Origin of the sequence: Methylobacterium sp. B4 (assembly GCF_003201865.1) — a bacterium.
GTDB lineage: Bacteria > Pseudomonadota > Alphaproteobacteria > Rhizobiales > Beijerinckiaceae > Methylobacterium.
In genome coordinates, this window is record NZ_QJJJ01000005.1 from 55,573 (window position 1) to 111,822 (window position 56,250).

A 56,250-nucleotide genomic window follows, 5' to 3' on the forward strand; every position below is an offset into this window, starting at 1 on the left:
GAAGCCGAGGCTGCGGCGGTCATCCGAGACCAGGGCCGCCTTGATCAGCTCCGCCAGGGCTTCGCCGACTCTCTCCACGCTCGCGTTCATTCGCCGTCCCTCCGCATCCGCTCAGCCCTTGCGAAGGGCAAACGGAATGCCAGGGGCAGGGTTCAGTACGGCGTGCCGCCCGCGCGCTGCGTCTTGAGCGCCTCGGCGTACCACGTGAGTTCGTCGAGGAACTTCTTGGCGGCACGGCCGAGCCAGTCCTCGGCGGGCTCGCCCGCCTCGCTCAGCGCCTTCTGGACGCGCGGGATCGGCAGCAGCGAGGGGATGCTCGGCGTGCCGAGTTCGGCCAGCATCGCCCGCAGCTGCATCGCCGCGCGCACGCCGCCGTACTGCCCGGCCGAGTAGCAGACGATGCCGGACGGCCGCCAGAAATACTCCTCCAGGAAGTGGTCGAGGGTGTTGGACAGCGCGGGCGGGATCGAGTGATTGTACTCGGCCGAGACCACCACGAAGGCATCCGCACGGCGGTAGAGCGCCGCCAGCCGCTCCAGCGGCTCGGGCGCCTGGCCCTTCGGGTATTCCTTGTACATTCGGTCGAGGAGCGGAAGCTGCAGCTCGGCCGGATCGACCAGGGGCGCCGCGTGGCCGCGGGCTTCGAGCTGCGCGACGAGGAAGCGGGCGGCGCGGATGCCGGCGCGGTCGGCACGCACGGATCCGAGGATGACGGGAACGGTCAGGGACATGGTTCGGCTCGCGGCTCGGAGAGGGGCCGCGCAGACTATCCCAGCGATCCCGCCCCGTCGCCGTTCCGCGATCAGGCCGCGACGGGATGGACCTCCGCATTCGCCTGGATCGCGGCCTGCGACGCGGCCTCGAACGCCGCGATCTCGGCCGCCGGCATCGGCTTGTGGAACAGGTAGCCCTGCATGGAGCGGCAGCCGACCGAGCGCAGGAGCTGCATCTGCTCGCGCGTCTCCACCCCTTCCACGATGCAGTCGAGGGCGAGGTGGCGGCATAGATCCAGGATCGAGCGGACGATGTTCAGGGCGGTCGCATCCTCCGCACACTGGGTGACGAAGCTCCGGTCGATCTTCAGCCGATCGACCGGCAGCCGGTGCAGGTAGCTCAGGCTGGAATAGCCCGTCCCGAAATCGTCGAGGGCGATGCGCACCCCGAGCGCCTTGAGGGAGGTCAGCACCCGGCGGGCATCGCCCAGATCGCGCATGAGGCCGCTCTCGGTCACCTCGAAGACGATCCGGCTCGGATCGACGCCGCTCTCCACGACGAGGGCGATGAGCTGATCGACGGTCTCGGGCGCGGCGAGGTCGTGGGCCGAAAGATTGAACGAGAGCCGGCGGTCGGCCGGCCAGTCCCGCATCGTGTCGAGGGCCTGCCCGAGCATGGCCCGGGTCAGGTCGCGGATGAATCCGCTGCGCTCGGCCACCAGGATGAAGTCGGCCGGGGAGACGGAACCCAGGGTCGGGCTGTTCCATCGCGCCAACGCCTCGTAGGCCTCGACACGCCCGCTCGCCGCATCCACGATCGGTTGGTAGTGCAAGTGGAACTCGGTCGCGAGATCGGCCCGCCGCAGGGCCTTCTCGACGGCGGCCTGACGGCGCAGTTGGGCCTCGTGCCGGGGCGCGAAGCACACGGACGTGCCCCGGCAGCGGACCTTGGCGTGGTAGAGCGCGAAATCCGCCCGCTCCATCAGGCTGTCGGCACTCAGGGCCGCTTCGGGGAAGCGCGCGAAGCCGATCGAGGCGCCGATCTGCGCGTGCCCCTCGCGGATGAGGTAGGGCTCGCGCAGCAGGGCGCAGAGCTGCCGGCCCAGGGCGTCGAGATCGGCATCCGCCTCGACGATGAGGCCGAACTCGTCGCCGCCGAGGCGGGCCACCCAGCCCAGGCCCGCCCGCTCCAGGCGCCGGGCCACCTCCCGCAGCACCGCGTCGCCGGCGCCGTGGCCGAGGCTGTCGTTGACCGGCTTGAAGCCGTCGAGATCGATCACGCCGAGGCCGAAGCACCCGCCCTGCGCCTGGGCCCGCTCGGCGGTCGCCTCCAGCCGCGCCACGAAGGAGCGGCGGTTGGGCAGGCCGGTCAGCGCGTCGGTATGGGCGAGCCGGCCGTTCTCCGCGGTCAGGGCGACGAGCCGGCGGAAGTCGCCGTAGGCGAACTTCTGCATCATCGTCATGCCGATCAGAACGAATAGGTAGTTGATGATCGTCACCTGCAGGAGCGGCGCCCCGTAGACGAGGAAGTAGAGGCTGAAAGGGATGGCGATCGTCGTGAGGATGCGGGCGGCGGTGCGCAGATGCATGAGGCACTGCACGCAGACCATCATGGTGACGGTGAGAAAGAACAGTCCCTGCATGTTTTCGGCGAGGCCACCATAGGCCATCAGCGTCGCCGCCCAGACCGCGAGACCAATCCCGAGCAAGAGGGTCCAGAGGTTGATGACCTGCAGGCGGGCGAAGGTTTCCGGCCCCTGGGACGGTTGCCGGACGGCGCGCATCCAGGCCAGCGAACGCACCGCGACGATTGCGATCAGGAGCACGGGCGGACCGAGGATCAGCTCCGCGGGCGCGAGCCCGAAATGCGTATAGGCCAGCGCGACCACGTTCAGGGCGAGGATCGCGTAGAGGATCAGGATCTGCCGTGCGAGCGCCTGGAACTGCGCTGCCGCCAGAACGGGATCGTTCTCCTGCACGACGTAGAAGGCGCGGAGGCGGCGGAGGAGCCGCGGGATCAACATTGCCGCCTCATCGTCGGACACTCTGATCCGAGGCATAGAAACTAACAAATCCTAATAAATCGACACGTCGGATCCGACGAGACGAGCGTTCGGACGAGCGACGTCGCCTCCGAACTAAGTTGTGACGGATAGTCCCGTCCTGCCCGAACGAAGCGGAATTAGGATCATCAAGAACGGCTTTCGAGCCAAGCCCGATCGCCGCGCCGCGAAGCCTGAGAGCGAATGTTGAGAGGAGACGGCCTGGATCCGCCGCAGGCCGGCAAATGAAAAGCGCCGCAGCCTCGGGGGCCACGGCGCTCGATGGTCTCTCGGAGGGGGCCTGCGGCGGCTGCCGCGAGCGGATTAGAGCGAGTAGTAGTTCACGAACTCGATCGGGTGCGGGGTCATCTCGTAGCGCAGCACCTCGGTCATCTTCAGCTCGATGAACGAGTCGATCTGGTCGTCCGAGAACACGCCGCCGGCCTTGAGGAAGGCGCGGTCCTTGTCGAGGTTCTGCAGAGCCTCACGAAGCGAGCCGCAGACGGTCGGGATCTTCTTCAGCTCCCGCGGGGGCAGGTCGTAGAGATCCTTGTCCATGGCCGGGCCCGGATCGATCTTGTTGATGATGCCGTCCAGGCCCGCCATCAGCAGCGCCGAGAAGGCGAGGTAGGGGTTGGCCATCGGATCGGGGAAGCGGACCTCGACGCGCTTGGCCTTCGGGTTCGTCGTCCACGGGATACGGCAGGAGGCCGAGCGGTTGCGCGCCGAGTAGGCGAGCAGCACGGGGGCCTCGTAGCCCGGCACCAGACGCTTGTAGGAATTGGTGGACGGGTTGGTGAAGGCGTTGAGCGCCTTGGCATGCTTGATGATGCCGCCGATGTACCAGAGGCATTCCTGGCTGAGGTCGGCATACTTGTCGCCGGCAAACAGCGGCTTGCCGTCCTTCCAGATCGACTGGTGCACGTGCATGCCCGAGCCGTTGTCGCCGTAGACGGGCTTAGGCATGAAGGTGGCGGACTTGCCGTAGCTCTGCGCCACGTTGTGGATGCAGTACTTGTAGATCTGCATGTGGTCGGCGAGCAGGGTCAGCGTGTCGAACTTCATGCCGAGCTCGTGCTGGGCGGAGGCCACCTCGTGGTGGTGCTTCTCGACCTTCACGCCCATGGACTGCATCGCGGCCAGCATCTCGCCGCGCATGTCCTGGGCCGAATCCTGCGGCGGGACGGGGAAGTAGCCGCCCTTGGTCTGCACCCGGTGGCCGAGGTTGCCGCCCTCGTAATCGGTGAAGCCGTTGGTCGGCAGCTCGGTCGAGTCGAGCTGGAAGCCGGTATGGTAGGGGTCGGCACCGAACTTCACGTCGTCGAACACGAAGAACTCGGCCTCGGGGCCGACATAGATCGTGTCGCCGATGCCGGTGGAGCGCAGATAGGCCTCGGCGAGCTTGGCGGTCGAGCGCGGATCGCGGGCGTAGGGCTCGCCGGTCGAGGGCTCGAGCACGTCGCAGACGATCGACATGGTGGAGGCGGAGAAGAACGGGTCCATGCAGGCCGTGACCGGGTCCGGCATCAGCAGCATGTCGGACTCGTTGATCGCCTTCCAGCCGGCGATCGACGAACCGTCGAACATGGTGCCGTCCTGGAACATCTCCTCGTCGATCAAGGAGACGTCGAAGGTCACGTGCTGCCACTTGCCGCGCGGGTCGGTGAAGCGGAAGTCGACGTACTTGACGTCATTGTCCTTGATGGCCCTCAGCACATCGGCGGCCGTATTCATGCTGTACGTCTCCTCGGGAAAATCTGAAGTCGGGACGGCGGATGGTGTCCCGTTCTCGGGGCGGTCTCCCGGCCGGTCGATCCGTGGGACGCGGCCGGCCCGATGGATCGCGGAATGCCTCGCGCGGGATGCGCGTGCCTCGAACGCGCGCGCCGCAGCTGCGGCGCGGCGTACTCACCGTCCTCCCGAAAGCCGGGCGGTCTCCGTCCGGACGCTGCGGCGCGGGGGGCATTCCGTGAGAGGCACGTGGCGAGACACTTGGCTCCTGATCCGGGCACCGTCCCCTCTCGCGCCTCCGGCCGGTCTCGCCGGCCGGCGCGGACGATATCGTTCGCGCTGCGCAGTTGCCACCCACCAAAAGGCAAAAAATCCGCGCAGCGACGGTGCTTTCGAGAGCTTTCGTCCCCGTCTCGCTCAGCCAGCGCGGTCGACTTTGCCGCAGGCGCGACGCGCGGAGCGCGGTTCAACTTGGCACATGAAATGCTAGGAGGCAGACCGAAGCGTCCGCCCGCACAGCGGCCGCTCGGGGGGCGGGCAGGCGCCCTGCTTCATCGGTGGATCGGCGCCAGACGCGGCAGGGAAAGCCTGCCGGAGGCGCGAGGGTTCCGCCGGGGATGCAGGCTCTCAACGGCGCCGGTTCCGCAAAGGTTTCGTCAGGACACGGATCCTCAAGGTACGAGAGACTGGGAATGACCAAGTTTAAGCTCGAGTACATCTGGCTCGACGGTTACACGCCGACTCCGAACCTGCGTGGCAAGACGCAGGTCAAGGAATACGACACCTTCCCGACCTTCGAGCAGCTCCCGCTCTGGGGCTTCGACGGCAGCTCCACCCTGCAGGCCGAGGGCTCCTCCTCCGACTGCGTGCTGAAGCCCGTGCGCCACTTCCCCGACCCGGCCCGCACCAACGGCGTGCTGGTGCTGTGCGAAGTGATGATGCCGGACGGCAAGACCCCGCACCCGTCGAACAAGCGCGCCACCGTCCTCGACGATGCCGGCGCCTGGTTCGGCTTCGAGCAGGAATATTTCCTCTACAAGAACGGCCGCCCGCTCGGCTTCCCCGAGACCGGCTACCCCGCCCCGCAGGGCCCCTACTATTGCGGTGTCGGCGCCTCGAATGCCGGCCCGATCGCGCGCAAGATCGTCGAGGAGCACCTCGACCTGTGCCTCGCCGCCGGAATCAACCACGAGGGCATCAACGCCGAGGTGGCCAAGGGCCAGTGGGAATTCCAGATCTTCGGCAAGGGCTCCAAGAAGGCCGCCGACGAGATGTGGATGGCCCGCTACCTGCTCCAGCGCCTGTGCGAGGCCTACGAGATCGACATCGAGTACCATTGCAAGCCGCTCGGCGACACCGACTGGAACGGCTCGGGCATGCACTGCAACTTCTCGACGACGTTCATGCGCGAGACCGGCGGCAAGGAGTATTTCGAGGCCATGATGGCGGCCTTCGAGCGCAACCTCGACGACCACATCGCCGTCTACGGCCCCGACAACCACATGCGCCTGACCGGCAAGCACGAGACGGCGCCGTGGAACAAGTTCTCCTACGGCGTGGCGGACCGCGGCGCATCGGTGCGCGTGCCCCACTCCTTCGTCAACAACGGCTACAAGGGCTACCTTGAGGACCGCCGCCCGAACTCCATGGGCGACCCCTACCAGATCGCCTCGCAGGTTCTGAAGACGATCTCCGAGGTGCCGCTTCCGAACGAAGCCGCCGAGCGGGCCGTCGCGTAGGACTTTCGAGGCCGAACAGCATGACGTGAGACAGGCCGTTCCCGCCGCGAGGTGGGGGCGGTTTTTTGTTTCGTCCCACCCTCCTCCTCATCCTGAGCCGCCCGCACCAGCGGGCCTCGAAGGATCCTCCGGATCCCGCGCGATCCTTGGACGATCCTTGGACGATCCTTGGAGATCTCGGCTTCGCTCCGACCCCTCAGGATGTGGCGGAGGGTTGAATGTCGGGACAGCCGGGGCTCGCTCACCCCCCGAAAATCGACCAGCCCGTGCGTTTTACCAGCATCTCCAGGGCGATACGCCCGAGATGGGAGTTACCGGCCGCGTCGAGCCCCGGTGACCAGACGCAGATCGAAGCCTTTCCGGGCGCCACCGCCAGGATGCCGCCGCCGACGCCGCTCTTGCCCGGCAGGCCGACCCGGTAGGCGAAGTCGCCCGAACCGTCGTAGTGGCCGCAGGTGAGCATGATGGCGTTGATGCGCCGCGCGCGCTCGGCCGAGATCACCGAATGCCCGGCCAGCGGGTGGTGGCCGGAATAGGCCAGGAACAGCCCGGCCGTGGCGAGCTGCCGGCAGGTCATCGCGATGGCGCAGTGGTGGAAATAGACGCCCAGCGTGTAATCGACCGGGTTCTCGATCACGTTGAAGGAGCGCATGTAGTTGGCGAGCGCCGCGTTGCGGAAGCCCGTGCGCTTCTCCGAGGCCGCGACCGTCTCGTCGATGGCGATACCGCTGTCCTGCGCGACGAACTGCATGAAGCGCAGGATCTCGCCCAGCGCTTCACGGGGCTGGTGGCCCGACAGGATCAGATCGGTGACGGCGATGGCACCGGCATTGATGAAGGGATTGCGCGGAATCCCTTCCTCGCGCTCCAGCTGGACGATGGAGTTGAACGGGCTGCCCGACGGCTCGCGGCCGACCCGGCGCCAGAGCCGGTCGCCGACCATGCCGAGCGCCAGCGTGAGGGTGAAGACCTTGGAAATGCTCTGGATCGAGAAGGGGATATCGGCATCGCCCCCGGCGGCGACGCGGCCCTCGCCATCGATCACCACGAGGCCGAAGCCCTGCGGATCGATGCGCGCCAGTTCCGGGATGTAGCGCGCCACCTCGCCGCGATCGGGCCGGGCCCGCATCTCCTCGGCGATGTCCTTCACGATGGTGTCGAGATCGGGCACGGCGTCGCTCGGCTACGGCGCTCTTGCGGCATGAGCGCGGATGCTGCCGGCCCTACACGAAGCGGGCCAGAACCGCGCGTCCCTGCCTCGATGTCCGCGAATGCGGCCGGATCAGATCGCGTCCGAGCCGGTCTCGCCCGTGCGGATGCGGATCGCTTCCTCGATCGTCGAGACGAAGATCTTGCCGTCGCCGATCCGGCCGGTCTGAGCGGATTTGCGGATCGCCTCCACGGCGCCCTCCACCAGCGCGTCCGAGAGCACGATCTCCAGCTTCACCTTGGGAAGAAAGTCCACGACGTACTCGGCGCCGCGATACAGCTCGGTGTGGCCCTTCTGCCGGCCGAAGCCCTTCGCCTCGATCACGGTGATGCCCTGGAGGCCGACTTCTTGGAGCGCCTCCTTCACCTCGTCGAGCTTGAACGGCTTGATGATCGCCTCGATCTTCTTCATCCGGAAAAGCCCGTTCCGCGTGCGTCTCTTACTCCTCCATTTATCTACCATCGCCGGGGCCTGACCGCCACGCCGTTTTGGAAGGAGCCTTCGGTAAGCTGCACGTGGAATATGCAAACAAAGCAGAATTTCTAGGCAATTTCGTCGCAATCGATGAAATTTCAGGCAGAGGATGGGCCGGTTGCATGCAAGAGCGGGTGAAATCCCCTGGAAGCGCGGATCGTCTGCTCACCGTTGAGGCGATGCGCCGGGTCGATGCGGCGGCGATCGCGGCCGGCACGTCCGGGCTGACGCTGATGGAGGCAGCGGGCGCCGCCGTCGCCGAACGGGCGCGGGCTCGTCTGCCGGCAAACGGGCGTGTCTTGGTTCTGTGCGGGCCGGGCAACAACGGCGGAGACGGCTTCGTCGCCGCCCGGCTGCTGGCCGAGAGCGGCTACCGGGTGGATCTGCGCCTGCTGGGCGAGCGGGCGGCCCTCGAAGGCGATGCGGCGCTCGCCGCTGCGGCCTGGACCGCTCCGGTCGGCACGGCCGAGGCCGAACTCGGCGAGACCGACCTCGTCATCGACGCGTTGTTCGGTGCCGGCCTGTGCCGCGATCTGGAGGGTCTCGGGCGCGCCCTCGTGGAGGCGGTCAACCGGGCAGGCTGCTCCGTGCTCGCGGTGGACGTGCCGAGCGGTGTCGACGGCGATACCGGCGCCGTGCGCGGAGCCGCGATCCAGGCGACGGAGACGGTGACCTTCGTCGCGCTCAAGCCGGGCCACCTGCTGGAGCCGGGCCGGAGCCGCTGCGGCGCGCTCCACATCGCCGAGATCGGCACAGGCGAGGCCGCCTTCTCGGCCGGCATCGCCGGGGAAGCGGCGGCACTCTATCGCAACGGGCCGGGTCTGTGGACGCTTCCGCGGCTCACCGCCGCCAGCCACAAATACACCCGCGGCCACGCCCTGGTGCTCTCCGGCCCCGCCTACCGGACCGGCGCGGCGCGCCTTGCCGCCCGCGGAGCCCTCCGGGTCGGCGCCGGGCTCGTGACCATGGCCTCGCCGGCCTCTGCACTGCCGGAGAACGCCGCCCACCTCACCGCGATCATGCTCCGCCCCTGCGAGAGCGCCGACGATCTCGACGACATGCTGGCCGACGAGCGGCTGAACGCGCTTCTGCTCGGCCCTGGCCTCGGCACCGGTCCGGCGACCTGCGACCTCGTCGGGGTGGCGGCCGGGGCCGGCCGCGCGCTCGTGCTCGACGCCGACGCGCTGACGAGCTTCCGCAGCGAGGTCCGTACGCTGGCCCGCCAGATCCGCGACGGCGAGGCACGCGCCGTGCTCACGCCGCACGAGGGGGAGTTCGCGCGGCTGTTCTCGGGTACCGAGGCCGTGGCGGACGGGCTCGCGAAGCACGCGCGCGCGGCGCGGGCGGCGGCGATCGCCGGGGCGGTCGTGGTGCTCAAGGGCGCGGACACGGTGATCGCGGCCCCCGACGGGCGGCTCGCCATCAACGACCACGGCTCGCCGCATCTCGGCACGGCGGGCTCCGGCGACGTGCTGGCCGGCCTGATCGCCGGATTGCTCGCGCAGGGGATGGCACCGTTCGAGGCGGCCTGCGCCGCCGTCTGGCTGCACGGAGATGCGGGCCTGCGCTTCGGCCCCGGCCTGATCTCCGAGGATCTGCCCGAGCTGATCCCGGCGGTGCTGCGCGATCTCGCGATCGATCAGCCGGTCGCGACCACCGCGCGCTTGCGGCCGTAGGATAGGTAGAACATCAGGCCGATGGCGTTCCAGATCAGGAACCAGAGCTGGGTCGAGGCGGGCAGGCTGTAGAACAGGTAGCCGCATCCGAGCAGCGTGACCGTGCCGACCAGCCAGGGGGCCGGCGCACGGAAGGTGCGGGGAGCGTCCGGTGCGCGGCGGCGCATCACCAGCAGGCAGGCGGCGACCGCCATGAAGGCCGCCAGCGTCCCCGCATTGGCGAGCGCGGCGAGCTGCCCCAGCGGAATGAAGCCGGCCAGCACGACCACGAGGGCGGCGGTGAACAGCGTGATCCGGACCGGGCTGCCGGCGGACGACACCGCCGCGAGACTCCGGGGCAGCATGCCGTCCCGGGCCATGGTGAAGAAGATGCGGCTCTGGCCGTAGAAGAAGGCCAGGATGACGGTCGGCAACGCGACGACGGCCGAGACCGCGAGATACTGCGCCACCAGCGGCCGACCGAGTTCGCGCAGGATGAGGGCCAGCGGCTCCGGGCTGTCGGAGAAGCGCGTATAGGCCACGGCGCCGACCGCCGCGACCGCCACGGCAACGTAGATCACGACGCAGGCAACCATCGAGCCGACGATGCCGATCGTCAGGTCGCGGCCGGGGTTGCGCGTTTCCTCCGCGGCGGTGGCGATGGCATCGAAGCCGTAGAAGGCGAAGAAGATGATGGCCGCCGCCGCCATGACGCCCCGCTCGACCCCGTCGGCCTGCACGCTCTTGGGGAAGCCGAAGGGACTGAACGGGCTGAGGTGGGCCGGATCGAAAGCCGGCAGGGCGAAGGCCACGAACACGATCAGCGCCGCGATCTTCACCAGCACCAGCACCGCGTTCACCGTGGCGCTCTCCCGCGTGCCGCGCAGCAGAAGGGCGGCGACGGCTACGATGATACCGATGGCCGGAAGATTGACGATCCCGCCGGCCTCCGGACCCTGCATCAGCGCCATAGGAAGACCGAAGGCGCTCGCCAGCAGGGGCGCCGCGTAGCCGGACCAGCCCACCGCGACCGCGCTGACGACCAGGGAATATTCGAGGATCAGGCTCCAGCCGACGATCCAGGCGAAGACCTCGCCGAGCACGACGTAGCTGTAGGTGTAGGCGCTGCCCGAGACTGGGATCATCGTCGCCATCTCGGCATAGGCGAGCGCGGCGCAGGCGCAGATCGCGCCGGCGATGGCGAAGGACAGGATCACCGCCGGTCCGGCCTTGCCGGCCCCGACGCCGATCAGCGTGAGGATGCCGGTTCCGACGATCGCTCCGACGCCGAGGGCGACGAGGTGCGGCCAGCCGAGCGTCCGGGCAAGGCGGCGCTCTCCGTCGGGCTCCTGCTGCAGGGTCTTGCGACGGAGAAGGCTGGCAGTCATTCGGGCTCCTGTCCACGACTTCTACGGGAAGGCGTGGAGCGGCGACAGTCACATGGTCGCGCGGGCCGGAGCCGCTGCGCCTAGGGCTGGAGCTTCGCCCGTTCGGCCGCCAGGGCCTCGGCGCGCTTGCGCTCCTCCGCATTGAGGCCGGCGGTCGCCTGATCGAGCGTTTCGTCGGAGCGCCCCTGCGCCGCGGCGGCGAGGTTCCAGCCCGCGGCCTCGACGAGGTTCTTCGGCACGCCGCGGCCGGCAGCATAGAGCCGGGCGATGCGGTTCTGGGCGATGGCGTTGCCGCGCTGGGCCGCGTGCAGGAAGTAGCGGGCGGCGCGCGCCTCGTCCTTGGTGACGCCGTCGCCGTTGAACAGCCGGATGGCGAACTCGACCTCGGCGCCGAGATCGCCGTTGTCGGCGGCGCGGCGGAACCACTGCGCGGCCTGGACCGTGTCCTTGGTCACGCCCCTTCCCTGGAGGTAGAGCACGCCCAGCGCGTATTGCGCGGCCGAGATCTCGGCGTCCGCCGCCTTGCGGAAATTGGCGACGGCGGCGGTGAGATCCTCCGGCCGGTCGCTGCCGATCTGGATCAGGGCGAGGTTGTAGCTGGCGCTGGGCTCGCCCTTGCTCGCCGCCTGTTCGAGCCAGCTGCGCCCGGCCTTCGGGTCCTTCGGCTGGCCGCGCCCGTCCATCGCCATCAGTCCGAGCGAGGCCATGGCGTGGGCGTCGTTCTGCGCCGCAGCGAGCCGGTACCAATCCAGCGCCCGCTTCGGGTCCTGCTTCACCCCGAGGCCCTGGTTGTACAACTCGCCCAGCAGCGTCATCGCCGCGGCGTCCTTGGGGTTGGTCTCGATGCGCTTGGTCGCCTCGCGGAAGGCGGTGACGTAGCGCCCGCGCTGGTAGGCGCCGTAGGCCGCGTCCGCGTTCGGGTTCGCGCTCGGCGGCTGCGCACCCTTCGCGTTGGGCGTGTAGGGTGAAGGCAATTCGCGCTTGAGGCCGCCGGCATCCGCCTTGGGCGGAGCGACCTGCGCCGGGGGCTCGCGCGTCGTGGGCGCCTTCGGCGCGGCAAGCAGACCGGTCGCGCCAACCAGCAAGAGCGCGCACGCGCTCAGCGCGGCAGGCCACAGACGCGTCGGAGCCGTCGGTCGGTCTACGGTCATCGCACCGTATCGAGTTGCGCCTGCGCCGTCCGCACGCCCTCGGGATCGCCGAGCCAGAGGGCGCTCTCCAGGGCGACGAACTCCGCACCCGTCGCGGCCAGGGCAGCCACCTCGTCGGCGGCAGCGGCCACGGCGATGCAGGGCGTCTCGAAGATCTCCGCCCACCACGTGGCGCGCTCGCGCACCTCGTCGGCGTCGGGCGCGACCCCGTCGGGAAAGAGGCCGCCGAACATCAGGTAGTCGACTCCGGTCTCGCCCGCGACCATCGCCGCATCCCGCGAGCCGAGCACGCCGCCGGTCCCGAGGATGCGCCCGTCGCGCAGGCGCCCGCGCAGGTCGCGCAGGGCGGTCTCATCCGCCCGGTCGAGATGGACGCCGTCCGCCCCGCCGCGGGCCGCGACCGAGACGATATCGCCGTCAAAGTTGGGGATGGACACGAGCACCGCCGCGCCGCCCGCCTGGGCCGGGGGCGCCAGTTGCTTGACGAGGTTGATCAGGCTGCGTTCGTCACCCGCCGCGAGCCGCAGGATCACCGCCGCCACGTCCCCCGCCCCGCAGGCCGCCTCGAGCGCGTGAGCGGTGGCCTCGGCCTCGGACGCGCCGAGGCCGTAGGGGGTGAGGAGGGCGAGGCGGGGCGCCGGCCCCGCCGTCTCGGTCTCGGCCATGGGTTCGCTTTCGCTTCAGGCGTCGATGCGCGGGTCGAGCGAGCCGCTGGCGTAGCGCTTGGCCATCTCGGCCACCGAGATCGGACGGATCTTGGTGCCCTGGCCGGCGGTGCCGAACTCTTCGAAGCGCTGCTTGCAGAGCTTGGTCATCGCCTCCATGGCGGGCTTCAGGTACTTGCGCGGGTCGAACTCCTCCGGGGTCTCGGTGAGCACCCGGCGGATCTGACCGGTCATCGCCATGCGGTTGTCGGTGTCGATGTTGATCTTGCGCACGCCGTGCTTGATGCCGCGCTGGATCTCCTCGACCGGCACACCCCAGGTCGGCTTCATCTGGCCGCCGTACCGGTTGATGATGTCCTGCAGCTCCTGCGGCACGGAGGACGAGCCGTGCATGACGAGGTGGGTCGTCGGCAGGCGGCGGTGGATCTCCTCGATCACGTTCATCGCGAGCACGTCGCCGTCGGGCTGGCGAGTAAACTTGTAGGCCCCGTGACTGGTGCCCATGGCCACCGCCAGCGCGTCGACCTTGGTCTCGCGCACGAACTTTACCGCCTCTTCCGGGTCGGTGAGGAGCTGGTCGTGGGAGAGTTCGCCCTCGGCGCCGTGCCCGTCCTCGGCCTCGCCGGTGCCGCTCTCCAGGGAGCCGAGCACGCCGAGCTCGCCCTCGACCGAGACGCCGGCCCAGTGGGCCATCTTGGTGACGTTGCGGGTGATCTCGACATTGTAGGCGTAGTCCGCCGGAGTCTTGCCGTCGGCCTTCAGCGAGCCGTCCATCATGACGGAGGTGAAGCCGTACTGGATCGCGGTGGCGCAGGTGGCTTCGTTGTTGCCGTGGTCGAGATGCATGCAGACGGGAATGTGCGGATAGATCTCGACGAGGCCGTCGATGAGCTTGGCCAGCACGATGTCGTTGGCGTAGGCGCGCGCGCCGCGGCTGGCCTGGAGGATCACGGGGGAATCGGTGGCATCCGCCGCCGCCATGATGGCGAGCCCCTGCTCCATGTTGTTCAGGTTGAACGCGGGCACGCCGTAGCCGTACTCGGCGGCGTGATCGAGAAGCTGCCGAAGGGTGATGCGTGCCATGGATCGATACCTCGCGCGGTTGGGCCTTCGCTGAAGCCCTTTATAGGTCACGGAACGGTGGCCGGCCCTCCCCTCCCCGCGGCGGGAAGAAGAGGCGGGGGCGTCGTCGTCTCAGCTCTTGGTTCGCAGGGCCTCGACGCCGGGCAGTTCCTTGCCCTCCAGCCATTCGAGGAAGGCGCCGCCCGCGGTGGAGACGTAGGAGAACGCCTCGCCGACACCCGCATGGTTGAGGGCCGCCACGGTGTCGCCGCCGCCGGCCACGCTGACGAGCTGGCCGGCCCGGGTGCGGGCCGCCGCGTGCTGGGCCACCGCCACGGTGCCGGTGTCGAAGGGCGTCAGTTCGAAGGCGCCGAGCGGGCCGTTCCAGACCAGCGTGCGGGCTTCGTCGATGGCGCCGTCGATGGTGGCGATGGAGGCAGCGCCGACATCGAGGATCATCGCGTCGGAGGGCACCGCATCGATCGCCACCGTCTCGTTCTCGGCATTGGCCTTGAACTCGCGGGCGACCAGCGCGTCGGCCGGCAGGATGATGGTGCAGTTCTTTTCCTTGGCCGCCGCCAGGATGCGGGTCGCGGTCTCGGCGAGATCCTTCTCGCAGAGCGACTTGCCGACATCCTTGCCCTGCGCGTGCAGGAAGGTGTTGGCCATGCCGCCGCCGATCACCAGCATGTCGACCTTGGCGACGAGGTTTTCCAGGAGGTCGATCTTGGTCGAGACCTTGGCGCCGCCGACGATGGCGATGACGGGCCGAGCCGGAGATTCCAGCCCCTTGGTCAGCGCGTCGAGCTCGGCCTGCATCAGCCGGCCGGCATAGGCGGGCAGCAGGCGGGCGAGCCCTTCCGTCGAGGCATGCGCGCGGTGGGCGGCGGAGAAGGCCTCGTTGACGTAGATGTCGCCGTTGGCGGCCAGCGCCCGGGCGAAGTCGGGATCGTTCTTCTCCTCGCCCGCGTGGTAGCGGGTATTTTCGAGGAGCAGCACGTCGCCGTCCTTCAGGGCCGAGACGGCGGAGGCGGCGGCCTCGCCGACGCAATCCGGGCCGAAGGCGACCGGACGGCCGACCTTCTCCGAGAGCGTCGCCAGGATCGGCTTCAGCGAATCCTTCGGGTCCGGCTTGCCCTTCGGACGGCCGAAATGCGCGAGCAGGATCACCCGGCCGCCGGCATCGGCGATCTCGCGGATCGTCGGCACCACCCGCTCGATGCGGGTCGCGTCAGTGACACGGCCGCCGTCCATCGGCACGTTGAGATCGACGCGCAGCAGCACGCGCTTGCCCTGGAGCGGGCCGGCATCGTCGAGGGTGCGGAAATCCGTCATGGCGGCGTCAGATCGCTTCTTAGGGGTTGGAGGCCGGAGGATTGGCGGGCGCGGTCTGCTGGCCGCCGACGCCGTGGGGCAGCATCCGGTCGAGGTTCAGCCGCTGCACGGCCACCATCAGCGCGACCGTGAGCACGGCGGTGATGATCGCGGTCAGCACCAGCGCGCCGGTGCCGGGCAGGCGGCTGACCCGGTCGGACAGGGTGCGGACTTCGCTGCGCAGCGACGAGAGGTCGGCCTGACGCGCGGCATCGTTCATGCGGGTGGAGGCGGATTCGACCTTCTCCTCGACGCGCGAGAGCAGCGCCTCGGAGCGGGCGTACTTGTCCTCGATGCGCGCCGTCTTGTCCTCGATGCGGGCCAGCTGGTCGGCGTGGTTGACCGGAGCGGCGGCCGAGGGCTCGGCGCGGCTCGCGGAGACCGGAGCCGTCGGTGCCTCCGCCCTGGCGGGTGCCGGCGCAGGGGTCGGCTTGGTGGGGATGAAGTCGGTCCCGGAAGGCTTGGTCGGCGAGGGGTCGGTCATCGCGTAACGCACCTTGAGCTTCGGCGAGGCAGGCTCGCCCAGGGATCCTGGAGGCTTCGACGAGCGGCCGGAACCGAAAGGTCCGGCCGCCCTCGTGACGCTGAAGCTAGAGCGTCAGATCAGCTTGGCCATGGCCACGGCGGTGTCGGCCATGCGGTTCGAGAAGCCCCACTCGTTGTCGTACCAGGACAGGATGCGCACGAAGGTGCCGTCCATGACTTTGGTCTGGTCGAGGTGGAAGGTGGACGAGTGCGGGTCGTGGTTGAAGTCGATCGACACGTTCGGCCGGTCGGTCACGCCGAGCACGCCCTTGAGCGGGCCGGCGGCGGCGGCCTTGATCGCGTCGTTGATTTCCTGGACCGAGGTCTGGCGCTTGGCGGTGAAGACCAGATCGACCGCCGAGACGTTCGGGGTCGGGACGCGGATCGCGGTGCCGTCGAGCTTGCCCTTCAGCTCCGGCAGGACGAGGCCGACGGCCTTGGCCGCACCGGTCGAGGTCGGGATCATCGAGAGCGCCGCGGCGCGGGCCCGGTAGAGATCCTTGTGCATCTGGTCCAACGAGGGCTGGTCGTTGGTGTAGGAGTGGATCGTGGTCATGAAACCGCGCTCGATCCCCACCGTCTCGTCGAGCACCTTGGCGACCGGCGCGAGGCAGTTCGTGGTGCATGAGGCGTTGGAGACGACGAGGTGCTCGCCCGTCAGCCGGTCGTGATTCACGCCGTAGACCACCGTCAGGTCGGCGCCGTCGGCGGGGGCCGAGACGAGCACGCGCTTGGCGCCGGCATCGAGGTGAGCCTTGGCCTTGTCCTTCGAGGTGAAGATGCCCGTGCATTCGAGCGCGATGTCCACGCCCAGCGCACCGTGGGGCAGCTCGGCGGGGTTGCGCACGGCGGTGACGCGGATGCGCTTGCCGTTGATGACGATGTCGTCGCCCTCCACCGCCACCTCGGCCGGGAAGCGGCCGTGCACGGAATCGTAGCGCAGCAGGTGGGCGTTGGTCTCGACCGGGCCGAGATCGTTGATGGCCACGACCTCGATGTCGGTGCGGCCGGCCTCGACGATGGCCCGCAGCACGTTGCGGCCGATGCGCCCGAACCCGTTGATGGCAACCTTGACGGTCACGGCGTGACTCCTTCGTGATGGGGCGCGCCTGCGCGCCGATGGGGGACCGGTGGGGCCGGTCGACGGCGTTGGCGCGCGTCGCCCGATGACAGCGGGACCGCTCCATGCGGGGCGGCACTGAACCTGGGATGAACCGCGGGGCGCGCCGCACCCGTCCGGTCGGCGGACGGTTCGAGCGGGAGGCCGGGACGGGTCACGATGTCAGGATTCCGTTGGGGCGGCCCCGCACCGGGGGAGCAGGGCCGGGCGCCGGCTGTCTAACATGGTGAGGGGGGCTGTCAAAGATTGCAGACAAGATCCCCTGGGGGCTGTGAATCGGCTGGCATTTCGATTGCCCTTGCCTGTAACTTTCAACGGTCACGTTTTCGGGACGGCGCGTGCGAAGACCGGCGCGATGATCTGTCGATCCCCGTCGTTCCCTGCCGACCACGGGGATGCGAGACGCGTCGCGTGGCTTCGATCGATCGGGTGAACCAGGGCGGACATGGCGAAGGCAGTGCAGGCGAAGGGGCAGGACGCCCCCCCTCTGGAGGAAGCCCTCCACCGGCTCGACGCGGCCCTGGCGCTCCTCGAGACGACGGTCGCCCGCAAGCTCGAGATGGAGCGCAGCCGCGGCGACCGGGAGACGGAGTTCGCGCTGCTCGAAGAGGATCGGGTCCGCCTGGCCGCGGAGCTGGACGCGGCGGGCGCCCGACTCGCGCGGGTGACCACCACCACGGGCGAGGTGAACCGCCGCCTCGATCGCGCCATCGAGACGGTGGAAGACGTGCTGTCCGGCCCCGCCGGCCGGTGAGTGTCAGTCAGAGTCTTCGCGGATGCCGCACGTCAACGTCACCATCGCCGGCAAGAGCTACCGCATGGCCTGCGGCCCCGGCGAGGAGGACCATCTCGCAGCGCTCGCCAAGAGCTTCGACGATCGCGTCTCCGAGATGCGCGGCACCTTCGGCGAGATCGGCGACATGCGCCTGCACGTGATGGCCGCCCTCACCCTCGCCGACGAGCTGCAAGAGGCCCGCGGCCGCATCGCCGATCTGGAGGCGCGGGCGGCACAGGGCGCCGCGGAGCAGGCCCGTCTCGCCGGCGGCGTCGGCGCCGCCGCCGAGCGCATCGACCGACTCGCCCGCGCCCTGTCGGGGCATCCGGCGGGACAGGGTCAGGGCTGACGCGCCCCGGCCTGTGCGCCGGCTCCGGAAATTCGCACCCGCGACGCGAAGGGCCCCTGGCGCCGGAGCCCCGACAGGTCTATCTCTGGCGGGCGGGGCTGCAGGGTTCGTCAGGAGAACTTTCCCCGGGGCCTTATCGACTCCCTAGGGAGCTGTCACTGGCCTCGTCCGTGGACTTGGCCAACACGGCGCCCACCTACTCTGTAGGTTTCCCGGGATCGACACTCCGACGGCTCAGGTGGCTCCGCACTCTTCTCCCGAACGCTCTCTCAAAGCGCGCCTGCGCGGCGAGGCCCTGGCGCGCCGCGACGCGCTCTCCCCCGAGGAGCGGGCCGCCGGCTCGCTGCGCGCCGCGCAGACCATTGCGGCGCTGCCCGAACTCGCCCGGGCGCCGCTGGTCGGCGCCTTCTGGCCGATCCGCAGCGAGATCGACCCGCGCCCGCTGATCGAGCGCCTGTTCGCCCGCGGGCAGCGGGTGGCTCTGCCGAAGGTCACCAAGCAGGGCCTCGTCTTCCGCGAGTGGCGCGCGGGCGAGGAACTGGTGACCGGCGGCTTCGGTCTCAGCGAGCCCCGGGACGACCTTCCCCCCCTCGACCCCACCGCCCTGATCGTGCCGCTCGCCGCCTTCGACCGCGCGGGCCAGCGCATCGGCTACGGCGCGGGCTACTACGATCAGGCGATCGAGCGGCTCTCGAAGAACGGCCCGGTGCTCACCATCGGCATCGCCTTCTCCGTGCAGGAGATCGAGCGCGTGCCGGCCGAGCCGCACGACCGCCCCCTCGACCATCTCGTGACCGAGGCCGGCCCCGTGCCGCTCCGTCAAAGCTAAACCCTCGCGATGCGCATCCTCTTCCTCGGCGACATCGTCGGACGCCCCGGCCGCCACGCGGTCACCGACCGGCTCCCCGGCCTGCGCGAGCGCTGGCGCCTCGACTGCGTGGTGATCAACGGCGAGAACGCGGCCGGCGGCTTCGGCATCACGGAATCGATCTGCGACGAAATCCTCCAGGCCGGCGCCGACGCGGTCACGCTCGGCAACCACTCCTTCGATCAGCGCGAGGCGCTCGTCTTCATCGCCCGCCAGCCACGGCTGATCCGCCCGGCGAACTATCCGCCGGGCACGCCGGGGCGCGGCGCGACCGTGATCGAGACCGCCCGCGGCGCGCGCGTCCTCGTCGTCAACGTGATGGGCCGGATCTTCCTCGATCCCCTCGACGATCCCTTCACGGCGGCCGACCGGGAGCTGGAGGCCTGCCCCCTCGGGGCGGCGGCGGATGCGGTCATCGTCGATGTCCACGCCGAGGCCACCAGCGAGAAGCAGGCGATGGGGCACTTCCTCGACGGCCGCGCCAGCCTCGTCGTCGGCACGCACACCCACGCGCCGACGGCCGACCACCGCGTCCTTCCCAACGGTACCGCCTACCTCTCGGATGCCGGCATGTGCGGCGACTACGATTCCGTGCTCGGCATGCAGAAGGACGAGCCGGTGCGCCGCTTCCTGCAGAAGACCCCGGGCTCGCGCCTGGAAGCGGCCAACGGCCCCGGCACCCTGTGCGGCGTCGCGGTCGAGACCGACGACACCACGGGGCTGGCCAAGCGCGTCTGGGCCGTGCGGCTGGGGCCGCATCTCGAGGAAACCTGGCCGCGGGAGTGGGAGTAACGCCCCCGCCCCGATCAGGGCGCCAGCAGTACACCCCACATGAAGTCGAACTGCCGCGCACCTTCGAGGGCGGCCGGAATCGTCCGGCCGGACGGATTGAAGGGAAGCATCGCGATGGCCGATCCGGGCGTTTTTCCGTTCGGCCCGAACGAGGCGTAGGAATGACACGTGATGCAGGATGAGGCCGGGATCGTCCCGTTGCGCACGATTCCCTCGATGACGGAATTGCCCAGGACGTAGGGCGTCCCGTCCGCAGCCGTGTAGTCCACCTGCGTCGACTTCAGACAGTAGTTCTCCCAAACCTGTGACAGCCCTGCCGCTCGCATCAGCGACGTCAGCTCGGGCGTCTTCGGACAAGCGCCGTACTGCGTGTTGATCGCGTCCTTGTTGGGCAGCACGGTTCGGTTCACGGCACCGAACGTGTCGGAGCAGCCGATGCTGTCGCAACGCCCAGGATTGAACTGGTGCTCGAAGGTGCCCCAGACCCAGTTGGGATTCTGACGGCTGCTGACATGCATCGAGAGGAGCGCGTATTCCTGCTGGTTCGAGATGGTCGTGTGGTACAAGCGGCGCACGTTGTCGGCATCGCGAAGTTGCGGAAGCCATTGCAGAAGAAACGGCACCGGCACCCAGTCGACCTTCACGGAGATGGCGTCCAGCGGCATCTCGATCTTGAGGGCCTTCGTGTAGGCCGCGGCCAGGCCGGCCTGCGTATTGAGCTTGTTGGTGACGATGTAGTCGAACTGCGAGCGATTGCGCCGCACCTCCTCCGCGATGCACGGGGTCGGCGTTCCATGCGTCGGGAAGCCCCCGACCGCGGCATTGCCCGGCGCCTTGCAGGGAACGCTGATCGCGACCGAACGCAGGTCCCGCGCATCGGACGGCGCGGCGAACTGCGTCTTGGCCAGCAGCAGCGCACTCGTCTGGAAGGAGCGGGTCTGGCTTGCATCGCCGGCCGGCCAGCGTGGGGTCTGACTGAAGGTATCCGCGTCCGACGCCCAGGTCTCGAAGACCACGGGCGAGGGTTGGGACGGACTCGCCGGAGCAGTGAACTTGACGAAGTGCTGCCAGATGAAGGCGTCCGAGTTTCCCTGGAAACCGTCGACGGCTCCAGGCTGCGCCAAGCGCGCCACCGAGGCGGCATCCTGTGCAAGGGCTGCTTGACCCATCACGACACACGCAGCCGCGGACACCAGCCCGCGCATAATCGGCTTGAGAACTGAGCGCGCCATCGACGATCCCCCAAAGGTGCCGTGAGAGTCGGGCACTACGGAATCCACTACCTTGGATAGCAATCAATTAAAACTGAAATATCAGGTTGCGCAGATCGAACTTCGAGTGCCCATCGATTCCTCAGGACCGCAGAGGTCGATGGAGTCTCGGTCGGCTTGATCGCGGAAGGGCGAGCCGCCACAGTGCCGCCGATTTTGTAACCGGTGCCGCCGATCCCGGCGTCAGGCCCAACATGAGTATGGACCCGATGGCGGCCCGTTCCGCGTCCTCCGACACCCCGCCCCTGGCAAAACCCGGCATGACGCTGGTGCGGATGCTGGTGTTCCTCGCGCTGGCGGGCTTCCTCGCCTTCGTCCTCTACAAGCAGATCACCCCGGCCTTCCTTGCCAATCCGGGCCTCAACGGGCTGATCCTCGGGGTGCTCCTGATCGCAGTGCTGCTCGCCTTCGGACAGGTGACGCGGCTGTTCCGCGAGGTGCGCTACGTCAACGCCGTGGCCGCGGGTGAACGGCCGAAGGATCGTCCGACCCTGCTCGCCCCGCTGGTCCCGGCCCTTGAGGCGCGCCGCGACGGGCTCACCCTGTCGAGCACCCGGGCGCATCTCGACACCACCGCCGTGCGGCTCGACGAGGGCCGCGAGATCCTGCGCTACATCGCCGGCATCCTGATCCTGCTCGGTCTGCTCGGCACCTTCTGGGGCCTGATCGAGACCCTCTCGGCCGTGGGCTCGGTGATCGGCGGCATGCGCGGCGGCGGCGACGCGGCGGTGATGTTCGACGAGTTGAAGAGCGGGCTCGCCGTGCCGCTCTCCGGCATCGGCCTCGCCTTCTCCGCCTCGCTGTTCGGTCTGGCGTCGTCGCTGATCGTCGGCTTCCTCGACCTTCAGGCGGGGCAGGCCCATGCGCGCTTCCACAACGAATTGGAGGATTGGCTGGTCTCCGGGGCGGAGCAGGCGCCCGTCGGCGTGGCGAGGCCGGCACCCGAGCACGACCCGGCGGTCGCCCGCGAGCTTCAGGCCGCGATCGAACGGCTCACCGGCGTGATCGCGGAAGGCGTCGGTGGCCGGGGCGCGACCCAGGCGATGACGAACCTCGCCGAGGGCATCCAGGGACTCGTGCAGCACATGCGCGCCGAGCAACAGATGATCCGCGACTGGGTGGAGGCGCAGGCCGCCCGCGAGCGCGAGCTGAAGCAGGTGCTCGACCGGATCGCCCGCGGCAAGGGCGAGTAGCGCCGATGGCTTCCGTCCGCGCACGCTCGCAGCGCAGCCTCAACGTCTGGCCCGGCTACGTCGATGCGCTGGCCACGCTGCTGCTCGCCGTCGTCTTCCTGCTGACCGTCTTCGTGGTCGGGCAGTTCTTCCTCTCGCAGGAGCTGACCGGGCGCGACGCGGTGCTCAACCGCCTCAACCGCCAGATCGCCGACCTCACCGACCTGCTCGCCCTGGAACGCTCGAACCGCCGCGCCCAGGAAGAGGCGGCGGCGAGCATGCGCAACACGCTCACGGCCACGGAAGCCGAGCGCGACCGCCTCCAGGCGCTCACCGCCGCCAGCGAGGCCGCCCAGGGCAAGAGCGCCGATGTCGACGCGCAGCTCGCCGCCGAGCGGGGCGCGACGCAGCGGGCACAGAATCAGGTCGAGCTTCTGAACGAGCAGATCCGGGCCCTGCGCCGACAACTCGCGGCGCTGGAGGATGCGCTGGCCGCCTCCGAATCCCGCGACCGGGAGAGCCAAGCCCGCATCGCCGAACTCGGCAGCCGCCTCAACGTCGCGCTCGCCCAACGGGTGCAGGAATTGGCGCGCTACCGCTCCGACTTCTTCGGGCGCCTGCGCCAGATCGTCGGCAGCCGCTCGGACATCCGCGTGGTCGGCGACCGCTTCGTGCTGCAATCCGAGGTGCTGTTCGCGGCGGGCTCGGCGGCGCTGAAGCCCGAGGCCGGCCCCGAGATCGACCGGATCGCGGGCGCGATCCTCGACATCTCCAAGGAGATCCCCGCCGACATCCCCTGGGTGCTGCGGGTGGACGGCCATACCGACGCCCGGCCGATCCAGTCGGCGCAATTCCCCTCGAACTGGGCGCTCTCGGCCGCCCGTGCCATCGCCGTGGTGCAGTACCTGCGGAGCAAGGGCATCCCGCCGCAGCGCCTGCTGGCGGGTGCCTTCGGCGAGTTCCAGCCGCTCGATGCGGGCACGAGCGAGGAGGCCTATTCCAAGAACCGGCGCATCGAGATGAAGCTGACGGAGCGGTAGGGGCAAATCCCTCTGCCCTCTGCGGAAGAGGGTGGTCCCGAAGGGGTCGGGTGAGGGAAACGGCGTTTCCGGAAAGTCCTGAGCCGTTTCTTCTCCCGCCTCGCCTCCGCCAGGCACCTTCCGTGGAGCGAAGAGGGTTCGGGAGCGCTAGAACTCCGCTCGATACGCGAACAAACCCGGCACGCCGCCGGTCATCACGAACAGAACCGCCGCGCCCGGTGCGTAGGCGCCCGCGCGCACGTCGTGGAGCAGGCCCGCGAAGGCCTTGCCGCTGTAGACGGGGTCGAGCAGCAGCCCCTCCGTTCGCGCCATCAGGCGCACGGCCTCGCGCATGCCCTCGGTCGGGATACCGTAGCCCGGCCCGCGATGGGCGCCGTCCACGCGGATGGTGTCGTCAGACAGCGCGAGGTCGGCCCCCATCAGCGCGAGAGTGTCGCGGGCCCTGGCCAGCGTCGCGGCCCGCGCCTCGGCCTCGGGGGCGAGCACCGTGTAGGATTGCGCGAGCCCGGGGTCCCGGCCCGCGGCGGCGAGGCCCCCGGCGAGGCCGGCATGAGTGCCGGAGCTGCCGTTCGGCACGACGATGCGGGCGAAGGCGAGGCCGAGATGCGCCGCCTGATCGAGGATCTCGGCGGCGCAGGCGGCGTAGCCGAGGCAGCCGAGCGGACTCGAACCGCCGGAGGGGAAGACGGAGACGCGCCGGCCCTGCCCGCGCAGCTCCTCCGCCCGTGCCTCGGCTTCCTTGAGCGAATCGGCCTCGGCCGACAGCAGGTGGACGCGGGCACCGAACAGATCCTGCAGCAGCCGGTTGCCGTTGCCGGTGTAGTCGGCATCCTCCCGTTTCACGCTACGGGTCAGGAACAGCTCGCAGGCGAGCCCCATCCGGGCGGCGGAGGCTGCGGTGAGCCGGGCGTGGTTCGATTGCAGGGCGCCGACGGTGATCACCGTATCGGCGCGCTCCGCCAGCGCTTGGCCCAGCAGGAATTCGAGCTTGCGCAGCTTGTTGCCGCCCAGTCCTACCGGGCCGACATCGTCGCGCTTCACGAACAGGCGCACGCCGTTCAGCTCCGAACCGAGATGGGTCGAGAGCCGGTCGAGGGAGCGGATCGGGGTCGGCCCATCCGTGAGCGCGACCCGGGGGAAGCGGCTGAAATCCATCGGCCGCTACTCCGCCGGCAGTGCGGCGAGCTTCGGGCGGGGATCGCGGGCGCGGGCGCTCTCGTCGAAGCTGTCGGCGAATTGCAGGCTCGCGAGCTGGGCGTAGAGGCCGCCGCGGGCCAGCAGGCTCTCGTGCGTCCCCTCCTCCACGATCCGCCCTCCGTCGAAAACGAGGATGCGGTCGGCGGCGCGGATGGTCGCGAGCCGGTGGGCGATCACCAGCGTGGTGCGGCTCTGCATGAGCCGGTCGAGGGCGCTCTGCACCGCGCGCTCGCTCTCCGCATCGAGCGCCGAGGTCGCCTCGTCGAGCAGCAGGATCGGCGCATCCTTGAGGATGGCGCGGGCGATCGCGATACGCTGGCGCTGACCGCCCGAGAGCGTCGTGCCGCGCTCGCCGAGGAGCGTCGCGTAGCCCTGCGGCAGGGCGCGGACGAAGCCGTCCGCATTCGCGAGGCGGGCCGCCTCCTCCACTTCCGCCTCACTTGCGTCGGGGCGGCCGTAGCGGATGTTCTCCAAGACGGTGCCGGAGAACACCACCGGATCCTGCGGCACGAGGGAGAGGCGGGCGCGCAGGGCGTCGAGATCCGCCCGCGGCAGCGCCACGCCGTCGATGCGCACGCTGCCCTCGTCCGGGTCGTAGAAGCGCAGGAGCAGCTGCAGCACCGTCGTCTTGCCGGCCCCCGACGGACCGACGAGCGCCACCCGCTCGCCGGGCGCTACGGAGAAGGAGATGCCGTCGAGCGCCGCGTGCTCGGGGCGGGTGGGATAGCGGAAGCGCACCGCATCGAAGGCGACCTCGCCGCGGGCCGGGCTCGGCAGGGCGACCGGATCCTCCGGCGAGCGGATCGCCGGCTCGGCGGCCAGGATCTCGCCGAGGCGCTCGGCGGCACCCGCGGCCTGGGCGAGTTCGCCGTAGACCTCGGAGAGCTGGCCGAGCGCGCTGGCGCCGAATACGGCGTAGAGAACGAATTGCGAGAGTTGGCCCGCGCTGGTGGTGCCCGCGAGCACGCCCTTGGCGCCGTACCACATGACGCCGACGACCGAGGACGAGATCAGGAAGATCGCCACCCCCGTGAGCAGGGCGCGGGCGGTGATGGAGGCGCGCGCGGCCCGGTAGGCGTTCTCGGAGGCCTGGGCGAAGACCCCGGCCGTGGTCCGACCCATGCCGAAGGCCTGCATCGTGCGCACCGCCCCGATCGCCTCCGCCGCGTAGGCCGAGGCGTCGGCGAGCCGGTCCTGCGCCGAGCGCGAGCGGCGGCGCACGCCGCGCCCCGACAGGATCAGCGGGAAGACGATGAGCGGGATCGCCGCGAGCACGAGGATGGAGAGTCCCGGGCTGGTCCAGACCATCATCACGACGGCGCCGACGAACAGGAACAGGTTGCGCAGCAGGATCGAGATCGAGACGCCGAACACCGCCTTGACCTGCGTGGCATCCGCCGTGAGCCGCGAGACGATCTCGCCGGACTGCGCCTTGTCGAAGAAGGTGGGGTCGAGGCTGGTGAGCCGCGCGAACACCGCCGAGCGCAGGTCGGCCACGACGCGCTCGCCCAGCGTCACCACGGAGTAGTAGCGGCCCGCGCTCGACACCGCGAGCACGGCCACCACGCCGAGCAAGGCCACGAAGTAGGAGTTGATGAGCGCCTGCCCCTCCGGCGAGAAGCCGTGGTCGATCACCCGGCGAATCGCGATCGGCACCACCAGCGTGGCGCCCGACGCCGCGATCAGCGAAATCAGCGCGGCCAGGATGCGGCCCCGGTAGCGGCTGGCGAAGGGAATCAGGGGCCTGAGCGCCCCGAGCGGCGCCCGGCCCCGCGCCGCCTGCATGTCGGACTTCGCGTCGGACGACGCGTCACGCCTGCGGGCCATCATTCCTCGACATCGTTTCTTCCCGTCTCGCCGTCTTGGTCTTGTCGGCTTCGTTCCAGGCCATCGCATAAGCAGCGACCGCCCCGATTTCCAGTTCGCCACCCATTCGCACCGCGGGAGGGGCGCATGGCAGACGGTTGGTTCGAACCGTCCGGCATCCCTTGTCGGCGGTCCGAGGCTGAGGTATAGGCGCGCCTTCATCGGAATGCGCGCGATGTTTTGCCCCTGGCCCCTGCCTCAGGCGGCGAGGTCGGTTGGCGTGCTACCTCAGGAATTCGTCATGGCAAAGAACGAGGCCGGTAAGGCCAAGGGGACCGAGCACCCCGACTACCACTTCATCAAGGTCGTGATGACCGATGGGACCGAGTACAAGACCCGCTCGACCTACGGCAAGGAAGGCGACGTCCTGAACCTGGACATCGACCCGACGACCCACCCGGCCTGGACCGGCGGCGAGCAGAAGATGCTCGATCGCGGCGGCCGCGTCTCGCGCTTCAATTCCCGCTTCGGCGGCCTCGGCTTCGGCAAGAAGTGATTTTCCGGGATTTGGGCCTCGGCCCGAATCGCTGAGACGGCGCCGCTCGCGGCGCCGTTTTCGTTTGTATCGGGACAATCGAGCGCGGCCGTATCGCTTCGTCGGCGCTCGCGATCGGACCGCGGCAGGCTCGCCGAGCGCATGCGCCGACGCTTCGAGCGGTCCGTATCCATCGGCAGACGGACGGGCGGACACCCGCCCGACCTCGAACTTTCAATACGTCACTCGCCGCCGAAGGCCGCGCGAAGCCGGCCGAACTGGGCCGTCACCGGGCTCTCGCGCGGCAGCGGCACCGGACGGTCCTCGCTGATCAGAGCGTCGAGATGCAGGATGCGCGCGTGCAGCCGGCGGGAGCGGCGCACGAGATCCTGGAGCCGCACGGGCAGAGCGGCGAAGGCGTCGCCGGTCTCGGGCAGGACGCGCTCCGATTCGTTGAGCTTGACCCGGGTCTTCTCCTCCTGGGCCTGATTCAGGGTCAGCTCCCCCTCGGAGACCGCCCGCTGCACGAGCAGCCAGGAGGCGATCTGCATCAGCCGGGTGGTGAGCCGCATGCTCTCGCTGGCATAGGCCAGCGTGGCGTCGCGGGAAATCAAGCGCGATTCGCTGCGCCCCTCCCCGTCGAGATAGGCCGCCGTTTCCTCCACCAGCAGCATGCCCTCGCGGAACAGGCTCTTGAACGCCTCCGAGGCCACGTAGGACTCGCCGAAGCTCACCCATTCGCGCTCGTCCCGGAACGTGACGTCGAACTCGGTCATCCTGCCTCCTGTACCGCCGGCGACACCATCTGCCCCGGAACGGGACGATATCGGTGCGAATGCGGTCAGTCCGGCAAGTGTAGCGCCGATTGCGGGCCTTGAGAGCCTTCACCTTCTTTTAAGGTTAAGCGGCGCAGAAGCCGCATCCGGCGGGCCGAGGGCGGCCGCGCTGCGGGAGGCGCCAAAAAAGAAGCCGCTCCGGGGAGCGGCTTGTTCCGAGTCTACAGGGAGGCATCAAACAGAGTGGACGAGAAATCCCACTCAGGATCCAGACAATCTGGATGTCCCTCTTCGTAGACCGGAAAGGTTAACGCGACCTTAAGCGCGAAGCGGCCGGCGGGCCCGCACCGCGGTCCCGTCATTGACTTGCGGCGCCCCCTCCGCCATAAGCCGCGCCACTGCGAAGCGGCGCCCGGTTCCGGGCGCCCTTCGTGTTTGCAGATCCCATTTCGAGGCTCACGCCACGGTCCGCGCGCTGATTGCAAGCGCCGCCGGGTTCGACACCTCGACCGCCGGAGACCGACCATGAAGAGAACCTACCAGCCCAGCAAGCTCGTCCGGAAGCGCCGTCACGGCTTCCGCGCCCGCATGGCCACCGCCGGCGGCCGCAAGGTCATCGCCGCCCGCCGCGCGCACGGCCGCAAGCGCCTCTCGGCCTGACGCCATCGTCCGGCGCCGTGATCCACGGCGCCGTGTCCGAACCTGCACGCCCGCGGATCGGGATCGGAGCGCCCGTGTCGACGATCCGACGTCTCCGGCGGCGCCCGGACTTCCTGGCAGCCGCCCAGGGCCGGCGCTTCCACACGGAACGCATGAGCGCCCAGGGGCGCCTGCGCGATCCTGCCGAGATGCGCGACGGCGCGCCGGCCGAGGGCCTCTTCCTCGGCTTCACCATCACCAAGCGCGTGGGGCATGCGACCGAACGCAACCGGATTCGGCGACGCCTGCGCAGCGCCGTGCAGGCTGCGGCCACGGACGCCCCCGCCATCGGAGCCGATGTCGTCGTGATCGCCCGGCGGCCCGCCCTCGACGCCCCTTTCGACAGCCTCGTCGAGGATCTGCGCCGCGCGTTCCACACGGTGACGCGTCCGGCAAAGCCGCGCTCCGGCGACCCCGCTTCACGAAGCGCCAAGCCGCCCTCCGCCCACCCGCGACGCGGCGGCTCCCGCTCCGGCCGCGGCGCGGCTGCCGGCCCCTCCTCCACCCTTCCCCCCACTTCGAAGGCGCCTGACGGATCGACCGATGGGTAACGACAAGACGAACATGTTCGTCGCCATCGCCTTGTCTCTGGTGGTCCTGCTCGGCTGGCATTACTTCGTCACCGGACCGGCCAGCGAGCGGCAGCGGCAGGCGACGGCGCAGAGCCAAGCCTCACAGCCCGGCGCACCGGCCACGGCGGACGGCATCCCCACGCCGAGCCCCCGCGAGGGCAGCCCCAACGCGCCCGTGCCCGGCACCGTGCCGGGGACCGTCGCGCAGGGCCCCGTTTCCCGCGAGGAGGCGCTGGCTCGCTCCGCCCGGGTGCGGCTCGACACGCCCGCGCTCTATGGCTCGATCGCGCTCAAGGGCGCGCGCATCGACGACGTGAGCCTCAAGAACTACCACGAGACCGTCAGCGACGAGAGCCCGCGCATCGTGCTGCTCTCGCCCACCGGCAGCACCAACCCGTACTACGCCGAGTTCGGCTGGGTCGGCGCCAATGCCGGTCCGCTGCCCAACGGCGACACGATCTGGAAGGCCGACGGCGACCTGCTCGCCCCCGGCAAGCCGCTGACGCTCAGCTGGGACAACGGCCAGGGCCTCGTCTTCAAGCGCATCATCGCGGTCGACGACAAGTTCATGTTCACGGTCCGCGACGAGGTCGAGAACGCCTCGGCCAACGCGGTGACGCTCTATCCCTACAGCCTCGTCTCCCGCTGGGGTAAGCCGCAGACCCAGGGCTACTTCGTGCTGCACGAGGGCCTGATCGGCGTGCTCGGCGGCGACGGCCTGCAGGAATACACCTACGACAAGATCGCCAAGGAGCCGGCCTACGGCGGCGCGGCCACGCAGGGCAAGGCGTGGACGAACGTGACCGGCGGCTGGGTCGGCATCACCGACAAGTACTGGGCCGCGGCGGCGATTCCCGAACAGGACAAGCCCTTCACCGGCGCCTTCACCGAGCGCACCGACGGCGCCACCAAGGTCTACCAGACCAGCGTGCGGGGCGATGCCATCTCGGTCGCGCCGAACGCCTCATCGGTCACGACCCAGCGCCTGTTCGCCGGTGCCAAGGAGGTCAACCAGATCAACGCCTACGAGCGCGAGCTAGGTATCAAGCAGTTCGATCTGATGATCGACTGGGGCTGGTTCTGGTTCCTCACCAAGCCGATGTTCCGGGCCCTGGACTTCTTCTTCCACCTCGCCGGCAATTTCGGTGTCTCGATCCTGCTCGTGACGCTGATCCTGAAAATCTTCTTCCTGCCGATCGCCAACCGCTCCTACGTCTCCATGGCCAAGATGAAGGCCGTGCAGCCCGAGATGACCTCCATCCGGGAGCGGTACAAGGACGATAAGGTGAAGCAGCAACAGGCGATGATGGAGCTGTACAAGAAGGAGAAGATCAACCCGGTGGCCGGTTGCTGGCCGGTGCTGATCCAGATCCCCGTCTTCTTCGCGCTCTACAAGGTCCTGTTCATCACCATCGAGATGCGGCATGCGCCGTTCTTCGGCTGGATCCAAGACCTCGCCGCGCCCGATCCGACCAGCATCCTGAACCTGTTCGGCCTGCTGCCCTTCGCGGCGCCCGACTTCGTCCACCTGGGCGTGTGGCCGATCATCATGGGCATCACGATGTTCGTGCAGATGAAGATGAACCCCGCGCCGCCGGACCCGGTCCAGGCGCAGGTCTTCGCCTTCATGCCGCTGGTGTTCACCTTCATGCTCGGCTCGTTCCCGGCCGGCCTCGTGATCTACTGGGCCTGGAACAACACCCTCTCGGTGATCCAGCAATACATCATCATGCGCCGTAACGGCGTGAAGGTGGAGTTGTGGGACAACCTCAGGGGGCTGTTCAAACGCGGCGACAAGAAAGCCGCGGCCACCAAGAGCTGAGCCGCGGCGACATCCTTCCATCCCTCGGATCCCGGGCATGCCCGGGATCCGCTGCATTCCGGCCCGGGCCGCGCCCGCCCGGTTTCATCGGGGCGGCATCGGCGGGCGAGGCGAAATCCGTGATGACCGAAGCCGAGACCGACACCCCCACCCCCGAATTGCTGGAAGCCGGGCGCCTGCTCTTCGCGGGCGAGGCCGAGTTCACCTCCGCCGCGCCGGCACTCGGCGCCCTGCCGCCGATGGAGGGGGTCGAGATCGCCTTCGCCGGACGGTCCAACGTCGGCAAGTCGAGCCTCGTCAACGCGCTGACCGGCCGCAACACCCTGGCGCGCACCTCGCACACGCCGGGACGGACCCAGCAGCTCAACTTCTTCCGCATCGGCGGCCGCCTGATGCTCGTCGACATGCCGGGCTACGGCTATGCGGCGGTCGAGAAGGCGAAGGTCGAGGCCTGGACTCAGCTGATCCACGCCTACCTCAAGGGCCGATCGAACCTTGCGCGGGTCTACGTGCTGATCGATTCCCGCCACGGCCTGAAATCGATCGACACCGATCTGCTGGACGGGCTCGACAAGGCGGCGGTCTCCTACCAGATCGTGCTGACCAAAGGCGACGCGCTCAAGAAGGCCGAAATCGACAAGCGCATCGCGGGCATCCAGGCGGCACTCGCCAAGCGCCCGGCGGCCTACCCGGAAGTGCTGCTGACCTCAAGCCGCGACGACCGCGGCGTGGCGGAGTTGCGGGCCAGCATCGCCCGGCTGCTGCAGGATCGTGGCGCGTGAGCGGGCTCGACCGCATCCTCGCCGCCCTGGCTGCCCTGGCCGGCGGGCTCGGCGTCGCGGCGAGCGCGGCTGCCGCGCATACCAGCGGCGGCGAGACGCTGAAGACCGCCGCGCAGTTCCTGCTGTTCCATGCCCCCGCCATCCTCGCCCTGACGGGCCTTGCCGCCACCGGCCTGACCCGCGGCGTCCTCACCCGCCTCGCGGCGGCGGCACTTCTGATCGGCCTCGTCCTGTTCTCCGGCGATCTCGCCCTGCGGGCGCTGACGGGGACGCCGCTCTATCCCATGGCGGCACCGAGCGGCGGCGTGGTGCTGATGGCCGGCTGGCTGCTCGCGGCGATCGCGGTGCTGATCCCGACGCGGCGCTGACCCCTCGCTCCGGCCAAACCTTGCGGGAGGGACGCGTGCTCCGATCCTGGCTTTTGCTCGCCGCCTGCCTCGCGGCTCTCCCCGCCCACTCCGCGGAGATTGAGGAGAACGAGCCGTTGGTGATGCGGCTGATCTTCGAGGATTGCCTCGGCTACATCCGCCACGGCCGCACCCCGTTCGAAGGACTTGCGACGCGGCCCGCCTCGCGGGAGGCGATCGATCAGCTTCCGCGTCGCGCACCCGACCGCGAGAAGGCGGTCGAGCTGTTGTCCCCGCGCTACGTCGCCTCGTGGGGGCGCGATGCCGACGGCCGGCATTGCCTCATCTTCACCGTCTGGTCGGGCCTGCGCGTCGGCCTGCCTATGCGGCTCGGCGTGCGGGCGAAGGATTTCCTCGGGCGCGTCACCGAGAAGGCGCGGGCCGCGGGCCTCAACGAGGCCCTTCCGGCCGATGCGTTCTCACCCCTCGCCACGAGCCTCTGGTCGGAGACGAGCACCGGCCATGACAGCGGTCCTCTGCGTCCCGTCAGCTTCACGATCCTCCCCACCGGCGGCGACGAGGTGGGCGGCCTGATGGATGCCGGCCTCATCGCGATGGGCGGCCCGCCCCAGGGCCGCCCGTAGGCGCGAGCCTCAGCCGGGGATCACCGGCGGGTGGTATTCCAGCGTGAAGGCCAGCGCCCAGAGCAGGAACAGCACCACCGGCAGGTGGACGATGAGCTGGAGGAAGCTGAAGCCGACGATGTCGCGCGCCTTCAGCCCAAGGATGCCGAGCAGCGGCAGCATGAAGAACGGGTTGATCAGGTTCGGCAGCGCCTCGGCCGCATTGTAGACCTGCACCGCCCAACCGAGATGCACCTTCAGCTCGTTGGCCGCCTGCATCACGTAAGGCGCCTCCAGCAGCCACTTGCCGCCGCCCGAGGGGATGAAGAAGCCGAGCAGGGCCGAGTAGACACCCATGGCGAGCGGGAAGCTGCCTTGCGTGTTCAGCGCCACGAAGGCGTGGGCGATCACGTCCGACAGGCTGTGGCCGGCGGCGTTCTTGGCCCCCGTCAGGATCGCGGCGATGGCGGCGTAGAACGGGAACTGGATCAGGATGCCGGCGGTGGCGGGTACGGCCTTGCCGAGGGCGACGAGGAAGCGCTTAGGCCGCCAGTGCAGCACGAGGCCCACCATCAGGAACAGGAAGTTGTAGGTGTTGAGGCTGGAGATCGCGATCATCCAGTCCTGGCGCGCGAATTCCTGGATCAGCCAGCCGGCCGCCAGCAGGCCGATCAGAACGGTCAGGACGGGGGCGTGCTCCAGCCACTCGCCGGGCTGCTTGGGCGGCGGCAGGCTGGTGTCCTCCTTCGACACGTCGACGCCGAGATCCTGGGCCGTCACCGCGGTGTCGCGCCCCGGCGCGGAGGCGACCGCGATCACCGCCGAGAGCACGACGAGGATCGCGGTGATCAGCATGGACTGCCAGAGGAAGATCGTCTCGCTGAACGGGATCACGCCGGTGATCTGCAGCAGACCCGGCGGCAGGCTCTTCGGGTTCGCCTGAAGCTGCGCGGCGGAGGAGGACAACCCCATCGCCCAGGTCGCCCCGAGCCCGAGATAGGCCGCCGCACCGGCCGCGCGGTAATCCATCCGCAACTCGGGTCGGCGGGCCAGCGCCCGGGCGAGCAGGCCGCCGAAGATCAGGCTGAGGCCCCAGCTCAGGAGCGAGGAGAGCATGGTGGCCAGCGCCACGTAGCCGATGGCGCCGCGCCCGGTCTTGGGTACCAGCGCCATCCGGTCGATCAGCGCCTGAACCGGTGCGGAGGTCGCCACCACGTAGCCGCCGATGGTGACGAAGACCATCTGCATGGTGAAGGGGATCAGGCTCCAGAAGCCGTCACCGAAGCTCTTGGTCACCGCCTGGACCGGTGCCCCGTTGAGCAGCGCGGCGCCCGCCACGATCACGACGGCAATGGCCACGAACACGAAGGCGTCCGGGAACCACTTCTCCGCCCAGTCGGTGAAGCGGAGCGCGAGGCGGGCGAGCGCCCTCTCCTCGGTGCGGGCGCGGGGCTCTGCGGGCGCATCCATGGACGTCGTCTCCTGATCCGCGGCGCGGCCGGCCGCGGTTGCCCTTCGTTAGAGAGGCAGCCGCGGCCCAGTTCAAGGATGTCCGGTTACGAAAGCTCGGCGCTCACAGAAATCGAGGTCGACCGGCTCCCTGGGCGCGACGTGTCAGGTCTGCGCCTGAACCCGCAGAAACTCGACGGCTGGACCCTCCGCATCCGAAAAGACGCCCGCGGTGAGCGCGTTGCCGTAGACCGCGCCGGTATCGAGGTTGGTGCGGAAGCGCCGGCAATCCGGCCCGCCGCGGGTCTGCGGGGTGTGGCCGTGGACGACGTGACGGCCGAAATCGTGGTCGGTGGAGAGGAACGGCTCGCGGATCCAGAGATGCGTCTCGTGGTCCGGGTCGGGGATCTCGGCTTCGGGCCGGAAGCCGGCATGGACGAACCAGCGCCGCGCGTCCTCGTGCAGGGTCGGCAGCGCCTCGATCCAGTCCAGCACGTCGCCGGGAATCTCCTCGGGGCCGGCGGCATCGTAGGAGGCGAGCGTTTCGGTGCCGCCGTTCATCAGCCAGTGATCGAGGGCGCCGGGCTCTTGCAGCGTCTTGAGCAGCATCGCCTCGTGGTTGCCCATCAGGCAGACCACGCCCTCCGGCTCGCGCCATTGCAGGCGGCGCAGGGTCTCGATCACCCGCGCGCTGTCGGGTCCGCGGTCGATGTAGTCGCCGAGGAAGACGAGTTTTTTCGCGCGGTCCCCCACATGGGCCTCGATGCGCTCTAGCAAGCGGTCGAGCAGGTCGGCGCAGCCGTGGATGTCGCCGATGGCGTAGGTGATCGTCTCGGCGGTCATCCGCTCGTTGTCGATGGGAAATCGCTGCAACGCAAGACGAGGGCGTCCCGGGCCGATTCGTCAGGGGCGGAACACGTTCGCTAAAGGCATTCGAGGAGCGCCTTCTGACGCCGGAGCCACGCGGTGATGAGCGCCGCCTCACCGGCGATCGACCGCAACGCGGTCGGATCTCCGGCCGAGCGCGCCTGGGCCGATACGGTCGCACTCCGGAGCGTGAGCGCAACAGCGATCCGCCGCATCGAGAACTCTTCCCCGACGCGCTGACGGGGCGCTTCAGAATCTATCGGAGCGGCCCCGGGCCGAGGCTGCCCCGGCGCGGTCTCCCGCGCCGGGGCCCGTCATTGAACGGATCAGTTCAGCAGCACCCCCGCCGGCCGGCGCTCGGCGGCGACGTCGCCGATCATCAGTCCGGCCGGGCCGACGCGCACCGGCACCGTCTCGCCGTCGTGGATCATGCCCGAGAGCAGCGCCTCGGCCAGAGGGTCCTGCACGTTCTTCTGGATCACCCGCTTGAGCGGCCGCGCGCCGTAGGCCGGATCGTAGCCCTTGTCGGCGAGCCAGGTGCGGGCCTCGTCGTCCACGTCGAGCGCGATCTTGCGATCCTCCAAAAGCTTGGCGAGACGTCCGAGCTGGATATCGACGATCGCTCCCATCTCGGAGCGCGCGAGGCGGTGGAACAGGATGATCTCGTCGATCCGGTTCAGGAACTCGGGCCGGAAGTGGCCCCGCACCACCCCCATCACCTCGTCCCGGACGGCGTCCGTATCCTGGCCCGCAGGCTGGTTCACCAAGTACTCCGAGCCAAGGTTCGAGGTCATGATGAGCAGCGTGTTGCGGAAGTCGACCGTGCGGCCCTGCCCGTCCGTCAGGCGCCCGTCGTCGAGCACCTGCAGGAGGACGTTGAACACGTCCGGATGCGCCTTCTCGACCTCGTCGAACAGCACGACCTGATAGGGCCGGCGCCGCACGGCCTCGGTGAGCGCACCACCCTCCTCGTAGCCGACATAGCCCGGAGGCGCGCCGATGAGGCGGGCGACCGCGTGCTTCTCCATGTACTCGGACATGTCGATGCGCACGAGCGCCGTGTCGTCGTCGAACAGGAAGCCGGCCAGCGCCTTGGTCAACTCGGTCTTGCCGACGCCCGTCGGTCCGAGGAACATGAACGAGCCGATCGGCCGGTTCGGATCCTGCAGGCCGGCCCGCGCCCGGCGGACCGCGGTCGAGACCGCCTCCACCGCCTCGCGCTGGCCGACGACGCGCTTGGCCAGAGCCTCTTCCATGGCCAGCAGCTTCTCGCGCTCGCCCTCCAGCATCTTGTCGACGGGCACGCCGGTCCAGCGCGAGACGACGCCCGCGATGTGGGCCGGCGTCACCGCCTCCTCGACCATGCCGTCGCGGGCGATCGCGGATTCCGCCTTGGCCTCGATCTCGGCGAGCTGTTTCTCCAGCCCCGGGATGATGCCGTAGGCGAGCTCGCCGGCCCGCTGATACTGGCCCTGGCGCTGGGCCGAGGCGAGATCGTTGCGCGCCTCGTCGAGCCGCTTCTTCAGCTCGGCGGCGGCGCCCAGCTTGTCCTTCTCGGCCTTCCAGCGCGCGGTGATGGTGGCGGACTGCTCCTCGAGGTCGGCGAGTTCCTTCTCCAGGCGCTGGAGCCGGTCGCGGGAGGCGGCATCCGTCTCCTTCTTCAGCGCCTCGCCCTCGATCTTCAGTCGCACGATCTCACGGTCGACGTTGTCGAGCTCCTCGGGCTTCGAATCGACCTGCATGCGCAGGCGGGAGCCCGCCTCGTCCACGAGGTCGATCGCCTTGTCGGGCAGGAAGCGGTCGGTGATGTAGCGGTTCGACAGCGTGGCGGCCGCGACCAGGGCGGAATCCTGGATGCGCACGCCGTGATGCTGCTCGTACTTCTCCTTGATGCCGCGCAGGATCGAGACCGTGTCCGCGACGGTGGGCTCGGACACGAAGACCGGCTGGAAACGCCGGGCCAGCGCGGCGTCCTTCTCGACATGCTTGCGGTACTCGTCGAGCGTGGTCGCACCGACGCAGTGCAGCTCGCCCCGCGCCAGCGCGGGCTTCAGGAGGTTGGAGGCGTCCATCGCCCCATCCGCCTTGCCGGCGCCGACCAGCGTGTGCATCTCGTCGATGAACAGGATGATCTGCCCTTCCGCGGCGGTGACCTCGGAGAGCACGCCCTTCAGCCGCTCCTCGAACTCGCCGCGATACTTCGCGCCCGCGATCAGCGCGCCCATGTCCAGCGCCAGCAGGCTCTTCTCCTTCAAGGACTCCGGCACGTCGCCGTTGACGATGCGCAGTGCCAGCCCCTCGACGATGGCCGTCTTGCCGACGCCGGGCTCGCCGATCAGCACGGGATTGTTCTTGGTGCGCCGCGACAGCACCTGGATGGTGCGACGGATTTCCTCGTCGCGGCCGATCACCGGATCGAGCTTGCCGTCGCGGGCCGCCTCGGTGAGGTCGCGGGCGTATTTCTTGAGCGCGTCGTAAGCGTTCTCGGCGCTCGCGTTGTCGGCGGTGCGGCCCTTGCGCAGCGCGTTGATCGCCGCGTTGAGCGAAGCCGCGGTCACACCCGCCGCCGTCAGGATACGTCCGGCCTCGGTGTCCTTCTCGACGGTGAAGGCGAGAAGCAGGCGCTCGACGGTGACGTAGGAATCGCCCGCCTTCTCGGCGGCCTGCTCGGCAGTATCGAACAGGCGCACGAGTTCGCGCGTCGCCTGGGGCTGCGCGGAATTGCCGGACACCTTCGGCTGCTTGGCGAGCCACTGCTCGACCTGCGCATGGGCGACCCGCGACTGGCCGCCGGCGCGGTCGATCAGACCGGCGCAGAGCCCTTCGGGATCGTCGAGCAGGACCTTGAGGAGATGGCCGGGCGCGAGCTGCGGATGGCCCTCGCGGACGGCGAGATTCTGCGCGGCCTGGACGAAGCCCCGGGCACGCTCGGTGTATTTCTCGAAATTCATGCGGTTTGCCCTTCCCCGGATCGGAGGGTTCCCCGCCCGCTTCCGCGGCACGGAGCTTCCGATGCGTTGCCCCGCGGGGTCGGCCCCGCCGGGACACCGACGCAGTCTTGAAAGCCGTCGGCAGGACTGATCTGGTGTTGCAACCGCGTAACACAAGAGGGATCGGCGGCCGTCGGAGAGGCAAATCGGGCCGCCGCCAGCGCCCTGAAAACGTTGCGAGGGCACAACCTCAAAGATTGCAGCGATGTATGGCCTTGCGCGGTCCGGTTGCGCGGTCAAAATCTCCCGCTTCGCCGATGAGGCCCGCACATGCTGACCGTCCACGGGGACCGCAAAGCCGGCAACTGCCTGAAGGTGGCCTGGGTCGCGGCGCATCTCGGGATCGCTCTCGAATGGCGCGCGATCGACATCCTGAACGGGGAGACGCGCACCCCGAACTTTCTTGCCCTCAACCCGGACGGGCGGGTGCCGACCCTGGTGCTGGAGGAGGGCTCAATCGAGGACCGGCCCTTCCTCGTCGGCGCGAGCCTGAGCCTCGCCGACGTGGCGCTCGTGGCCTATACCCGCCTCGCCCACGAGGGCGGCTTCGATCTCGCGCCCTACCCGGCCCTGCGGGCCTGGATCCCCCGCGTCGAGGCGGCGCTCGGCATCACGGACTGACGCGCTCGCGCGCTCAGCCACCCCCCTTCGGCCGCCGCAACTCGAACCGGTTCTCGGACTCGGCGGTGAAGTAGTCGAAATAGCCGCCGCGCAGGATCGGGCGCATGGCGCCCGTATCGACCCGGCCATCGGCGACGAAGCGGTCGTCGATGTAGATCGAGACCACCTGCCCGATCACCATGAAGTTCGAGGGCTCGCCGCCGCCGAGCGGCACCAGCGGCACGGTCTGAAGCCACCTGCACTCGATCGCCGCGGGTGACTCGGCGACCCGCGGCGGGCGCACGCGGTGCGAGGGCGCGGGCGTCAACCCGGCGAAGTCGAACTCGCTCGCGCCCCGCTCCAGCGGCGCCGAGGTGGCGTTGACCGCCTCGCGCAGATCGAAGGTCGCGAGACTGCACACGAACTCCCCGCCCTCCTCCGCGAACGCCATCGCGTCCTTGCGGCCGGAGGAGGAGAACATCACCATGTCCGGCTCGCCGCCCACGGCGTTGAAGAACGAGTAGGGCGCGAGGTTTACGCGACCCGCCCGGTCCATGGCGCTGATCCAACCGATCGGCCGCGGGGCGACGATGGCCTTGAACGGGTTGTGGGGCAGGCTCGGACGGGCGGCCTCGTAATGCATGGAAGTCTCTAGAGCCGGGTGACGATCTGGTCGAGGTCCGGCCGCGGCCGGTCGGAGGGCACCTCCCGCGGCCGGCCGATATGGATGAAGCCGGCGATCCGCTCGGCCGGGTCGAGACCGAGGGCGTCGAGCACCCGGCGATCGTAAGCGAACCACTCGGTCAGCCACGCGCTCGCGTAGCCGGCGGCGTTGGCCGCCACCACGAGGTTCATGCAGACCGCGCCCGCCGAGAGCACCTGCTCCCATTCCGGGATCTTGGCATGCGGGCCGGCGCGGGAGACGACGGCGACGACGAGCGGCGCGTGGCTCAGACGTTGGCGCTCCTGGGCGCGACGCTTCTCGTCGGCCTCGGGGAAGTCTGCGGAAAACGTCGCCTCGATCAGGGCACCGACCCGCCCGCGGGCCTCGCCCTCGATGACGAGGAAGCGCCAGGGTGCGAGCTTGCCGTGATCGGGCACCCGGGCGGCGATCGCGAGCCAGCCGTCGAGTTCTTCCACCGAGGGGCCGGGGTCCGACAGCAGCATCGGCGGCACCGAGCGGCGGCGGCGCAGCAGGTCGAGCGTGGCGGCGTCTCGTATCTCGGTCATGGACAATCCGCGTGGAGGGGCCGAAGCTGGAACACCCACCGCCATGCCGCCGCCACGGTCGGGTTTCAAGAGCGCGGACGCGCCGACAGGGCGGACGGTGAGGGTCGAGGGACGATGGGACGCGGGTCCGGGGGCTGCAAGGCTGTTCTTTGGGCTCTCCTCGGGGCTCTCCTCGCCGCCCTGCCCGCCCGGGCGCAGCCGCAGAGCCCGTTCGGGCCGGGGCTGCCCTCGCCGGGCATCACCGGGCCGATGCTGCCGCCGCCGGCCGCGGAAGGCGAGGCGGATCTGGCGCTCTCTGCGGTGTTCGCGGGCTCGAACGGGCCGATCCGCTCCGGGCTCAGCTGGCGCATCTACGAGGATCGCGGCGAGGCCGGCCGGCCGGTGATCGTGGCCCGCTCGAACGAGGCCGCGCCCAGCTTCAAGCTCGCGGCCGGCGCCTACCTCGCCACCGTCACCTACGGCTACGCCAGCGCCTCGAAGCGGATTACGATGTCGGGCCGGGCCGCCGCGGATCAACTCCGTGTGGCGGCGGGCGCCCTCCGGCTGTCGGGTGCGGTCGGCGACCAGAAGATTCCGGCCAACCAGCTCGCCTTCTCCGTCTTCGTGCCCATCGGCACCAATTCGGAAGGCCGCCTCGTGCGCAGCGCCATCAAGGCCGGCGAGGTGGTGCGCCTGCCGGAGGGCACCTACCACGTGGTGTCGAGCTACGGCGATTCGAACGCGATCCAGCGCGCCGACCTCCGGGTCGAGAACGGCAAGGTCACCGAGGCGACGATGAACCACCGGGCCGCCACGGTGACCCTGAAGCTCGTTGCCGCGCCGGGCACGGAAGCCTTCGCCGGCACCGCCTTCAGCGTGCTGACGCCGGGCGGCGACACGATCCGCGAGGCGATCGGCGCCTTTCCGTCCGTCACGCTCGCGGAGGGCGATTACGTGCTGATCGCCCGCCACGACGGGCAGGTCTTCACCCGCGAGTTCAAGGTGGAGAGCGGCATGGACCACGATGTCGAGGTCGTGGCGAAGGGAAGCTGATCCGATGCGTCCGCACCAGGCCGCCCTGGCGGCCCTCCTGATCCTGTCCGGCGCTGGCGCCGCGGGCGCCCAGACCGTCGTCGACGGCTCGGATGCAGCGGTTGGAGCAGATGCGGCGTCGACGGCGCTGAGCCTGATCGGGAAGCAGATGGGCGACCCGGACGCCCGGGTCGCCGGCCTGCGGATCGGCCGGGCCGGGGCGCTGTGCGGCACGGTGGATGTCCGCAACCGCATGGGCGCCTATACCGGCCCTCGACCCTTCGTCGCCGTTATCCCGGAAAACTTCCTCGGGCGGCTGCCGGAGGGACCGGAGCTGCGCAGCCCGGGCAGCCCGACGGCGTTCCGCGCCATGGAGCGCGCCAAAGCGCTGTTCGAGGCGAACTGCACCGCCGGCTGAGCCGCGCGGCCCGCTCTCAGGCGAACGGCACGATCAGCGGCAGGGCGAGAGCCAGCCCGCCCAGCAGCACGACGGCGTCGCGGATGCGCCGCTCGATCCACGCCCTCGTCCCGGGGCTGTGCGCGGTGATGTCTTCGGTCAAGCTCATAGCGGCCTCCTGTGCTGCGATGGCCTGGATATGCGAGCCATTCGCCTTTCCCGACAGGGACGGTTGCGGTACGATTTCAACGAACTGTCCGGAACGACCATCCGTACAGTTCGGAGGAGCCGTCATGACGGACGCGCTGATCGAAGCGGCACCGAGACCGGCCCTCTCACGGGTCGAGACGGTGATGCGCGCCATCGAGGCCCGCATCGAGGGCCGGGCGCTCGGCCCCGGCGCGAGGCTCCCCTCGGTGCGCGGGCTCGCCGAGAGCCTGCAGGTCTCGAAATCGACGGTGGTCGAGGCCTATGACCGGTTGGCGGCGCGCGGCGCCATCGTCTCCCGCCCGGGCTCGGGCTTCTTCGTCTCGGCCCGCCCGGAGCCGCTCAGCCTCGCCGCCATCGGCCCGCGGCTCGACCGGGCGGTCGATCCGGTCTGGATCACCCGCCAGTCGCTGGAGGCGCGCCCCGATTCGCTGCGGCCGGGCTGCGGCTGGCTTCCGCCGGGCTGGCTGCCGGAGGAGGATCTGCGGCGCGCCCTGCGCCACGTCGCCCGCCAGAGCGACGCCGTGATGTTCTACGACACGCCGCAGGGGCTGGCGCCGCTGCGCCAGCACCTCGCCCTGCGCCTGACCGAGCGCGGCATCCGCGCCCATCCCGATCAGCTCGTGCTGACCGACTCGGTCACCCACGCCCTCGATCTCATCATCCGCTTCCTCGCCGAGCCCGGCGACACGGTGCTTCTGGACGATCCCTGCTACTTCTCGTTCCAGGCGCTCGCCCGTGCCCACCGCCTGCGCATGGTCGGAGTGCCCTTCGGGCCCGTGGGGCCGGACCTCGCCGCCTTCGAGCAGGCGCTGATCGAGCACCGTCCCCGCTTCTACATCACCAATTCCGGCCTCCAGAACCCGACGGGCGCCTCCTTGAGCCCGGTCACCGTCCACCGCATCCTGCGGCTCGCCGAGATGCACGGCACGCTCATCGTCGAGGACGACGCCTACGCCGATTTCGAGGCGGAGCCCGGCCCGCGGCTGGCCGGCTTCGACGGGCTCGACCGGGTGATCCATGTCGGCGGCTTCTCGAAGACGCTCTCCACCGGAGCCCGGGTCGGCGTGATCGCGCTCCGGGCCGACTGGGTCGAGCGCCTCGTCGATCTCAAGCTCGCGGTCTCGCTGAGCGACAACCACCTCACCGCCGCCACCGTCCACCGTTTCCTCGCCGAGGGCAGTTACCGCCATCATCTCGACGCCCTGCGCAGCCGGCTGGCCGAGGCGCGCGGCACAGTGGTGCGCCGTCTCGAGGAGGCCGGCCTGAGCGTCCCCTTCGTACCGACCGGCGGCATGTTCCTCTGGGCACGGCTCCCGGACGGCCTCGACGCGGCCGACGTCTCGCGCCGGGCGCTGGCCCGCGGCGTGGTGCTGGCCCCCGGCAACGTCTTCTCCCTCGGCCAGGGCGCAGCCGATTACATGCGCTTCAACGTGGCCCAATGCGCCGACCCGCGGGTCTTCTCGGAATTGTCGCGGGCGATGGAGGGGTGAGCCGGGCCGAAGGCAACCCTTAAATCTTTGCCGGTATGCGAGATCCTCAGGACGATTTGAGGGGATTTCGGGCGATGGCACTCGTCGAGGCGTCGCGGCGGCAGGCGGCATCCTCCCTGGCGGCACGGGCCGCCTCCCGCGTCGGGCTCGTCGGCCTGTTCTCCGGAACCCTCGTCCTCGCAGCCCTGCTGCTGTTCGGCCTGCAGCCGATGTTCACCAAGCGCGTGCTGCCGATCCTCGGCGGCTCGCCCGCGGTGTGGTCGGTGGCGATGGTGGTGTTTCAGACGCTGCTCCTGGCCGGCTACGCCTATGCCCACCTGCTGACGCGCCGGCTGCAGCCGCGGGCGGCGCTCGCGACCCACGTCCTCGTCCTGCTCGCCGGCTTCGTCTTCCTGCCCGTGGCGGTGGCCAAGGGTTTCGGCGCGCCGCCCGCGGAGGGCGAAGCCCTCTGGCTGATCGGCCTGTTCCTCGCCTCGATCGGCCTGCCGTTCTTCGCGCTCTCGGCGAGCGCCCCCCTCCTCCAGGCGTGGTTCGCCCGCTCGGGCCACGCGCAGAGCGCCGACCCCTACTTCCTCTACCGCGCCTCGAATGCCGGCTCTTTCGCCGCCCTGCTGGCCTACCCGCTGCTGGTCGAGCCGCTGCTCGGCCTCGACGCGCAGGCGCGGCTCTGGTCCTTCGGCTACGCCGCGCTGACCTGCGCGGTCGTCGCCTGCGGCCTGCGCCTGCGGAACGGGGCACCCGCCGGGATCGCCGCCGCAGCCGCCGGGGACGAAGCCGACCGGCCGGTCGGCCTCAAGCGCCGCCTCGCCTGGATCGGCCTGTCAGCGGTGCCCTCGGGCCTGCTCGTCGCGGTCACCGCGCACATCTCCACCGATGTGGCGGCGATCCCTCTGATCTGGGTCGTGCCGCTCGCGCTCTACCTCGTCAGCTTCATCCTCGCCTTCCGGCCGGCACGATCGGAGACGGCGGGTTCGGGCAAAGTGCTCGGTGCCGTGCAGGTCGCCGGAACGGTGGCCGCGTTCGTCGCGCTGCTGGTGAGGCAGACGCCGCTCCTGCTCGATCTCGGCGTGACGCTGGGCCTGCTCTTCGTCAACGCGCTGATCGCCCACCGCGCCGTCTACGCCCTGCGCCCTCCGGCGGCGCGTCTCACCGAGTTCTATCTCTACACCTCGCTCGGCGGCGTGGTCGGCGGCATCTTCGCCGCCCTGGTGGCTCCGCAGATCTTCTCCGACATCACCGAGTATCCGCTCCTGCTTGCCGCCGCGCTGATCTGCCGGCCGGGCGTCTGGACCGGCGGCTGGTCCCGCTTCGCGGTCGAGGCACGGCGCTCGCTCTTCCTGCTGGGCGCCACGGCCGCCATCGCGCTCGCCGTCGCCCTGTACCGCGGGCCGCAAGTCGGGGTCGGCATGCTGCTGGTCGGCCTGACGCTGAGCCTCGCCGCGAACTGGCGCAGCCCGACCCGGGCGGGCCTCGTCGGCATCCTCGTCGGCATCGCGAGCCTCCTGCCGGGGACGATCCTGCCCGGGAGCGACACGCACCGCAGCTTCTTCGGCCTCCACCGCATCCAAAACTCGAATGACGGGCGCTTCCGCCTCCTCTCGCACGGCACGACCATCCATGGCGCCATGCGCCTGCGCGAGGATGACGGCACGCCGAGCACGGGCCGGCCGGAGCCGACCACCTACTACGCGCCCGGCACGCCGCTCGCCGACGTGTTCGAGGTGAGCCGCCGCGCCACCGGCCCCATCCCCGCGGTCTCGATCGTCGGCCTCGGCGCCGGCAGCCTCGCCTGCTACGCGCAGGCCGGCCAAGCCTGGACCTTCTACGAGATCGATCCCGTGGTGATCCGGCTCGCGCGGGACCCGGACCGATTCCGATTCCTGTCCGAGTGCGCGCCCGAGGCCCGCATCGTGCAGGGCGATGCCCGCCTGACTCTGGCCGGCCGTCAGGACGCGGCGCGGGTGCTCGTCATCGATGCGTTCTCGTCCGACTCGATCCCGATGCACCTGCTCACCCGAGAGGGACTAGGGGTCGAGCTCGCCCATCTCGATGGACACGGCGTACTGGCCCTGCACATCAGCAACCGCGATTTCGAGCTGAGGCACGTGCTCGCCCGCGTCGCGGCCGAGCACGGCCTGACGCTGCTCCACCGCACCGACCTGCCGACGGAGGCCGCAGCGAAGAACATGCTCTCCGCCTCGCAGGTGGTCATCCTCAGCCGAGACGCGGCCGTGCTCCGGGAGGCGCAGGCCCTCGGCTGGCGCCCGGCGGCGGCCGACCTGTCGCGCCGGCCCTGGAGCGACGACTACGCCAACGCGCTCGAAGCGATGCGCGACCGCTGGTTTCCGCCCGACGAAGCCAGGGCCCCGTAGGACGGCCTCGAAGGAGGCACGGTCGGGTGGAACGTCCGCCCTCGGCCGCGCATGCCGCCGGATATCTCGTGAGTGCGCCGTGCGTGTCAGGCGACAGGCACGGTGCCAGTCAGCGGCGAGGGGGCCACCGATGCGGTGGCCGCCTCAACTCCTTACGGCGCCGGAAGCTCGACATGGTGCCCGTCGAGCACCGCGTCGGTGCTCGGGAGGCTCTCGGCCGCGGCGTCCGCCCTGCGGCGGTCCGGGGAGGTCGCCTCTTCGACGAAGGCCGCGAGTGCCGCGTCGAGCGCCATCGTGGTGGTCTTCTGACTTCCCATCCGGCGCACCGAGACCGTGCGCTCCTCCGCCTCGCGGCGGCCGAGCGCCAGCAGCACCGGCACCTTGGCCAGCGAGTGCTCGCGAACCTTGTAGTTGATCTTCTCGTTGCGGAGGTCGGCCTCGACCCGGAGCCCGGCGCGCTCCAGGACGCGGACCACCTCGCGGGCGTAAGGGTCGGCGTCGCTGGTGATGGTGGCCACCACCACCTGCACCGGCGCGAGCCAGAGCGGGAAGTGGCCGGCGAAATGCTCGATCAGGATGCCGGTGAAGCGCTCCATCGAGCCGCAGATGGCGCGGTGGATCATCACCGGCGGCTTCTTCTGGCTGTCGGCATCGATGTAGCTCGCGTCGAACCGCTCCGGCAGGTTGAAGTCCACCTGCGTCGTCCCGCACTGCCAGTCGCGGCCGATGGCGTCGCGCAGCACGTACTCGAATTTCGGCCCGTAGAACGCACCCTCGCCGGGATTGACCGCGGTCTTGATCCGCCCGCCGGACTGCTCCTCGATCTGCGCCAGCACCCGCGTCATCACCGCTTCGGCGTGATCCCAGAGGGCATCGGAGCCGACGCGCTTCTCGGGCCGCGTCGAGAGCTTCACCAGGATCTGATCGAAGCCGAAATCGGCATAGGTCGAGAGGATCAGGTCGTTGATCTTCAGGCACTCGGCAGCGAGCTGGTCCTCGGTGCAGAAGATGTGCGCGTCGTCCTGGGTGAAGCCGCGCACCCGCATCAGGCCGTGCATCGCGCCGGACGGTTCGTAGCGGTGGACCACGCCGAACTCGGCCATGCGAAGCGGCAGGTCGCGATACGACTTCAGCCCGTGCTTGAATATCTGCACGTGGCCGGGGCAGTTCATCGGCTTCAAGGCGAACCAGCGCTTGTCCTCGGCCTCCTCGCCGGCGGATTGGGCCGCGAACATGTTCTCGCGGTACCAGCCCCAGTGGCCGGAGGTCTCCCACAGCGACTTGTCGAGGATCTGCGGCGCGTTCACCTCGGCGTAATCGCCCTTCAGGCGGCGGCGCATATAGGCGATCAGCTCCTGGAAGATCGTCCAGCCCTTGGCGTGCCAGAACACGACGCCCGGCCCCTCCTCCTGGAAGTGGAAGAGGTCCATCTCCTTGCCCAGGCGCCGGTGGTCGCGGCGCTCGGCCTCCTCCAGCCGGTGCAGGTAGGCGTCGAGATCTCCCTGAGAGGCCCAGGCCGTGCCGTAGATGCGCGTCAGCATCGGGTTGTTGGAATCACCCCGCCAATAGGCGCCTGCGACCTTCATCAGCTTGAAGGCCGCGCCGACCTTGCCCGTCGAGGTCATGTGCGGGCCGCGGCAGAGATCGAACCACTCGCCCTGGCGGTAGATCTTCAGATCCTCGCCGGCTGGGATCGCATCGACCAATTCGACCTTGTAGCTCTCGCCCTTCTCGGCGAAGAGCGCCTTCACGTCGTCGCGCTTCCAGACTTCCTTGCTGAAGGGCGCGTCGCGCGAGATGATCTCGCGCATCTTCGCCTCGATCTTCGGGAAGTCCTCGGGCGTGAACGGCTCGTCCTTGGCGAAGTCGTAGTAGAAGCCGTTCTCGATGACGGGGCCGATCGTCACCTGCGTGCCGGGCCAGAGCGCCTGCACGGCTTCCGCCAGGACGTGCGCGCAGTCGTGGCGGATCAGTTCGAGGGCGCGCGGATCGTCGCGCGAGATGAACTCGATCGCCGCATCCCGCTCGATCGTGTCGTCGAGGTCGCAGACCGTGCCGTCGAGCGCCATGGCGACCGTGCGCTTGGCGAGCGACTTGGCGATGCCCTCCACCACGGTCCGGCCGGTCACCGCGGCGTCGAACGCGCGGGTGTTGCCGTCGGGGAAGGTCAGGATGGGCATGATGGGACCGTGTTTTTCGTAAGCCGCGTCCCGCGGAAAGGGGACGGCGGGTTTTCGGGAGGCGAGCGGGTGAAGTCAATGCTGACCGACTTATCCCGAGATGGCCGCGGCCCTCAGAGGTCGTCCGGCCCCCAACCGAGGCGGGTCGATATGGTCCGCGCCTCGGCGTCGTCGACGAACAGCACCAGTCCCGCACCGCCATCGGCGGCGATCCGGAACCGCCGCGTTTCGCCCGCCGGCCGGCACGCATCGAGCCGTTCGAGCAGGCTCCAATCGAAGTTCTTGTCGGCCGGGAAGGTGATGGGCGCAATCGCCGGCTGCGTCTCGAACGCGACGCGGAAGCCGTGCCCGTAGGGGCCGAGTCCCGGCACGCGGGAGACGGTGATGCCGCGGCCGGTCCAGACCCCGGCGAGAGCGATCAGCCGGGCGAACAGCGCGCGATAGGTGTCTTCGTCGGCGCCGTCGTAGCAGTGATCGACGAAGATCGCCGCGTTGGCGAATTCGTCCTCGATCTCGTCGGCGAGGGCGCGATAGCTCCACAGGATGTCGATCGACAGCGCGTCCGAGCCGTGCTCGGTCAGCGGCAGGGTCTCGTTAGCGTCGCCCACGGCGAATTCGGGATGCACCGCCATCGCTCGCGCCACCGCGCGCCGGTCCATCCCCTCGTAGTGGGGGCCGAGCCGGAGGCCGGCCGCGATCAAGCCGCTCAGGGCCGCCTCGACGGCATCGATCTCCGCTTCGCTGCGCCGTCGCGGCGGCTGCGGTTCCGGCTCCCAGGCCGGCAGGGGCGGCGGCGGCGGACTTGGCTCCCAGGCCGGCGGGGACGGTGGGGACGGGCGTTCCTGCCCGAACACGCGGCGGAGCCAACCGATCATTCCGTATCCTCCCAGAGCCACGCCGCCCCGCGCACGCCGGAGGCGTCGCCGTGGAGGCTTGCCCGCACCGGCGTGTCGAAGGCGTCGGAGAAGACGTGAGGCGTGATCGCCTCTGGCAGGGCGGCGACGATGCTCTCGATCCGCGAGAGGCCGCCGCCGAGCACGATCACGTCGGGGTCGAGGATGTTGACCACGTGGGCGATGCCCCGCCCCAGACGGTCGAGATAGCGCGCGAGGCTGGCGCGCGCACGCGCCTCGCCCGAGAGCGCGGCGGCGACGATCGCCTCACCCTTCCACGTCTCGCCGGTGCTGCGATGGAAATCGGCGGCGAGGCCGGGACCGGAGAGCCAGGTCTCGATGCAGCCGTGGCGTCCGCAATAGCAGGCCGGGCCCGGCCGCTCGTCGTCCTGCGGCCAGGGAAGCGGATTGTGCCCCCATTCCCCGGCGATGGCGTTGCGCCCCGCAAGCGCCCGGCCCTCGACCGCGATGCCGGAGCCGACGCCCGTGCCCAGGATCACCGCCCAGACGATCCCGGCGCCCGCCCCCGCCCCGTCGACCGCTTCCGAAACGGCGAGGCAGTTGGCGTCGTTCTCGACTCGGACCGGCCGGTTCAGGCGGGCCGAGAGATCCCGCGCGAAGGGCTTGCCGTTGAGCCAGACGGAGTTGGCGTTCTTGATCAGGCCGGTGGCGCGGGAGACCGCCCCCGGCATGCCGACGCCGACGCTCGCGCCGCCCGTGCCGGCCTCCGCCTCCAGGGCGGCGACCAGATCGGCGACCGCAGCGAGCGTGCCGCCGTAATCGCCCCGCGGCGTCGGCACACGCCCTTCCGCGCGGGTCGCCCCCTCCGAATCGAGCGCGACCCCGGCGATCTTGGTGCCGCCGAGGTCGATCCCGATCCGCAGCCTTTCGAGAGCCAAGGCTGGCTTACTGCGCTGCTACGGCCTTCGGGGCGGTGGGGGGCACATCTTCGCCCGGGCCTTCCGGCGCCTCGTCCGAGATATCGGTGCCGATGGCGATGGGATGCGCCATCACTTCGGCGAGCTTGGTCTTGTCCAGTTCGCCCTCCCAGCGGGAGACGACGATGGTGGCCACACCGTTGCCGATCAGGTTGGTCAGGGCGCGGCACTCCGACATGAACTTGTCGACCCCGAGCACCAGGGTCATCGCCGCCACCGGCACCGGGTTGCCGGGGATCGCCGCCAGCGTCGCGGCCAGCGTGATGAAGCCGGCGCCCGTGACGCCCGAGGCCCCCTTCGAGGTCAGCATCGCGACGAGGAAGATCGTCGCGTACTGCCCGACCGTGAGGTCGGCGCCCACCGCCTGCGCCAGGAACAGGGTGGTCAGCGTCATGTAGATGTTGGTGCCGTCGAGGTTGAACGAGTAGCCCGTCGGGATCACGAGGCCGACGACCGAATCCGAGGCGCCGAGCCGCTTCATCTTGGTCATCATGTGCGGCAGCACGGTCTCGGAGGAGGAGGTGCCGAGCACGATCAGGAGTTCGTCCTTGATGTAGGCAAGGAACTTGATGATCGAGAAGCCGGCGAACGCCGCGATGCCGCCGAGCACGACGAAGATGAACAGCAGCGAGGTGGTGTAGAAGGTGCCGACCAGCCAAGCGAGGTCGATGACCTTGCCGATGCCGTACTGGCCCACCGTGAAGGCCATGGCGCCGAAGGCACCGATGGGGGCGAGCTTCACCACGAGGCCGATGATGCGGAAGAAGACCTGACCGGCCGCGTCGATGCCGCGGGTGATGCCGGCCCCCTTCTCGCCCATGCCGGTGAGCACGACGCCGGTGAGCACCGAGATCAGCAGGACCTGAAGTAGGTCGCCGGTGGCGAAGGCGTCGAAGAAGCTCTTGGGGATGATCGCCAGGAGGTGCGCGACCGTCGAATCCGCCGCCGCCTTGCTGGCATAACCCTCGACCGCCTTGGCATCGAGCTTCGACACGTCGGCGCCGAAGCCCGCGCCCGGCTGGATCACCTCGCCGACGATGATGCCGATGAGGAGCGCGAGGGAGGAGACGACTTCGAAATAGATCAGGGCCTTGAGGCCGACGCGGCCAACCTTCTTCAGGTCGCCGATCGAGGCGATGCCGTGCACGATGGTGCAGAAGATGATCGGCGCGATCAGCATCTTGATCAGCGCGATGAAGCCGTCACCGAGCCACTTGAGCGCCTTGCCCCATTCCGGCTGAAGCCAGCCCAGCAGCACACCGAGCACGATGGCGATCAGAACCTGGATGTAGAGCACCCGGTACCAGGGGACGTGCGCGCCGTGCGGGCCCGCATCATGCGTTGCGGAATGGGCCATGTTTCCTCACCGATACCGTGTCGCGCAGCCTCGCCCGGGCGGCTTCTGGCGGACGCTAGTCTCTTTGATTTCTGTGCTCAATCGCACACCGGTAGTCGGCGCGGCGTTTGTAACCAATGACGCCTCTGCGGCACCGCACGACCCTGCTGCCCATCGCGGGAGGTGTGTGGGCCGGGCTGATGGCAAGGATGCAGGGCCGGCGCAAGCCTCCAGCGGTTCGATGTCACAGGCATGGGCGCGGATGAAACGGCCGGGTCGGACGTTCAGACCGGCGCGCAAGCGATCGGGAACGTCCCGGGCTGCCCCGGCTCCACACGCCTCCCGACCCTTCGGGTTAGGCCTTCCCCTTGGCCGGGGAGCGCTCTAGAAGCACGGCATGTTCGGCCTCATCCTCAGCGCGACGCGAATTACGGGCCCGGCTTCCGCGTAAGGCGCCGCAACTGCGGCCGCCCCGGATGCCGGGTGAAGTCCTCCGCCCGTCCCTTCCGCCCGTCCCCCGCGACGAGAATCCTGCCGAACCCCGCCATGAGCGACCAGAACGACGCCGCGCCCGCGGCCGCCCGCGACTATTCGCGAACCCTCTTCCTGCCGAAGACCGACTTCCCCATGCGGGCGGGGCTGCCGACCCGCGAGCCGCTGCTGTTGGAGCGCTGGGCGGGGATCGACCTCTACGCAAGGATCCGCGCCGCCGCGAAGGGCCGCCCGCGCTTCGTGCTGCATGACGGCCCGCCCTACGCCAACGGCAACATCCATATCGGCCACGCGCTCAACAAGATCCTGAAGGACGTGGTGGTGCGCTCGCAGGGCGCCCTCGGCCGCGACGCGAACTACGTGCCGGGCTGGGACTGTCACGGCCTGCCGATCGAGTGGAAGATCGAGGAGCAGTACCGCGCCAAGGGCAAGAACAAGGACGAGGTGCCGGTGCTGGAATTCCGCCAGCAATGCCGGGCCTTCGCCGCGGACTGGCTGAACATCCAGCGCGAGGAGTTCAAGCGGCTCGGCGTCACCGGCGACTGGGACCATCCCTACTCGACCATGGCCTACCCGGCCGAGGCGCGCATCGCCGCGGAGCTGATGAAGTTCGCCGCCTCCGGCCAGCTCTACCGCGGCTCGAAGCCGGTGATGTGGTCGGTGGTCGAGAAGACCGCGCTGGCCGAGGCCGAGGTCGAGTACGAGGAGCATGTCAGCGACACGGTGTTCGTGGCCTTCCCGATCCGCGAGGGTGCGCCCGCCGAACTCGCCGGCGCCCGCGTCGTGATCTGGACGACCACGCCCTGGACCCTGCCGGCCAACCGCGCCGTCGCCTATTCGAAGCGGGTCGCCTACGGGCTCTACCGCGTCACGGAAGCGGCCGAGGACAATTGGGCGAAGGTCGGCGACACCTATCTGCTCGCCGACGCGCTCGCCGAGGGCGTGTTCAAGGCGGCCCGCGTCGAGGCCTACGAGCGCGTCGCCGACGTTCCAGCGGCGGCCCTGGCCGGGCTCACCCTCTCGCATCCGCTCAGCCCCTTCGATCCGGGCTACGGCTTCCCGGTGCCGATGCTCGACGGCGAGCACGTCACCGACGAGGCCGGCACCGGCTTCGTCCACACCGCGCCGAGCCACGGCCGCGAAGACTTCGAGGTCTGGATGGCCAATGGCCGCCGCCTCACGGAAGCCGGCATCGACACCCGCATTCCCTACACCGTGGATGCCGACGGCATGCTGACGGCGGAGGCGCCGGGCTTCACCGGCCGCTTCGTCTTCAACGCGAAGGGCGAGAAGGGCGACGCCAACAAGGCGATCATCGCCGCGCTGACCGAGGTCGGCGCCCTGGTCGCCCGCGGGGTGTTGCGCCACCAGTACCCGCATTCCTGGCGCTCGAAGAAGCCGGTCCTGTTCCGCAACACGCCGCAATGGTTCATCGCCATGGACCGGCCGGTGGATTCGCTCGGAAACCGGACCCTTCGCGAGACGGCGCTCCACGCCATCGAAGAAACGCAGTGGGTTCCGCCACAGGGGAAGAACCGCATCAACGGCATGGTGGCGGGCCGGCCCGACTGGGTGGTCTCGCGCCAGCGCGCCTGGGGCGTGCCGATCACCGTCTTCGTCGAGCGCGAGACCGGCAAGGTCCTGCGCGACGAGGTGGTCAACGCCCGCATCGCGCAGGCCTTCGCCGAAGAGGGCGCCGATGCGTGGTTCGCCGATGGCGCGACCGAACGCTTCCTCGCCCCCGAACACGATCCGGCGCGGTACGAAAGAGTGACGGACGTGCTCGACGTGTGGTTCGATTCCGGCTCGACCCACGCCTTCGTGCTCGATGACCCGGAGGCCTTCCCGGGCCTCGCCGGCATCCGCCGCGCGGTCGATGGCGGACCGGACACGGTGATGTACCTCGAAGGCTCCGACCAGCATCGCGGCTGGTTCCAATCCTCCCTGCTCGAATCCTGCGGCACGCGGGGCTTTGCCCCCTACGACGTGGTGCTCACCCACGGCTTCGTCCTCGACGCCAAGGGGGAGAAGATGTCGAAGTCGCGCGGCAACGTCGTCGCGCCGCAGAACGTCATCAAGGAATCGGGCGCCGACATCCTCCGCCTCTGGGTCGCGGCGGCCGACTATTCGGACGACCTGCGCATCGGGCCGGAGATCGTCAAAACCTTCGCCGAGACCTACCGCAAGCTGCGCAATTCGCTCCGCTGGATGCTGGGCTCGCTCGCCCACCGGGTGCCGGGGGACGACGTGCCGTTCACCGAGATGCCGGAGCTGGAGCGCTTCATTCTGCACCGTCTGGCGCAGCTCGACGGCGAGATCCGCGAGGCCTACACGGCCTTCGACACCAAGCGGATCGTGGCCCTGCTCAACGGCTTCATGACCGGCGACCTCTCGGCCTTCTACTTCGACGTGCGCAAGGACGCGCTCTACTGCGACCCGATCTCCTCGCTGACGCGCCGCGCCGCCCTGCAGGTGATCGACGAAGCCTTCCGCCGGGTGGTGATCTGGCTCGCCCCCGTGCTGGCCTTCACGGCCGAGGAGGCCTGGCTCGACCGCTACCCCTCGGAGGACGGCTCGGTGCATCTCCAGACCCTGCCGGAGACACCCGCCGAATGGCGCGACGACGCGCTCGCGGCCCGCTGGCAGAAGGTCCGCAAGGTGCGCCGGGTCGTGACCGGCGCCCTGGAGATCGAGCGCGCGGCCAAGCGCATCGGCGCGAGCCTGGAGGCGGCCCCGACCGTCTCCGTGTCGGATGCCGAGCTGCTCGGCGCCCTCGACGGCGTCGACTTCGCCGACATCTGCATCACCTCGGCCATCACCGTGCGCGCCGGCGAGGGGCCGGCCGAGGCCTTCCGCCTCGACGACGTGAAGGGCGTGGCGGTGGTGCCGGAGCGCGCCGCGGGCACCAAATGCGCCCGCTCCTGGCGGGTGACGCCCGAGGTCGGCAGCGATCCGGATTATCCCGAGGTGACGCCGCGCGACGCGCGGGCCCTGCGGGAGTGGGATGCGGCGCATCCCGGTGCGGGGGCGGTGTGAGCCCCGCCCGCTCCGGCCTCCTCGCCGCGCTCGCCACCCTGCTGCTCGACCAAGCCTCCAAGCTCTGGCTCTATTTCGGCACCGATCTCGTGATGACGCAGCCCTGGCGGCTGGCGCCCTTCGCGGATTTCGTCGTCGTCTGGAACCGCGGCGTGTCCTACGGCCTGTTCCAGCAGGAGGGCGGGCTCGGGCGCTGGGTCCTCGTCGCCGTCTCCCTCGTCGCCGCAGTCGGGCTGTCCGTCTGGATGGTCCGGGCCGGCTCGCGGCTGCTGGCCGTGGCGCTCGGGCTCATCGTCGGCGGGGCTTTGGGCAACGCCATCGACCGGGCGGCCTACGGCGCGGTGTTCGATTTCGTGCACCTGCATGCCGGGCGCTGGTCCTGGTACGTCTTCAACGTGGCGGATGCGGCCATCGTCGCCGGCGTCGTCGGCCTGATCCTCGACAGCCTGCGCCCGGCCGGTCGGACCCCGCAGACGGAAGCCTCCGGCGACGAGGGCCGTCCCCAGGCTTGAGCGCGCGAGGGGCCCGCCCCGCGTTAAGGCGCCATACCTTCGCCCGAAACCCGGCTCACCTCGGTATCAAAGGGCTCGTCACGCGACTCACACCCGGATCACCGGGGGAAGGGCTGGCCCGAAGCCTTGGGGATATCGGCATGAGCGGGCGACGCAGCTTCACTCGGGCTCTGGGATCGATCCGGGGGCCGGCCCTGTGTGCCGCCCTCCTCGCGGGCTCCGCCGGAGCGGCCCGGGCCGAGGGCGAGTTCATGCGCGATACGCTGAGCAACCTCGGCCTGATCGAGCCGGACCGTCCCGCCATCACCTATCGCGAGCGCGCACCGCTCGCCATGCCGCCCAAGCTCGGCGGCAAGGAAGACCTCACCGCCGGACTGCCCGTGCCCCGCAGCCGGCAGGCCGATCCGGCCTGGCCGAAGGATCCCGAGGTGTTGCAGCGCGAGCGCGCCGCCGTCGAGGCGAAGAAGCCGATCGTGCGCGGGGCCCAGGGGCGCATGAACGACAACAACGAGACCCTCTCGGTCTACGAGATGGATGCCGGCCGCCGCGCCGGCGCGGGCGCCCTCAGCGGGCCGGCCAGCACCCCCGGCGAGGGCGATACCCGCACCTCGACCTGGCTGAACCCGTTCGAACTGCTCAAGGGCAAGTCGGAGACGGTCGAGCCGACCCTGGTCGAGCCGGACCGCGACACGCTCACAGATCCGCCCACCGGCTACCGCAAGGCGCCCGTCAAGGTGGCCAAGCCCCAAGGTGGTCCGGTCGGCGGACCGATCAGCGATCGGGACGAAGCCGATCCGCGTGCCTATATGAGAAATCCGTCGGGCCGCTGAGAGCGTCGATCCCGCCGCGTCCCAGATCTTCCCGACGGGACTGACGATGGGATGAAGCATCGGAACGGTCCGTGACCGTGCGGACACGTCGCGCGGTACGGGATTTGCGCCCGGCACGGTTTCCCGGAACAATGCCGGGACTTTTGGGACGGAAAGCGCGGTGGGCGGAAGAGCCCCCGCATAAGGACAACAGGATGCACCTCTACCGGAAGGCCATCGCGCCCGTAGGACCGCAGCGAGGCCTCAATCACGCCGGCCGCGTGGATGCCGCCCCGTTCGGGCGCTCCGAGGCCGGCGGCCCCGAGGTCTCCGCCTTCGTGCTCGACAACGGCCTCGACGTGGTGGTGGTGCCCGATCATCGCGCGCCCGTGGCCACCCACATGATCTGGTATCGCAACGGCTCCGCCGACGATCCGATCGGTCAGTCCGGCATCGCCCACTTCCTCGAGCACCTGATGTTCAAGGGGACGGAGCGGCACCCGGCCGGTGCCTTCTCGAAGGCGGTCTCGTCGCTGGGCGGCCAGGAGAACGCCTTCACGAGCTTCGACTACACCGCCTATTTCCAGCGGGTCGCGCGCGACCACCTCTCGACGATGATGTCCTTCGAGGCGGACCGCATGAGCGGCCTCGTGCTCGACGACGCCGTGGTGGCGCCCGAGCGCGACGTGGTGCTGGAAGAGCGCCGCATGCGGGTCGAGACCGATCCCTCCGCGCAGCTCTCCGAGGCCATGGCCGCCTCGCTGTTCGTGCACCATCCCTACGGCATCCCGATCATCGGCTGGATGCACGAGATCGAGGAGCTGAACCGCACCCACGCCATCGATTATTACAAGCGCTTCTACACGCCCGAGAACGCGATCCTCGTCGTGGCCGGCGACGTGACGCCCGACGAGGTGCGCCGGCTCGCCGAGGACACCTACGGGAAGGTCGCGCCGCAGGGCGCCCGGCCGCTGCGGGTGCGCCCGCGCGAGCCGGAGCCGCGGGCGATGCGCCGCATCGCGGTGGCCGACCCGAAGGTCGAGCAGCCGACCCTGCAGCGCCTCTACCTGACCCCTTCCTGCATGACCGCCCGCGACGGCGAGAGCCACGCGCTCGAACTGCTCGCCGAGGTGATCGGCGGCGGCGCCACCTCGTTCCTCTAC

52 protein-coding genes and 1 other RNA gene (2 of these 53 cut by a window edge) are annotated in these 56,250 nt (G+C 69.7%); 26 read left to right on the forward strand and 27 right to left on the reverse strand.

What is annotated here, in order from left to right:
* From BY998_RS09060 to glnA, 4 genes are all read right to left on the reverse strand, one after another.
* Window positions 1-90 carry the 5' portion of a hypothetical protein gene (locus BY998_RS09060; protein ID WP_110351309.1) on the reverse strand. It extends 249 nt beyond the left edge of the window, so 90 of the gene's 339 nt are visible here — the first part of the coding sequence; the start codon lies at window positions 88-90; its stop codon lies beyond the left edge, outside the window.
* A gap of 62 nt (window positions 91-152) precedes the next feature.
* A complete protein-coding gene (locus BY998_RS09065; protein WP_110351310.1) occupies window positions 153-731 on the reverse strand; it encodes an NAD(P)H-dependent oxidoreductase in 579 nt (192 codons plus the stop codon).
* Between the two features lie 71 nt (window positions 732-802).
* Window positions 803-2,737 carry an EAL domain-containing protein gene (locus tag BY998_RS09070; protein ID WP_110351311.1) on the reverse strand — a complete coding sequence of 645 codons (1,935 nt, stop codon included), beginning with the start codon at window positions 2,735-2,737 and terminating at the stop codon, window positions 803-805.
* Between the two features lie 342 nt (window positions 2,738-3,079).
* Entirely contained in the window at window positions 3,080-4,489 is a 1,410-nt protein-coding gene (gene glnA / locus BY998_RS09075; RefSeq protein WP_110351312.1) for a type I glutamate--ammonia ligase, read from the reverse strand.
* Between the two features lie 689 nt (window positions 4,490-5,178).
* Here glnA and BY998_RS09080 point away from each other — a divergent pair.
* Window positions 5,179-6,225 carry a glutamine synthetase beta-grasp domain-containing protein gene (locus BY998_RS09080; protein WP_110351313.1) on the forward strand — a complete coding sequence of 349 codons (1,047 nt, stop codon included), beginning with the start codon at window positions 5,179-5,181 and terminating at the stop codon, window positions 6,223-6,225.
* 241 nt (window positions 6,226-6,466) lie between these two features.
* Here the strand turns inward: BY998_RS09080 and BY998_RS09085 are convergent, their stop codons facing one another.
* A complete protein-coding gene (locus BY998_RS09085) occupies window positions 6,467-7,396 on the reverse strand; it encodes a glutaminase (RefSeq protein WP_110351314.1) in 930 nt (309 codons plus the stop codon).
* A 111-nt stretch (window positions 7,397-7,507) separates the two neighbouring features.
* Window positions 7,508-7,846, reverse strand: a complete 339-nt coding sequence (locus BY998_RS09090) for a P-II family nitrogen regulator (protein WP_009866062.1) — start codon at window positions 7,844-7,846, stop codon at window positions 7,508-7,510.
* 185 nt (window positions 7,847-8,031) lie between these two features.
* Here BY998_RS09090 and BY998_RS09095 point away from each other — a divergent pair, with 185 nt between their 5' ends.
* Window positions 8,032-9,585, forward strand: coding sequence for an NAD(P)H-hydrate dehydratase (locus BY998_RS09095; protein WP_110351315.1), 1,554 nt, complete (start codon window positions 8,032-8,034; stop codon window positions 9,583-9,585).
* Here BY998_RS09095 and BY998_RS09100 read toward each other — a convergent pair.
* From BY998_RS09100 to gap, 7 genes are all read right to left on the reverse strand, one after another.
* A complete protein-coding gene (locus tag BY998_RS09100; RefSeq protein ID WP_110351316.1) occupies window positions 9,549-10,952 on the reverse strand; it encodes an amino acid permease in 1,404 nt (467 codons plus the stop codon). The two genes, BY998_RS09095 and BY998_RS09100, sit on opposite strands and share 37 nt — an antisense overlap.
* Window positions 10,953-11,032: 80 nt before the next feature.
* Window positions 11,033-12,103: a tetratricopeptide repeat protein gene (locus tag BY998_RS09105; RefSeq protein WP_110351317.1), complete on the reverse strand. Its 1,071-nt coding sequence runs from the start codon at window positions 12,101-12,103 to the stop codon at window positions 11,033-11,035.
* Window positions 12,100-12,768, reverse strand: coding sequence for a thiamine phosphate synthase (locus tag BY998_RS09110; protein WP_110351318.1), 669 nt, complete (start codon window positions 12,766-12,768; stop codon window positions 12,100-12,102). The genes BY998_RS09105 and BY998_RS09110 overlap by 4 nt, the downstream gene beginning before the upstream one ends.
* A gap of 15 nt (window positions 12,769-12,783) precedes the next feature.
* Window positions 12,784-13,851 (reverse strand): class II fructose-bisphosphate aldolase, encoded by a 1,068-nt coding sequence (gene fba / locus BY998_RS09115; RefSeq protein WP_110351319.1) that lies wholly within the window; start codon window positions 13,849-13,851, stop codon window positions 12,784-12,786.
* A 111-nt stretch (window positions 13,852-13,962) separates the two neighbouring features.
* A complete protein-coding gene (locus BY998_RS09120) occupies window positions 13,963-15,165 on the reverse strand; it encodes a phosphoglycerate kinase (RefSeq protein WP_110351320.1) in 1,203 nt (400 codons plus the stop codon).
* A gap of 19 nt (window positions 15,166-15,184) precedes the next feature.
* Entirely contained in the window at window positions 15,185-15,688 is a 504-nt protein-coding gene (locus BY998_RS09125; RefSeq protein ID WP_110351321.1) for a hypothetical protein, read from the reverse strand.
* 114 nt (window positions 15,689-15,802) lie between these two features.
* On the reverse strand, window positions 15,803-16,810 hold the full coding sequence (gene gap / locus BY998_RS09130; RefSeq protein WP_110351322.1) for a type I glyceraldehyde-3-phosphate dehydrogenase: 1,008 nt from the start codon (window positions 16,808-16,810) through the stop codon (window positions 15,803-15,805).
* Window positions 16,811-17,294: 484 nt separating this feature from the next.
* Between gap and BY998_RS09135 the strand changes: the two genes are divergently transcribed.
* The 5 genes from BY998_RS09135 to BY998_RS09155 all read left to right on the forward strand — a co-directional run bounded on the left by BY998_RS09135 (window position 17,295) and on the right by BY998_RS09155 (window position 19,633).
* Window positions 17,295-17,603 carry a DUF4164 domain-containing protein gene (locus BY998_RS09135; RefSeq protein WP_110351323.1) on the forward strand — a complete coding sequence of 103 codons (309 nt, stop codon included), beginning with the start codon at window positions 17,295-17,297 and terminating at the stop codon, window positions 17,601-17,603.
* A 22-nt stretch (window positions 17,604-17,625) separates the two neighbouring features.
* Window positions 17,626-17,973 carry a cell division protein ZapA gene (locus BY998_RS09140; RefSeq protein ID WP_110351324.1) on the forward strand — a complete coding sequence of 116 codons (348 nt, stop codon included), beginning with the start codon at window positions 17,626-17,628 and terminating at the stop codon, window positions 17,971-17,973.
* 92 nt (window positions 17,974-18,065) lie between these two features.
* Window positions 18,066-18,222: non-coding RNA, 6S RNA (gene ssrS / locus BY998_RS09145), on the forward strand.
* Window positions 18,212-18,802 carry a 5-formyltetrahydrofolate cyclo-ligase gene (locus tag BY998_RS09150; RefSeq protein WP_110351325.1) on the forward strand — a complete coding sequence of 197 codons (591 nt, stop codon included), beginning with the start codon at window positions 18,212-18,214 and terminating at the stop codon, window positions 18,800-18,802. Before ssrS ends, BY998_RS09150 begins: the two co-directional genes overlap by 11 nt.
* A gap of 9 nt (window positions 18,803-18,811) precedes the next feature.
* Window positions 18,812-19,633 carry a TIGR00282 family metallophosphoesterase gene (locus tag BY998_RS09155; protein WP_110351326.1) on the forward strand — a complete coding sequence of 274 codons (822 nt, stop codon included), beginning with the start codon at window positions 18,812-18,814 and terminating at the stop codon, window positions 19,631-19,633.
* Window positions 19,634-19,647: 14 nt separating this feature from the next.
* Here the strand turns inward: BY998_RS09155 and BY998_RS09160 are convergent, their stop codons facing one another.
* The gene (locus BY998_RS09160; protein ID WP_146221759.1) at window positions 19,648-20,865 is read right to left on the reverse strand and encodes a hypothetical protein; all 1,218 of its coding nucleotides are present in this window, start codon (window positions 20,863-20,865) and stop codon (window positions 19,648-19,650) included.
* 248 nt (window positions 20,866-21,113) lie between these two features.
* Here BY998_RS09160 and BY998_RS09165 point away from each other — a divergent pair, with 248 nt between their 5' ends.
* Window positions 21,114-22,097, forward strand: coding sequence for a MotA/TolQ/ExbB proton channel family protein (locus BY998_RS09165; protein WP_110351328.1), 984 nt, complete (start codon window positions 21,114-21,116; stop codon window positions 22,095-22,097).
* Between the two features lie 5 nt (window positions 22,098-22,102).
* The gene (locus BY998_RS09170; protein ID WP_110351329.1) at window positions 22,103-23,116 is read left to right on the forward strand and encodes a peptidoglycan -binding protein; all 1,014 of its coding nucleotides are present in this window, start codon (window positions 22,103-22,105) and stop codon (window positions 23,114-23,116) included.
* A gap of 147 nt (window positions 23,117-23,263) precedes the next feature.
* Here BY998_RS09170 and BY998_RS09175 read toward each other — a convergent pair whose 3' ends face one another.
* Together BY998_RS09175 and BY998_RS09180 are read right to left on the reverse strand one after the other, a co-directional pair.
* Window positions 23,264-24,271: a D-cysteine desulfhydrase family protein gene (locus BY998_RS09175; RefSeq protein WP_110351330.1), complete on the reverse strand. Its 1,008-nt coding sequence runs from the start codon at window positions 24,269-24,271 to the stop codon at window positions 23,264-23,266.
* A 6-nt stretch (window positions 24,272-24,277) separates the two neighbouring features.
* A complete protein-coding gene (locus BY998_RS09180) occupies window positions 24,278-26,140 on the reverse strand; it encodes an ABC transporter transmembrane domain-containing protein (RefSeq protein ID WP_110351498.1) in 1,863 nt (620 codons plus the stop codon).
* A 280-nt stretch (window positions 26,141-26,420) separates the two neighbouring features.
* On the opposite strand from BY998_RS09180, the gene rpmE reads away from it, so the two are divergent.
* The gene (gene rpmE, locus BY998_RS09185; protein ID WP_012454207.1) at window positions 26,421-26,675 is read left to right on the forward strand and encodes a 50S ribosomal protein L31; all 255 of its coding nucleotides are present in this window, start codon (window positions 26,421-26,423) and stop codon (window positions 26,673-26,675) included.
* A gap of 221 nt (window positions 26,676-26,896) precedes the next feature.
* Here the strand turns inward: rpmE and BY998_RS09190 are convergent, their stop codons facing one another.
* A complete protein-coding gene (locus tag BY998_RS09190) occupies window positions 26,897-27,430 on the reverse strand; it encodes a DUF1465 family protein (protein ID WP_110351331.1) in 534 nt (177 codons plus the stop codon).
* A gap of 525 nt (window positions 27,431-27,955) precedes the next feature.
* Here BY998_RS09190 and rpmH point away from each other — a divergent pair.
* The 6 genes from rpmH to BY998_RS09220 all read left to right on the forward strand — a co-directional run bounded on the left by rpmH (window position 27,956) and on the right by BY998_RS09220 (window position 32,296).
* Window positions 27,956-28,090: a 50S ribosomal protein L34 gene (rpmH, locus tag BY998_RS09195; protein WP_012253788.1), complete on the forward strand. Its 135-nt coding sequence runs from the start codon at window positions 27,956-27,958 to the stop codon at window positions 28,088-28,090.
* A gap of 74 nt (window positions 28,091-28,164) precedes the next feature.
* Window positions 28,165-28,680, forward strand: a complete 516-nt coding sequence (rnpA, locus tag BY998_RS09200) for a ribonuclease P protein component (protein ID WP_110351332.1) — start codon at window positions 28,165-28,167, stop codon at window positions 28,678-28,680.
* A complete protein-coding gene (gene yidC / locus BY998_RS09205) occupies window positions 28,673-30,523 on the forward strand; it encodes a membrane protein insertase YidC (protein WP_110351333.1) in 1,851 nt (616 codons plus the stop codon). The genes rnpA and yidC overlap by 8 nt, the downstream gene beginning before the upstream one ends.
* Window positions 30,524-30,645: 122 nt before the next feature.
* Window positions 30,646-31,305 carry a ribosome biogenesis GTP-binding protein YihA/YsxC gene (gene yihA, locus BY998_RS09210; protein WP_110351334.1) on the forward strand — a complete coding sequence of 220 codons (660 nt, stop codon included), beginning with the start codon at window positions 30,646-30,648 and terminating at the stop codon, window positions 31,303-31,305.
* Entirely contained in the window at window positions 31,302-31,673 is a 372-nt protein-coding gene (locus BY998_RS09215) for a DUF423 domain-containing protein (RefSeq protein WP_110351335.1), read from the forward strand. The genes yihA and BY998_RS09215 overlap by 4 nt, the downstream gene beginning before the upstream one ends.
* A 35-nt stretch (window positions 31,674-31,708) precedes the next feature.
* Window positions 31,709-32,296 carry a hypothetical protein gene (locus BY998_RS09220; protein WP_110351336.1) on the forward strand — a complete coding sequence of 196 codons (588 nt, stop codon included), beginning with the start codon at window positions 31,709-31,711 and terminating at the stop codon, window positions 32,294-32,296.
* A gap of 9 nt (window positions 32,297-32,305) precedes the next feature.
* On the opposite strand, the gene BY998_RS09225 is transcribed toward BY998_RS09220, so the two are convergent.
* Together BY998_RS09225 and BY998_RS09230 are read right to left on the reverse strand one after the other, a co-directional pair.
* Window positions 32,306-33,745 carry a TIGR00366 family protein gene (locus BY998_RS09225; protein WP_110351337.1) on the reverse strand — a complete coding sequence of 480 codons (1,440 nt, stop codon included), beginning with the start codon at window positions 33,743-33,745 and terminating at the stop codon, window positions 32,306-32,308.
* 144 nt (window positions 33,746-33,889) lie between these two features.
* Window positions 33,890-34,567, reverse strand: a complete 678-nt coding sequence (locus BY998_RS09230) for a metallophosphoesterase family protein (protein ID WP_110351338.1) — start codon at window positions 34,565-34,567, stop codon at window positions 33,890-33,892.
* Window positions 34,568-34,693: 126 nt separating this feature from the next.
* Between BY998_RS09230 and BY998_RS24285 the strand changes: the two genes are divergently transcribed.
* A complete protein-coding gene (locus tag BY998_RS24285; RefSeq protein WP_181425468.1) occupies window positions 34,694-34,831 on the forward strand; it encodes a hypothetical protein in 138 nt (45 codons plus the stop codon).
* 86 nt (window positions 34,832-34,917) lie between these two features.
* Here the strand turns inward: BY998_RS24285 and clpB are convergent, their stop codons facing one another.
* Entirely contained in the window at window positions 34,918-37,542 is a 2,625-nt protein-coding gene (clpB, locus tag BY998_RS09235; protein WP_110351339.1) for an ATP-dependent chaperone ClpB, read from the reverse strand.
* 309 nt (window positions 37,543-37,851) lie between these two features.
* On the opposite strand from clpB, the gene BY998_RS09240 reads away from it, so the two are divergent.
* On the forward strand, window positions 37,852-38,202 hold the full coding sequence (locus tag BY998_RS09240; protein ID WP_110351340.1) for a glutathione binding-like protein: 351 nt from the start codon (window positions 37,852-37,854) through the stop codon (window positions 38,200-38,202).
* A 13-nt stretch (window positions 38,203-38,215) separates the two neighbouring features.
* Here BY998_RS09240 and BY998_RS09245 read toward each other — a convergent pair whose 3' ends face one another.
* Window positions 38,216-38,824: a flavin reductase family protein gene (locus BY998_RS09245; protein ID WP_110351341.1), complete on the reverse strand. Its 609-nt coding sequence runs from the start codon at window positions 38,822-38,824 to the stop codon at window positions 38,216-38,218.
* 8 nt (window positions 38,825-38,832) lie between these two features.
* Complete coding sequence (locus BY998_RS09250; protein ID WP_110351342.1) at window positions 38,833-39,411, reverse strand: nitroreductase; 579 nt, start codon at window positions 39,409-39,411, stop codon at window positions 38,833-38,835.
* 114 nt (window positions 39,412-39,525) lie between these two features.
* Here BY998_RS09250 and BY998_RS09255 point away from each other — a divergent pair, with 114 nt between their 5' ends.
* Together BY998_RS09255 and BY998_RS09260 are read left to right on the forward strand one after the other, a co-directional pair.
* On the forward strand, window positions 39,526-40,443 hold the full coding sequence (locus BY998_RS09255; protein WP_110351343.1) for a hypothetical protein: 918 nt from the start codon (window positions 39,526-39,528) through the stop codon (window positions 40,441-40,443).
* Window positions 40,444-40,447: 4 nt separating this feature from the next.
* Window positions 40,448-40,840 (forward strand): hypothetical protein, encoded by a 393-nt coding sequence (locus BY998_RS09260; protein WP_110351344.1) that lies wholly within the window; start codon window positions 40,448-40,450, stop codon window positions 40,838-40,840.
* Window positions 40,841-40,856: 16 nt separating this feature from the next.
* Here the strand turns inward: BY998_RS09260 and BY998_RS25040 are convergent, their stop codons facing one another.
* Window positions 40,857-40,988 (reverse strand): hypothetical protein, encoded by a 132-nt coding sequence (locus BY998_RS25040; protein WP_280952896.1) that lies wholly within the window; start codon window positions 40,986-40,988, stop codon window positions 40,857-40,859.
* Between the two features lie 124 nt (window positions 40,989-41,112).
* On the opposite strand from BY998_RS25040, the gene BY998_RS09265 reads away from it, so the two are divergent.
* Window positions 41,113-42,519 (forward strand): PLP-dependent aminotransferase family protein, encoded by a 1,407-nt coding sequence (locus tag BY998_RS09265; protein WP_110351345.1) that lies wholly within the window; start codon window positions 41,113-41,115, stop codon window positions 42,517-42,519.
* A 74-nt stretch (window positions 42,520-42,593) separates the two neighbouring features.
* Window positions 42,594-44,891 carry a hypothetical protein gene (locus BY998_RS09270; RefSeq protein ID WP_110351346.1) on the forward strand — a complete coding sequence of 766 codons (2,298 nt, stop codon included), beginning with the start codon at window positions 42,594-42,596 and terminating at the stop codon, window positions 44,889-44,891.
* Between the two features lie 152 nt (window positions 44,892-45,043).
* Here the strand turns inward: BY998_RS09270 and thrS are convergent, their stop codons facing one another.
* From thrS to BY998_RS09290, 4 genes are all read right to left on the reverse strand, one after another.
* Window positions 45,044-47,071, reverse strand: a complete 2,028-nt coding sequence (thrS, locus tag BY998_RS09275) for a threonine--tRNA ligase (RefSeq protein ID WP_110351347.1) — start codon at window positions 47,069-47,071, stop codon at window positions 45,044-45,046.
* A 113-nt stretch (window positions 47,072-47,184) separates the two neighbouring features.
* Entirely contained in the window at window positions 47,185-47,946 is a 762-nt protein-coding gene (locus BY998_RS09280; RefSeq protein WP_110351348.1) for a hypothetical protein, read from the reverse strand.
* Window positions 47,943-48,863, reverse strand: a complete 921-nt coding sequence (locus BY998_RS09285) for an ROK family protein (protein ID WP_245421540.1) — start codon at window positions 48,861-48,863, stop codon at window positions 47,943-47,945. The genes BY998_RS09280 and BY998_RS09285 overlap by 4 nt, the downstream gene beginning before the upstream one ends.
* A 7-nt stretch (window positions 48,864-48,870) precedes the next feature.
* Entirely contained in the window at window positions 48,871-50,259 is a 1,389-nt protein-coding gene (locus tag BY998_RS09290; RefSeq protein WP_110351349.1) for a dicarboxylate/amino acid:cation symporter, read from the reverse strand.
* Between the two features lie 525 nt (window positions 50,260-50,784).
* On the opposite strand from BY998_RS09290, the gene ileS reads away from it, so the two are divergent.
* From ileS to BY998_RS09310, 4 genes are all read left to right on the forward strand, one after another.
* Window positions 50,785-53,766 carry an isoleucine--tRNA ligase gene (ileS, locus tag BY998_RS09295; RefSeq protein ID WP_110351350.1) on the forward strand — a complete coding sequence of 994 codons (2,982 nt, stop codon included), beginning with the start codon at window positions 50,785-50,787 and terminating at the stop codon, window positions 53,764-53,766.
* Complete coding sequence (gene lspA, locus BY998_RS09300; protein ID WP_110351351.1) at window positions 53,763-54,278, forward strand: signal peptidase II; 516 nt, start codon at window positions 53,763-53,765, stop codon at window positions 54,276-54,278. Before ileS ends, lspA begins: the two co-directional genes overlap by 4 nt.
* 140 nt (window positions 54,279-54,418) lie before the next feature.
* The gene (locus BY998_RS09305) at window positions 54,419-55,108 is read left to right on the forward strand and encodes a hypothetical protein (RefSeq protein WP_110351352.1); all 690 of its coding nucleotides are present in this window, start codon (window positions 54,419-54,421) and stop codon (window positions 55,106-55,108) included.
* A 194-nt stretch (window positions 55,109-55,302) separates the two neighbouring features.
* Window positions 55,303-56,250, forward strand: partial view of a pitrilysin family protein gene (locus BY998_RS09310; protein ID WP_110351353.1) — the 5' portion only. 432 nt of this gene lie beyond the right edge of the window; the window shows 948 of its 1,380 coding nt (coding positions 1-948); the start codon lies at window positions 55,303-55,305; its stop codon lies beyond the right edge, outside the window.

Coding starts and splice junctions, on each gene's coding strand:
- BY998_RS09155 (WP_110351326.1), top strand. CDS start 18,812: ATGCGCATCCTCTTCCTCGGCGACATCGTCGGACGCCCCGGCCGCCAC.
- BY998_RS09090 (WP_009866062.1), bottom strand. CDS start 7,846: ATGAAGAAGATCGAGGCGATCATCAAGCCGTTCAAGCTCGACGAGGTG.
- BY998_RS24285 (WP_181425468.1), top strand. CDS start 34,694: ATGAGCGCCGCCTCACCGGCGATCGACCGCAACGCGGTCGGATCTCCG.
- BY998_RS09110 (WP_110351318.1), bottom strand. CDS start 12,768: ATGGCCGAGACCGAGACGGCGGGGCCGGCGCCCCGCCTCGCCCTCCTC.
- glnA (WP_110351312.1), bottom strand. CDS start 4,489: ATGAATACGGCCGCCGATGTGCTGAGGGCCATCAAGGACAATGACGTC.
- BY998_RS09245 (WP_110351341.1), bottom strand. CDS start 38,824: ATGCATTACGAGGCCGCCCGTCCGAGCCTGCCCCACAACCCGTTCAAG.
- BY998_RS09280 (WP_110351348.1), bottom strand. CDS start 47,946: ATGATCGGTTGGCTCCGCCGCGTGTTCGGGCAGGAACGCCCGTCCCCA.
- clpB (WP_110351339.1), bottom strand. CDS start 37,542: ATGAATTTCGAGAAATACACCGAGCGTGCCCGGGGCTTCGTCCAGGCC.
- BY998_RS09175 (WP_110351330.1), bottom strand. CDS start 24,271: ATGGATTTCAGCCGCTTCCCCCGGGTCGCGCTCACGGATGGGCCGACC.
- BY998_RS09170 (WP_110351329.1), top strand. CDS start 22,103: ATGGCTTCCGTCCGCGCACGCTCGCAGCGCAGCCTCAACGTCTGGCCC.
- BY998_RS09095 (WP_110351315.1), top strand. CDS start 8,032: ATGCAAGAGCGGGTGAAATCCCCTGGAAGCGCGGATCGTCTGCTCACC.
- BY998_RS09305 (WP_110351352.1), top strand. CDS start 54,419: ATGAGCGGGCGACGCAGCTTCACTCGGGCTCTGGGATCGATCCGGGGG.
- BY998_RS09190 (WP_110351331.1), bottom strand. CDS start 27,430: ATGACCGAGTTCGACGTCACGTTCCGGGACGAGCGCGAATGGGTGAGC.
- BY998_RS09120 (WP_110351320.1), bottom strand. CDS start 15,165: ATGACGGATTTCCGCACCCTCGACGATGCCGGCCCGCTCCAGGGCAAG.
- yidC (WP_110351333.1), top strand. CDS start 28,673: ATGGGTAACGACAAGACGAACATGTTCGTCGCCATCGCCTTGTCTCTG.
- BY998_RS09080 (WP_110351313.1), top strand. CDS start 5,179: ATGACCAAGTTTAAGCTCGAGTACATCTGGCTCGACGGTTACACGCCG.
- BY998_RS09265 (WP_110351345.1), top strand. CDS start 41,113: ATGACGGACGCGCTGATCGAAGCGGCACCGAGACCGGCCCTCTCACGG.
- BY998_RS09070 (WP_110351311.1), bottom strand. CDS start 2,737: ATGTTGATCCCGCGGCTCCTCCGCCGCCTCCGCGCCTTCTACGTCGTG.
- BY998_RS09165 (WP_110351328.1), top strand. CDS start 21,114: ATGGCGGCCCGTTCCGCGTCCTCCGACACCCCGCCCCTGGCAAAACCC.
- yihA (WP_110351334.1), top strand. CDS start 30,646: ATGACCGAAGCCGAGACCGACACCCCCACCCCCGAATTGCTGGAAGCC.
- BY998_RS09230 (WP_110351338.1), bottom strand. CDS start 34,567: ATGACCGCCGAGACGATCACCTACGCCATCGGCGACATCCACGGCTGC.
- BY998_RS09225 (WP_110351337.1), bottom strand. CDS start 33,745: ATGGATGCGCCCGCAGAGCCCCGCGCCCGCACCGAGGAGAGGGCGCTC.
- BY998_RS09160 (WP_146221759.1), bottom strand. CDS start 20,865: ATGGCGCGCTCAGTTCTCAAGCCGATTATGCGCGGGCTGGTGTCCGCG.
- BY998_RS09125 (WP_110351321.1), bottom strand. CDS start 15,688: ATGACCGACCCCTCGCCGACCAAGCCTTCCGGGACCGACTTCATCCCC.
- BY998_RS09180 (WP_110351498.1), bottom strand. CDS start 26,140: ATGGCCCGCAGGCGTGACGCGTCGTCCGACGCGAAGTCCGACATGCAG.
- BY998_RS09250 (WP_110351342.1), bottom strand. CDS start 39,411: ATGACCGAGATACGAGACGCCGCCACGCTCGACCTGCTGCGCCGCCGC.
- BY998_RS09270 (WP_110351346.1), top strand. CDS start 42,594: ATGGCACTCGTCGAGGCGTCGCGGCGGCAGGCGGCATCCTCCCTGGCG.
- rpmH (WP_012253788.1), top strand. CDS start 27,956: ATGAAGAGAACCTACCAGCCCAGCAAGCTCGTCCGGAAGCGCCGTCAC.
- BY998_RS09260 (WP_110351344.1), top strand. CDS start 40,448: ATGCGTCCGCACCAGGCCGCCCTGGCGGCCCTCCTGATCCTGTCCGGC.
- ileS (WP_110351350.1), top strand. CDS start 50,785: ATGAGCGACCAGAACGACGCCGCGCCCGCGGCCGCCCGCGACTATTCG.
- BY998_RS09135 (WP_110351323.1), top strand. CDS start 17,295: ATGGCGAAGGCAGTGCAGGCGAAGGGGCAGGACGCCCCCCCTCTGGAG.
- BY998_RS09255 (WP_110351343.1), top strand. CDS start 39,526: ATGGGACGCGGGTCCGGGGGCTGCAAGGCTGTTCTTTGGGCTCTCCTC.
- BY998_RS09290 (WP_110351349.1), bottom strand. CDS start 50,259: ATGGCCCATTCCGCAACGCATGATGCGGGCCCGCACGGCGCGCACGTC.
- BY998_RS09140 (WP_110351324.1), top strand. CDS start 17,626: ATGCCGCACGTCAACGTCACCATCGCCGGCAAGAGCTACCGCATGGCC.
- BY998_RS25040 (WP_280952896.1), bottom strand. CDS start 40,988: ATGAGCTTGACCGAAGACATCACCGCGCACAGCCCCGGGACGAGGGCG.
- rpmE (WP_012454207.1), top strand. CDS start 26,421: ATGGCAAAGAACGAGGCCGGTAAGGCCAAGGGGACCGAGCACCCCGAC.
- BY998_RS09240 (WP_110351340.1), top strand. CDS start 37,852: ATGCTGACCGTCCACGGGGACCGCAAAGCCGGCAACTGCCTGAAGGTG.
- BY998_RS09105 (WP_110351317.1), bottom strand. CDS start 12,103: ATGACCGTAGACCGACCGACGGCTCCGACGCGTCTGTGGCCTGCCGCG.
- thrS (WP_110351347.1), bottom strand. CDS start 47,071: ATGCCCATCCTGACCTTCCCCGACGGCAACACCCGCGCGTTCGACGCC.
- fba (WP_110351319.1), bottom strand. CDS start 13,851: ATGGCACGCATCACCCTTCGGCAGCTTCTCGATCACGCCGCCGAGTAC.
- BY998_RS09100 (WP_110351316.1), bottom strand. CDS start 10,952: ATGACTGCCAGCCTTCTCCGTCGCAAGACCCTGCAGCAGGAGCCCGAC.
- BY998_RS09065 (WP_110351310.1), bottom strand. CDS start 731: ATGTCCCTGACCGTTCCCGTCATCCTCGGATCCGTGCGTGCCGACCGC.